Annotated in this window: 60 protein-coding genes and 1 tRNA gene (1 of these 61 running past the window's edge); 15 read left to right on the top strand and 46 right to left on the bottom strand. The window is 35.3% G+C overall.

Annotation, left to right across the window (positions count from 1 at the left end; genetic code table 11):
* From SCA31_RS19380 to panD, 8 genes are all read right to left on the bottom strand, one after another.
* Positions 1 to 495: the 5' portion of a helix-hairpin-helix domain-containing protein gene (locus SCA31_RS19380; RefSeq protein WP_410698660.1), read on the bottom strand. It extends 1,017 nt beyond the left edge of the window; only the first 495 of its 1,512 coding nucleotides appear in the window; the start codon lies at positions 493 to 495; its stop codon lies beyond the left edge, outside the window.
* A 5-nt stretch (positions 496 to 500) separates the two neighbouring features.
* Positions 501 to 1,769 carry a PP2C family serine/threonine-protein phosphatase gene (locus SCA31_RS19375; RefSeq protein ID WP_410698659.1) on the bottom strand — a complete coding sequence of 423 codons (1,269 nt, stop codon included), beginning with the start codon at positions 1,767 to 1,769 and terminating at the stop codon, positions 501 to 503.
* Between the two features lie 11 nt (positions 1,770 to 1,780).
* Positions 1,781 to 2,824 carry a TerY-C metal binding domain-containing protein gene (locus SCA31_RS19370; RefSeq protein ID WP_410698658.1) on the bottom strand — a complete coding sequence of 348 codons (1,044 nt, stop codon included), beginning with the start codon at positions 2,822 to 2,824 and terminating at the stop codon, positions 1,781 to 1,783.
* Positions 2,825 to 2,841: 17 nt separating this feature from the next.
* Complete coding sequence (locus SCA31_RS19365) at positions 2,842 to 3,480, bottom strand: vWA domain-containing protein (RefSeq protein WP_410698657.1); 639 nt, start codon at positions 3,478 to 3,480, stop codon at positions 2,842 to 2,844.
* A gap of 82 nt (positions 3,481 to 3,562) precedes the next feature.
* Positions 3,563 to 4,237 carry a TerD family protein gene (locus tag SCA31_RS19360; protein WP_410698656.1) on the bottom strand — a complete coding sequence of 225 codons (675 nt, stop codon included), beginning with the start codon at positions 4,235 to 4,237 and terminating at the stop codon, positions 3,563 to 3,565.
* Positions 4,238 to 4,263: 26 nt separating this feature from the next.
* Positions 4,264 to 4,839, bottom strand: coding sequence for a TerD family protein (locus SCA31_RS19355; RefSeq protein WP_076352669.1), 576 nt, complete (start codon positions 4,837 to 4,839; stop codon positions 4,264 to 4,266).
* Between the two features lie 184 nt (positions 4,840 to 5,023).
* On the bottom strand, positions 5,024 to 6,046 hold the full coding sequence (locus SCA31_RS19350; protein WP_410698655.1) for a lysylphosphatidylglycerol synthase transmembrane domain-containing protein: 1,023 nt from the start codon (positions 6,044 to 6,046) through the stop codon (positions 5,024 to 5,026).
* Between the two features lie 3 nt (positions 6,047 to 6,049).
* On the bottom strand, positions 6,050 to 6,400 hold the full coding sequence (gene panD / locus SCA31_RS19345) for an aspartate 1-decarboxylase (RefSeq protein WP_029294648.1): 351 nt from the start codon (positions 6,398 to 6,400) through the stop codon (positions 6,050 to 6,052).
* Positions 6,401 to 6,799: 399 nt separating this feature from the next.
* On the opposite strand from panD, the gene SCA31_RS19340 reads away from it, so the two are divergent.
* Positions 6,800 to 7,090, top strand: coding sequence for an HU family DNA-binding protein (locus tag SCA31_RS19340; protein WP_076352671.1), 291 nt, complete (start codon positions 6,800 to 6,802; stop codon positions 7,088 to 7,090).
* Positions 7,091 to 7,275: 185 nt separating this feature from the next.
* On the opposite strand, the gene pdxH is transcribed toward SCA31_RS19340, so the two are convergent.
* A complete protein-coding gene (gene pdxH / locus SCA31_RS19335; protein ID WP_410698654.1) occupies positions 7,276 to 7,917 on the bottom strand; it encodes a pyridoxamine 5'-phosphate oxidase in 642 nt (213 codons plus the stop codon).
* 24 nt (positions 7,918 to 7,941) lie between these two features.
* Between pdxH and SCA31_RS19330 the strand changes: the two genes are divergently transcribed.
* Positions 7,942 to 8,490, top strand: coding sequence for a YqgE/AlgH family protein (locus tag SCA31_RS19330; protein ID WP_410698653.1), 549 nt, complete (start codon positions 7,942 to 7,944; stop codon positions 8,488 to 8,490).
* Positions 8,491 to 8,593: 103 nt separating this feature from the next.
* Entirely contained in the window at positions 8,594 to 9,175 is a 582-nt protein-coding gene (locus SCA31_RS19325) for an N-acetylmuramoyl-L-alanine amidase family protein (RefSeq protein WP_410698652.1), read from the top strand.
* Positions 9,176 to 9,258: 83 nt separating this feature from the next.
* On the opposite strand, the gene SCA31_RS19320 is transcribed toward SCA31_RS19325, so the two are convergent.
* The 9 genes from SCA31_RS19320 to SCA31_RS19280 form a co-directional block, all read right to left on the bottom strand.
* On the bottom strand, positions 9,259 to 10,074 hold the full coding sequence (locus SCA31_RS19320; protein ID WP_410698651.1) for an aminotransferase class IV: 816 nt from the start codon (positions 10,072 to 10,074) through the stop codon (positions 9,259 to 9,261).
* Between the two features lie 78 nt (positions 10,075 to 10,152).
* Complete coding sequence (locus SCA31_RS19315; RefSeq protein WP_076352676.1) at positions 10,153 to 10,539, bottom strand: START-like domain-containing protein; 387 nt, start codon at positions 10,537 to 10,539, stop codon at positions 10,153 to 10,155.
* 190 nt (positions 10,540 to 10,729) lie between these two features.
* Complete coding sequence (locus SCA31_RS19310) at positions 10,730 to 11,905, bottom strand: aspartate aminotransferase family protein (RefSeq protein WP_410698716.1); 1,176 nt, start codon at positions 11,903 to 11,905, stop codon at positions 10,730 to 10,732.
* A gap of 106 nt (positions 11,906 to 12,011) precedes the next feature.
* Positions 12,012 to 13,754, bottom strand: a complete 1,743-nt coding sequence (locus tag SCA31_RS19305) for an OstA-like protein (RefSeq protein WP_410698650.1) — start codon at positions 13,752 to 13,754, stop codon at positions 12,012 to 12,014.
* Positions 13,755 to 13,757: 3 nt separating this feature from the next.
* Positions 13,758 to 14,231, bottom strand: coding sequence for a Fur family transcriptional regulator (locus SCA31_RS19300; protein WP_002976876.1), 474 nt, complete (start codon positions 14,229 to 14,231; stop codon positions 13,758 to 13,760).
* A gap of 67 nt (positions 14,232 to 14,298) precedes the next feature.
* Positions 14,299 to 16,290, bottom strand: a complete 1,992-nt coding sequence (locus SCA31_RS19295; protein ID WP_410698649.1) for a KUP/HAK/KT family potassium transporter — start codon at positions 16,288 to 16,290, stop codon at positions 14,299 to 14,301.
* A gap of 116 nt (positions 16,291 to 16,406) precedes the next feature.
* Positions 16,407 to 17,387: a pyruvate dehydrogenase complex E1 component subunit beta gene (locus SCA31_RS19290; RefSeq protein ID WP_076352679.1), complete on the bottom strand. Its 981-nt coding sequence runs from the start codon at positions 17,385 to 17,387 to the stop codon at positions 16,407 to 16,409.
* A 323-nt stretch (positions 17,388 to 17,710) separates the two neighbouring features.
* Positions 17,711 to 18,130, bottom strand: a complete 420-nt coding sequence (locus tag SCA31_RS19285; protein ID WP_410698648.1) for a DUF2147 domain-containing protein — start codon at positions 18,128 to 18,130, stop codon at positions 17,711 to 17,713.
* A 198-nt stretch (positions 18,131 to 18,328) separates the two neighbouring features.
* A complete protein-coding gene (locus tag SCA31_RS19280; protein WP_410698647.1) occupies positions 18,329 to 20,257 on the bottom strand; it encodes an LTA synthase family protein in 1,929 nt (642 codons plus the stop codon).
* An 89-nt stretch (positions 20,258 to 20,346) separates the two neighbouring features.
* Here SCA31_RS19280 and SCA31_RS19275 point away from each other — a divergent pair, with 89 nt between their 5' ends.
* The 5 genes from SCA31_RS19275 (at position 20,347) to SCA31_RS19255 (ending at position 23,519) form a co-directional block, all read left to right on the top strand.
* The gene (locus SCA31_RS19275; RefSeq protein WP_410698646.1) at positions 20,347 to 21,060 is read left to right on the top strand and encodes a CDP-alcohol phosphatidyltransferase family protein; all 714 of its coding nucleotides are present in this window, start codon (positions 20,347 to 20,349) and stop codon (positions 21,058 to 21,060) included.
* An 84-nt stretch (positions 21,061 to 21,144) separates the two neighbouring features.
* Positions 21,145 to 21,909, top strand: a complete 765-nt coding sequence (locus SCA31_RS19270) for an exonuclease domain-containing protein (protein ID WP_410698645.1) — start codon at positions 21,145 to 21,147, stop codon at positions 21,907 to 21,909.
* 2 nt (positions 21,910 to 21,911) lie between these two features.
* Positions 21,912 to 22,310, top strand: a complete 399-nt coding sequence (locus tag SCA31_RS19265) for a putative signal transducing protein (RefSeq protein WP_410698644.1) — start codon at positions 21,912 to 21,914, stop codon at positions 22,308 to 22,310.
* A 106-nt stretch (positions 22,311 to 22,416) separates the two neighbouring features.
* Positions 22,417 to 23,022, top strand: a complete 606-nt coding sequence (locus SCA31_RS19260) for a fumarylacetoacetate hydrolase family protein (protein WP_410698643.1) — start codon at positions 22,417 to 22,419, stop codon at positions 23,020 to 23,022.
* Between the two features lie 59 nt (positions 23,023 to 23,081).
* Positions 23,082 to 23,519 carry a universal stress protein gene (locus SCA31_RS19255; protein WP_410698642.1) on the top strand — a complete coding sequence of 146 codons (438 nt, stop codon included), beginning with the start codon at positions 23,082 to 23,084 and terminating at the stop codon, positions 23,517 to 23,519.
* Between the two features lie 83 nt (positions 23,520 to 23,602).
* Here the strand turns inward: SCA31_RS19255 and SCA31_RS19250 are convergent, their stop codons facing one another.
* Complete coding sequence (locus SCA31_RS19250) at positions 23,603 to 23,836, bottom strand: DUF6341 family protein (protein WP_076352687.1); 234 nt, start codon at positions 23,834 to 23,836, stop codon at positions 23,603 to 23,605.
* A gap of 42 nt (positions 23,837 to 23,878) precedes the next feature.
* On the opposite strand from SCA31_RS19250, the gene SCA31_RS19245 reads away from it, so the two are divergent.
* Both SCA31_RS19245 and SCA31_RS19240 read left to right on the top strand, forming a co-directional pair.
* On the top strand, positions 23,879 to 24,784 hold the full coding sequence (locus tag SCA31_RS19245) for a DUF6427 family protein (RefSeq protein ID WP_410698641.1): 906 nt from the start codon (positions 23,879 to 23,881) through the stop codon (positions 24,782 to 24,784).
* 6 nt (positions 24,785 to 24,790) lie between these two features.
* Complete coding sequence (locus tag SCA31_RS19240; RefSeq protein WP_410698640.1) at positions 24,791 to 25,375, top strand: DUF3109 family protein; 585 nt, start codon at positions 24,791 to 24,793, stop codon at positions 25,373 to 25,375.
* A gap of 73 nt (positions 25,376 to 25,448) precedes the next feature.
* Here SCA31_RS19240 and SCA31_RS19235 read toward each other — a convergent pair whose 3' ends face one another.
* The 12 genes from SCA31_RS19235 to SCA31_RS19180 form a co-directional block, all read right to left on the bottom strand.
* Positions 25,449 to 26,135, bottom strand: a complete 687-nt coding sequence (locus tag SCA31_RS19235) for a hypothetical protein (protein WP_410698639.1) — start codon at positions 26,133 to 26,135, stop codon at positions 25,449 to 25,451.
* 203 nt (positions 26,136 to 26,338) lie between these two features.
* The gene (locus SCA31_RS19230; RefSeq protein WP_410698638.1) at positions 26,339 to 27,673 is read right to left on the bottom strand and encodes a trigger factor; all 1,335 of its coding nucleotides are present in this window, start codon (positions 27,671 to 27,673) and stop codon (positions 26,339 to 26,341) included.
* Between the two features lie 175 nt (positions 27,674 to 27,848).
* On the bottom strand, positions 27,849 to 28,403 hold the full coding sequence (locus SCA31_RS19225) for a hypothetical protein (RefSeq protein ID WP_410698637.1): 555 nt from the start codon (positions 28,401 to 28,403) through the stop codon (positions 27,849 to 27,851).
* Between the two features lie 26 nt (positions 28,404 to 28,429).
* Positions 28,430 to 30,814, bottom strand: coding sequence for a TonB-dependent receptor (locus SCA31_RS19220; protein ID WP_410698636.1), 2,385 nt, complete (start codon positions 30,812 to 30,814; stop codon positions 28,430 to 28,432).
* Between the two features lie 263 nt (positions 30,815 to 31,077).
* Entirely contained in the window at positions 31,078 to 31,434 is a 357-nt protein-coding gene (locus SCA31_RS19215; RefSeq protein WP_410698635.1) for a hypothetical protein, read from the bottom strand.
* 144 nt (positions 31,435 to 31,578) lie between these two features.
* Entirely contained in the window at positions 31,579 to 33,510 is a 1,932-nt protein-coding gene (locus tag SCA31_RS19210) for an ABC-F family ATP-binding cassette domain-containing protein (RefSeq protein WP_410698634.1), read from the bottom strand.
* Positions 33,511 to 33,696: 186 nt separating this feature from the next.
* Positions 33,697 to 35,043: a phospholipase effector Tle1 domain-containing protein gene (locus SCA31_RS19205; protein WP_410698633.1), complete on the bottom strand. Its 1,347-nt coding sequence runs from the start codon at positions 35,041 to 35,043 to the stop codon at positions 33,697 to 33,699.
* A gap of 155 nt (positions 35,044 to 35,198) precedes the next feature.
* Positions 35,199 to 35,876 carry a response regulator gene (locus tag SCA31_RS19200; RefSeq protein WP_410698632.1) on the bottom strand — a complete coding sequence of 226 codons (678 nt, stop codon included), beginning with the start codon at positions 35,874 to 35,876 and terminating at the stop codon, positions 35,199 to 35,201.
* Positions 35,845 to 36,564: a sensor histidine kinase gene (locus tag SCA31_RS19195; RefSeq protein WP_410698631.1), complete on the bottom strand. Its 720-nt coding sequence runs from the start codon at positions 36,562 to 36,564 to the stop codon at positions 35,845 to 35,847. Before SCA31_RS19195 ends, SCA31_RS19200 begins: the two co-directional genes overlap by 32 nt.
* A 62-nt stretch (positions 36,565 to 36,626) precedes the next feature.
* Positions 36,627 to 37,250: a hypothetical protein gene (locus SCA31_RS19190; RefSeq protein WP_410698630.1), complete on the bottom strand. Its 624-nt coding sequence runs from the start codon at positions 37,248 to 37,250 to the stop codon at positions 36,627 to 36,629.
* A gap of 15 nt (positions 37,251 to 37,265) precedes the next feature.
* Positions 37,266 to 38,039 carry a hypothetical protein gene (locus tag SCA31_RS19185; protein ID WP_410698629.1) on the bottom strand — a complete coding sequence of 258 codons (774 nt, stop codon included), beginning with the start codon at positions 38,037 to 38,039 and terminating at the stop codon, positions 37,266 to 37,268.
* A 63-nt stretch (positions 38,040 to 38,102) separates the two neighbouring features.
* Positions 38,103 to 38,723, bottom strand: a complete 621-nt coding sequence (locus tag SCA31_RS19180; RefSeq protein WP_410698628.1) for a DUF5715 family protein — start codon at positions 38,721 to 38,723, stop codon at positions 38,103 to 38,105.
* 220 nt (positions 38,724 to 38,943) lie between these two features.
* Between SCA31_RS19180 and aqpZ the strand changes: the two genes are divergently transcribed.
* Positions 38,944 to 39,663 (top strand): aquaporin Z, encoded by a 720-nt coding sequence (gene aqpZ, locus SCA31_RS19175; protein ID WP_410698715.1) that lies wholly within the window; start codon positions 38,944 to 38,946, stop codon positions 39,661 to 39,663.
* Positions 39,664 to 39,728: 65 nt separating this feature from the next.
* On the opposite strand, the gene SCA31_RS19170 is transcribed toward aqpZ, so the two are convergent.
* The 11 genes from SCA31_RS19170 to aceB all read right to left on the bottom strand — a co-directional run bounded on the left by SCA31_RS19170 (position 39,729) and on the right by aceB (position 49,495).
* Entirely contained in the window at positions 39,729 to 40,274 is a 546-nt protein-coding gene (locus SCA31_RS19170) for a hypothetical protein (protein ID WP_410698627.1), read from the bottom strand.
* A gap of 64 nt (positions 40,275 to 40,338) precedes the next feature.
* Positions 40,339 to 41,325, bottom strand: coding sequence for an acyl transferase (locus SCA31_RS19165; protein WP_410698626.1), 987 nt, complete (start codon positions 41,323 to 41,325; stop codon positions 40,339 to 40,341).
* A 192-nt stretch (positions 41,326 to 41,517) separates the two neighbouring features.
* Positions 41,518 to 42,288 carry a UDP-2,3-diacylglucosamine diphosphatase gene (locus SCA31_RS19160; RefSeq protein WP_273005892.1) on the bottom strand — a complete coding sequence of 257 codons (771 nt, stop codon included), beginning with the start codon at positions 42,286 to 42,288 and terminating at the stop codon, positions 41,518 to 41,520.
* A 24-nt stretch (positions 42,289 to 42,312) separates the two neighbouring features.
* Positions 42,313 to 42,759 (bottom strand): 6-pyruvoyl trahydropterin synthase family protein, encoded by a 447-nt coding sequence (locus SCA31_RS19155; protein WP_410698625.1) that lies wholly within the window; start codon positions 42,757 to 42,759, stop codon positions 42,313 to 42,315.
* 73 nt (positions 42,760 to 42,832) lie between these two features.
* Positions 42,833 to 44,275, bottom strand: a complete 1,443-nt coding sequence (locus tag SCA31_RS19150) for a serine hydrolase (RefSeq protein WP_410698624.1) — start codon at positions 44,273 to 44,275, stop codon at positions 42,833 to 42,835.
* 55 nt (positions 44,276 to 44,330) lie between these two features.
* Positions 44,331 to 44,711: a hypothetical protein gene (locus SCA31_RS19145; protein WP_410698623.1), complete on the bottom strand. Its 381-nt coding sequence runs from the start codon at positions 44,709 to 44,711 to the stop codon at positions 44,331 to 44,333.
* Positions 44,712 to 44,750: 39 nt separating this feature from the next.
* Positions 44,751 to 45,275: a hypothetical protein gene (locus tag SCA31_RS19140; RefSeq protein WP_410698622.1), complete on the bottom strand. Its 525-nt coding sequence runs from the start codon at positions 45,273 to 45,275 to the stop codon at positions 44,751 to 44,753.
* 33 nt (positions 45,276 to 45,308) lie between these two features.
* Positions 45,309 to 45,704, bottom strand: coding sequence for an acyl-CoA thioesterase (locus SCA31_RS19135; protein WP_410698621.1), 396 nt, complete (start codon positions 45,702 to 45,704; stop codon positions 45,309 to 45,311).
* Between the two features lie 114 nt (positions 45,705 to 45,818).
* Complete coding sequence (locus SCA31_RS19130; protein ID WP_410698620.1) at positions 45,819 to 46,391, bottom strand: OmpH family outer membrane protein; 573 nt, start codon at positions 46,389 to 46,391, stop codon at positions 45,819 to 45,821.
* A 189-nt stretch (positions 46,392 to 46,580) separates the two neighbouring features.
* Entirely contained in the window at positions 46,581 to 47,861 is a 1,281-nt protein-coding gene (gene aceA / locus SCA31_RS19125) for an isocitrate lyase (RefSeq protein WP_410698619.1), read from the bottom strand.
* Positions 47,862 to 47,920: 59 nt separating this feature from the next.
* Positions 47,921 to 49,495: a malate synthase A gene (aceB, locus tag SCA31_RS19120; protein ID WP_410698618.1), complete on the bottom strand. Its 1,575-nt coding sequence runs from the start codon at positions 49,493 to 49,495 to the stop codon at positions 47,921 to 47,923.
* Between the two features lie 126 nt (positions 49,496 to 49,621).
* Between aceB and SCA31_RS19115 the strand changes: the two genes are divergently transcribed.
* The 3 genes from SCA31_RS19115 to SCA31_RS19105 all read left to right on the top strand — a co-directional run bounded on the left by SCA31_RS19115 (position 49,622) and on the right by SCA31_RS19105 (position 52,636).
* On the top strand, positions 49,622 to 51,094 hold the full coding sequence (locus SCA31_RS19115; RefSeq protein WP_410698617.1) for a helix-turn-helix domain-containing protein: 1,473 nt from the start codon (positions 49,622 to 49,624) through the stop codon (positions 51,092 to 51,094).
* A 90-nt stretch (positions 51,095 to 51,184) separates the two neighbouring features.
* Entirely contained in the window at positions 51,185 to 51,838 is a 654-nt protein-coding gene (locus tag SCA31_RS19110) for a ComF family protein (protein WP_410698616.1), read from the top strand.
* A gap of 111 nt (positions 51,839 to 51,949) precedes the next feature.
* Positions 51,950 to 52,636: an alpha/beta fold hydrolase gene (locus SCA31_RS19105; protein ID WP_410698615.1), complete on the top strand. Its 687-nt coding sequence runs from the start codon at positions 51,950 to 51,952 to the stop codon at positions 52,634 to 52,636.
* A gap of 4 nt (positions 52,637 to 52,640) precedes the next feature.
* On the opposite strand, the gene upp is transcribed toward SCA31_RS19105, so the two are convergent.
* Together upp and der are read right to left on the bottom strand one after the other, a co-directional pair.
* On the bottom strand, positions 52,641 to 53,291 hold the full coding sequence (gene upp, locus SCA31_RS19100; RefSeq protein WP_076352713.1) for a uracil phosphoribosyltransferase: 651 nt from the start codon (positions 53,289 to 53,291) through the stop codon (positions 52,641 to 52,643).
* A gap of 154 nt (positions 53,292 to 53,445) precedes the next feature.
* Complete coding sequence (gene der / locus SCA31_RS19095) at positions 53,446 to 54,756, bottom strand: ribosome biogenesis GTPase Der (RefSeq protein WP_410698614.1); 1,311 nt, start codon at positions 54,754 to 54,756, stop codon at positions 53,446 to 53,448.
* A gap of 256 nt (positions 54,757 to 55,012) precedes the next feature.
* On the opposite strand from der, the gene SCA31_RS19090 reads away from it, so the two are divergent.
* Positions 55,013 to 55,083, top strand: a tRNA-Gln gene (locus tag SCA31_RS19090).
* A 148-nt stretch (positions 55,084 to 55,231) separates the two neighbouring features.
* Here SCA31_RS19090 and SCA31_RS19085 read toward each other — a convergent pair.
* Positions 55,232 to 55,759 (bottom strand): antirestriction protein ArdA, encoded by a 528-nt coding sequence (locus SCA31_RS19085; protein ID WP_410698613.1) that lies wholly within the window; start codon positions 55,757 to 55,759, stop codon positions 55,232 to 55,234.
* Positions 55,760 to 56,349: 590 nt separating this feature from the next.
* On the bottom strand, positions 56,350 to 57,564 hold the full coding sequence (locus SCA31_RS19080) for a DUF2326 domain-containing protein (RefSeq protein ID WP_410698612.1): 1,215 nt from the start codon (positions 57,562 to 57,564) through the stop codon (positions 56,350 to 56,352).
* Positions 57,565 to 57,671: the final 107 nt, after the last annotated feature.

Genomic DNA, 57,671 nt, shown 5'->3' with positions numbered 1-57,671 from the left:
TTTTACTCCTCTACTGATATTAATGGCAATCTGAAAATAACTCAACCAGTCACCTAATTCTGACTGATCAAGTCTTAATGGATACTGTTGATTACGAAACATGGGTGCTGTATACCACTTTCCTACTTTATCCTCTCCCTGAATATTATCTGAACCTATATAGCCTTTGGCAAAGAAAAATTTCTGATTGTAAATGGGAACTACAATTCCTGTCAGTTTGTTTTTCTCAACAATATCATAAGGCCACCTGAATATTTCATTCAGGAAATACTCTGAAGCATTTCCATTCTGAATACTTTGAAGATAGGTAGAAACAATTCTCATGATCCTTTCTTTCTGTCCCTCCTCCAATGGATTTCTGTAAAAAGCGACTACATAATCTCTGTCTGGAGAAAAGTAAACGTCCTTTACACCACCCTGGATTGGTTTTTCATCAACATATTCATAGGTTTTAGCTGCATCCAGAATAGAAACAACCTTGATCGTATTTTTCATGTTTATTAATAGATTATTGCCAGTGTGCGGTCATCGTGGTTGCCTCTGCTCCAGAAATCGGTCCAGCTCAATAGTTGCTGATCAATCTCTGCATCATTGATAAAATCAACCTTTGTATGATCATCATTATCTCCATTCAGGTCATCAAAGAATGTTATCCAGCTTTCCGTATTTTCTAACTTATTTTCGGTAAGAAATTTTGGATCATAAATACCATCTGTCATAAGAACAAGATGTGAAAAATCGTTTACACATGTTAATTTGAAACGTGAAGCAATATGATCGTTAAAAATTTCTTTCATGGTAATAAAACGGGTACCACCACTGAATTCTCCCACATCCATAGGATTCAAAAGTTGTACTTTGGAAAAGTCTGTATTGATCAGATTTATCGGACAATCTCCAACTCCAAAAGTAAGAATGACATATCCGAAGCTGAATTTTTTAACCAATGCAAAAATTAGGGTAGCATGCAGGTCATTAATGGAAAATTTATTTTCTATTGCCGTTTTTTCCAGCGTATGATGAACAGATAAGACCCCTTCATACAGAAGTCTTATGACGTTTTGCCAGCACTCATTTTGTTCTGTTTCTAAATATTCAGATGCATAAATGAGATTGATATTATTTTCAATGTTATCTAAAATTTCCGGAGAACTAAAAAAATCGTTTATCGAAGTGGTTGCAATCCTTGAGCCTTCTCTTGCTGCTTTTGCAGAACCGGCCCCATCTGAAACGGAGACTATCATCCATTCGGCAGGAAGTTCATTCACTGCAAAATCATCTTCCCTGAATTTCCCTTCATGAGCATGTGAACGACCTCTTTTAGAGGCAACAACTATTTTTTTGTCTAAAAATTTTCCTTTTAAAGAAACCTCATCTTCTTTATAAAAGTCTGCGGTTTTATCACTCGGAATATTCTTCCATAGATCTTTAGGATCAACATTCACAAGTAATTGCACTCTTTTAATCTCAATAGTATCCTGATCCTCTGTGTGAAAAAATTCAATGTCTAAATGATATAAATTATTGGTGGTGGGAATTCCAGAGATTCTGTTATTTTCAAACGTCAGCCCGGTTTCTCCAAGGTTACCAATATTTTTAATTTTTATATTCGGGAAATCTACCATCTCAAAGGTGAATTCATAAGGTTTTCCTGCATTGGCGCTCTTCACTATCCAATGAGCCTCTTTAAATTCTTCTTTTTCTTTATAGATGCTGGCTTTTTCCATTCCCTTTTTTGGGGTTCCAAAATAAAATGATGGTATTTTCATGGTCGGTATGATTATCCCAAAGTTCTATTGATATCAAATCCTTCACCGGAAAATCCGTAATAATCTGAAGTACCACACCAAGGGCATTTACTATACCCCTCGCCCCGCAGACAGTGAATACCACCACAGGAACAGCTGGCCAGCGCTATTGGATTTGCACAATGAGGGCATGAGGTCCCTCCCTGAAGTTCTTCTATTGAAATCTTAAGGTTACTCCTTTGATTAGAAGAAAGTCTGTAGTATGCTTTTTCATCAATTTTATAAGCTCCATCCAGTCTATAATATCTGGTAGACATCCCCGGTATGCTGGATTCTGCGAATGTTTTTTTAAACTTCATCAGATACAACTTTTCTGTTTCTGAACATTTACCATTCAAAACAACAAAATTATTGTCGGGAAACCTTTGTTCCATCTGTGGATCTACCTTTTCAAGGATTACAGAATCTATCTTGGAAAGATTAATTCCCTCTTTATTGGCTTCAGTCACACTTTGACTGGTTGTTTTAATGGAATCTGTTACCCATTTAAAAAATTCCTTATAAGAATTTTCGTCAGTATTGTTGAATAATAAAACATTATCAGCCAGAGAGCCTAAAAGTTTATAATTTGTATTTTCTCCTATAGATACAGCAATGGTATTGGCTTTTCCGTTATACTTATTGTTCCATCTTTCAATAGCCTTGGTAGCATCGTCGGTGGGAACACCATCCGTAAACAGGAAAACAATGGGTTTCCAGTCGCCTTTTCTATCATAGGTCGTTTTTATGATATCCCTATCTATGCAGTCCATGATTTTAATCAAACCTTTAGATAGTGAGGTACCGCTTCCAATTGGAATTTTCGGTGGATAAAAACTGATAATATCCTGAAGCGGCGTAATAATTTCAGCTTCTCCTGCAAAACCTACCACGGAAATATAAACTGTTTCCAATGAATAGGGGTCTTTTTTCAGTTCCCTGATAATATTGGAAATCCCCTCCTGTACCTGTTCAATAGGGTCTCCTACCATAGATTCGGAGACATCGATTAAGAAATAAATTGGAAGTCTTCTCATACCTGTAAAGACAATTTTTAGATAATAATAGTAAGCTCCGTTGGTGGCGGAGGAAGTGTTATATGTTCTCCTGTATCCTGCGAATGCCCTCCTTGTGTAATGGACGAACTTACCCATCTGAAAAATGAAGACAATGTAATGGCATCGGTAGTATCCAGTTTTACCACATGATCCGTTAATTCTTTAAGATACTGTTCATCCGCTTTAGGACCGGCTGCACAGCCTACAATTGCCCCAAATTCAAGATTTCGTATTGCGGGAATCATCTGTCTGTACTTTTGAATATCCGATGGCTTCCCATCCGTAAATATAAAAAGAAGGGGCTGCCAGTCTCCTTTTTCATCTCCTGAACCTTTTACAAGATCTTTCTGTACTAATTCTGACACCATCTCCAACGCTGCACCAGTATGGGTAGGCCCACTATCCGGACAGGTAATCTCCATGGGATAAAAATTGGCAAGAGCAATGAGCGGAATAATATTTTTAACTTCCCTATCGAAAGTAATAACACTCAAATGGAGGCTGTCCATAGCCTGTGGATCTGCTCGGAGCATACTGATCAACCCGTTGAATCCATTATTAAGAGCCTGAATAGGTTCTCCATTCATGGAACCGGAAGTATCCAGTAAAAAATAGGCTAATAATCTTCTGTTCATAAGACAATTATTAATTCTGAAGCCGGCGGAGGAAGTCTTCGACTTCCTCCGCCGGCTTGTATGTTGAATAAAAAGTTAAAGTCTAGTTTGAATATGAGTACTGCTGTCTCAGGATATCGATAAAGTTATCCGTTTGATGAGGTTCTCCCACAGCACGGAATTTCCAGTCACCATTATGGCGGTAAGCCTCAGCAAAAACCATGGCACACATTCCGTTCATACTGGAGTCTCCGGAAAGACTGTATTTTGTAATCTCCTTTCCTGTAGCATCTACCGCACGGATAAATGCATTTTCAATCATTCCAAAATGCTGGTTATTGGTTCTTCCCTGATAAATGGTTACGATAAATACAATCTTCTGATAGCTTTGATCCAGCTGATCCAGCTTTACAATGATTTGCTCATCATCACCATCTCCTGCACCGGTTCTGTTATCACCAGTTAACCATACATTCCCACTTGGATGCTGCATAGAATTAAAGAAAACCACATCCCCTTGATAAAGTCCCATTTGTCTTCCATCATTGGTCTGAACCGTTCTTCCAAGGTTGGCAACCTTTCCGTTACCATCTAGAAGAAACGCCACTGCGTCAAGATCATATTCTGCCTCTTTGCTGAATAGTTTTCCCAGAAAACCACCTTGTTTTCTTACATCCCATCCTAAACCTATCGTCACTTTTGAAAGGTCATAAACACTTTCTCCACGGTCGTTTTTCCTTAAATCAATTGTTTGACCTTTCTGTAAATTAATTGCCATAGCTATAGTTGTGTGTATTTTGATGATTATTTGATGATTTGTCCCTTATAATATTTTTCAAGGAAGAACCCAAGGTCTGCTCTATATCCTATTCCTGAAGCTTCAAATTTCCAGCTTCCGTTTCTTTTATAGAGTCTCCCGAATTCAACACCTGTTTCAATAGAGAAGTCTTCATCCAGTTCATATTTTGCAATCTCCTGATTCGAGCCATTATCTACCACTCTTATATATGAGTTTCTTACCTGTCCGAAATTTTGTCTTCTTCTTTCAAAATCCTCTATGGTTACCACAAAAAGAATCTCTTCTACCCTTGAGTCTACTTTATCAAGGTCAATTACAATTGCTTCATCATCATCCCCATCACTGTTTTTACCATTTGGATCATCTCCCGTATGAGTAAGAGCCCCATCCGGAGAAGTCAGGTTATTATAAAAAACAAAATACTCCTCGCTTACTAATTTTCTGTCAGAATCAATCATAATTGCCGAAGCATCAAGATCAAAGTCGTAGCCTGTCCCTTCATTAGGATCCCAACCAAGTCCTATTGTCATTTTTGTCAATCCGATCTCGATTTTCTGTCCTTTCTGTAGATTAATTGCCATAGTGTTTTATGTTATGAATTATTTTTTGCATTAAGATAGAAGTGATTTATGAATTGACCAAATTTATTGATGAAAAATAACAGGTATACTGCAATTATAATCAATATTCCTGCTCAATAACTACATAAAAAAGGTTCAATTAAAAAATTGAACCTTTATAAAAATATTGTTATTGAATACATTCTTAAAAACCCTTGTCGGCAACAGCTGCATTTCTTGCTTTAGCCAGCATAGGGATAGAGATAAGTCCCATCACCAGCATAATCACAATCTGAAGCGGTAAAGAGATAAAGGAATACGTAAGCCCCATTTCACCTCCAAGATCGGCACTTTTCCCCATCGAGATAAAAAGAGCCATAAAACCATACTTCATCGCCAGATTATAAGCACCAATTCCTCCACTCGCAGGAATAATCATCCCCATTGTTCCTACAACAATAATGAAGAATCCGTCTGCCATTGTAAATCCTGATGTTTCAGGAAGAGCAAAACATACCAGATAGGCTGCAAAATAATAAGAAATCCAGATTCCTAATGTATATAAAATGAACTTTCCTTTTTGCTTTAGTTTGAAAATGGTCGTCAGCCCCTGGAATATCCCATCTATAAAATTTACAATCTTCCCTAAAAAAGGAACACCTGCCAATTTCTTTTTAAAGACAAAAAATAAAACTGTACCACCAATCAATATCAAAAGAACAAGCAAAATCTTATTTGGATTAATATTTACTCCTGAATTTTGATAGAATGACAAAATTGCGTCATATTTAAATAATAAGGTAAGCCCTAGGAACCCAAGCATGCATATAAGATCTACTACCCTTTCCAGGATAATGGTTCCGAATGACTTATCTACAGGTACCTTTTCTACCCCATACAAAGCGGTAGCCCTTGCCAATTCACCACTTCTGGGAATGGTAAGGTTCATTAAATATCCAAATGATATGGACCAAAGCGAATTGGAATTTGAGATCTGGTGCCCCATCGGCTCCAGCATCAGATTCCAACGAATAGCCCTGAACCAATAAGCCAGAAGACCAAATACTGATGCAAACAGTACCCAAAGGTAGTTCGCTTTTGCCAATGACTGCTGAATCACTTTAAAATCAAGCCCTTTTAAGGCAAGCCATAAAAAAAAGCCTGCAAAAGCAAGCGATATTACTATTGTGAGTACTGATTTTAGTGGACTTTTTGTTGTTTTCTCCATGAACTAGGTTAGAAGGTTTGTTTTTTCGTCAGGGAAAACGATCTTCGGCTGGAAGTCTTTCGCTTCTTCAGGAGTCATCTGTGCATAGGCAATAATGATAATAATATCATCTCTTTGTACCTTTCTTGCAGCAGGCCCATTCAGACATACTTCTCCTGATTTTCTTTTCCCTTTGATAACATATGTATCAAAACGTTCCCCGTTGTTCACATTTACGATATAAACCCTTTCTCCCACTACCAAACCGGCAGCTTCTATAAGATCTTCATCGATCGTTATACTTCCTATATAATTAAGGTCTGAGGCTGTAACTCTTACCCTATGAATCTTGGATTTGAAAACTTCTATTAACATGTTGCAAATTTATTAATAAAAATTAATAAAACAGACCTTCACTATCATTAAAAAACTCCCATAAACTCAGGTATTTAATTTTATAAAACACAAGAAATGTGACTTTTACTTATAGAATTAATAATTATATTCTTAAAAACATTAATACTTTATACCCAATTTAGGATTTAATAAATACAGGAAATAATATTAACTTTTTGCTAAAGTCAATAAACATAAGCATTTGGCACGATTTTAGTAACCCGTAACGTAGATTTTTCGTGAAAAACCGAATTATCATATTTTAACTGTTTTCACTGAAAAGTAAAAAAATTGTATAAGTTTTAATAAAAAAATTGCACAATTAGAAAATAGTATTATATTTGCTATAATTACGAACTAACTTTAATATTAAAAATTATGAACAAGTCTGAATTAATCGACGCAATCGCAAAAGATGCAGGTATCACTAAAGTTGCAGCAAAGGCTGCTTTAGAATCTTTCATTTCTAACGTAACTTCTACATTAAAGAAAAAAGACGGAAAAGTTTCTTTAGTAGGTTTCGGTACTTTCTCAGTAGCTGAGAGAGCAGCTAGACAAGGTATTAACCCTGCAACTAAAAAGCCAATCAAAATCGCTGCTAAAAAAGTTGCTAAATTTAAGGCTGGAGCTGATTTATCAAACGCAGTTTCTGGTGTTAAGAAAAAATAATCATTCAGATTAGAAAAATTCAAAGGCTGTTTCTTAGAAACAGCCTTTTGTTTTTAATAGAAAACAATAAGCAGGCTTTATTTAGCCTGCTTTTATGATATCTTTACTAAGGTTGATTAAAGCCGTAGATCTCCAAATGAAAAAAAAATTCTTTAAACTCTCATTTCTAGCTTCCTCCTCCTCCATTAGGGAGCCAATCTTGAAATCTTCCAATCCAAATCATCTAACTCATAGATAATCCTATCATGAAGACGATTAGGCCGTCCCTGCCAGAACTCAATCTCATAGGGCCTTGCCAAATACCCCCCCCAGTTGGATGGTCTTGGAACTTCTGTATTTTCGTACTTCTTTTCCAGATCATTTAGCTTTTCTTCCAAAAATTCTCTGTTTGGAATAACTTGACTCTGCGGGGAAACCATCGCACCCAACTGACTTCCTTTTGGCCTTGAATGAAAATAACCATCACTCAGATTTTCGGCAACTTTTTCCAGATTAGCTTTGATAATAATCTGTCTTTCCAAATTGGGCCAAAAGAAATGAAGACATGCTTTATGATTATTTTCTATCGCTTTTCCTTTTCTGCTATTATAATTGGTATAGAAAATAAATCCCTCATGAGTATAGGCTTTCAACAGAACCATTCTTGTTCTTGGACATCCGTCTTCTTCTACTGTAGAAACCGCCATAGCATTGGCTTCAGAGATCATAGAGCTTTCACTGGCCTCCAAAAACCAGTCTCTAAACTGCTCAATTGGATTTTGTTTTATCTCACTTTCAATAAGTTGGGATTTCTCGTACACTTTTCTTTTGTCGTGCAGGTTTTCCATAAATATTTTTTATTAAATTTGAGTATGAATCACTCATACAAAGGTAAAATATTAATCTCGACACCTGACATTTCCGGCGATCTTTTTTCAAGATCGGTGGTATTGGTTATTGAACACAATGAAAGCGGTGCATTTGGTTTGATATTGAATAAGAAGAACAGCCAAATGAGTAGTAAATTCAGGGAATTCTTCGATTTCAAAATTGAAGTATATGATGGCGGTCCTGTAGAAAACGAAAAAGTATTCTTCATTGTAAAGGGTGAAAAGATCACTGAAATCTACACTGAAATCAATAATGAATATTATCTTACAGAAGACATTGAACACATTATAAATGCCGTATTAGGTAATGTGCTGGATATTCAGAATATAAAAATATTCTCCGGATATTCGGGATGGTCTCCCAATCAGCTGGATAATGAGGTCCAAAGAAAGATGTGGACTGTAGTAGATGTTTATAACCTCGATTATACTCTTCCCAATGATCAGACATTATGGAAATCCATTATGCAAAACCTTGGTGGTGAATTCCTCCTTTGGGCCAATTCACCTGAGGACATTTCTCTGAATTAATAGTAACTTTTTCAGTTCCAGAATATAATTAACAAATTTTAAGATTCTATTAACCAATTTTAAAGAAACTTTTTCCGTTCTTTAAAAAACAAAAATCACAGAAATGAAGGGGAGTACATTACTTGCTTTATCAATCTTTTCGACTACATTTTTATCATTTGCACCTCTTAACAAGAAATATATTGTCGTAGATGCCGGCCACGGAGGAAACGACTTAGGAGCTGTATATGATAATTTTTCCGAAAAAGACATTTCCTTAAGTATTGCGACGGAAATTCAAAAACTGAATAAAGAACAAGAAAAGTATGAGGTGATTTTAACAAGAAGTTCAGACACCTATCCCAGCCTTTCTGAAAGAACCACCCAAATCAATAAACTGAATCCTGCACTGGTCATTTCACTTCACGTCAACAGGTCTCCTCAGAAAGAAACCTCCAATCAGGGAACTGAGGTTTTTGTTCAACATGCTGAAGCTTCAAAAATGTTGGGTGAAAAAATATCTCAAAAATTCAATGCCCGTAAAATTGAGGAACGCAATCTTCATATTTTAAGAGAAACCAAGGCTCCGGCTGTACTGGTAGAGCTGGGATTTATTAATAATTCTGCTGATAGAAATTACATCACCAGTGAAAAAGGGCAAAAGGAAATCGCACAGAAATTCATTGAGATTTTCAATGAATACTAAAATACATAACAATTTCTGATGTAATCAGAATAAAACCCGGTAAAGGACTTTTATAATTTCGTTGTTTACCGGGTTTGTCAATTTTATTGATCAAAACTCTTTTTCCAGCCTTCTACCAATTCTGAGAATCGGGAAGTTTCAAAGGTTTTATTTCTTATTTTACCTACAGAAAATATGCCTTTCTCATCAGAAATCATCAAAATTTCTTCTGCTTTCTGAGATTCAAATGCAATAATCTCGTGTTCCTGGATATCTGCAAGGTTATTTTTATGTAAAAAGGTAACAAAATTCTCCATCAGTGGAGAAATATAAGCCCCTTCAGTCTGCTTTGGAACCTTAATAATATTTCCGTCCAGAAAAAGAAGGTTTCCGGTAGTAGTACGTGCAATTCTTTTATTAGGGTTCAAAAGAATCACATCATCAAGATCATTTTCCTGTGCATAAATGCCTCCATAAATATTTTCCGGGCAATGTACCCTAATATTGCTCAAAAGGTTGTTATTCACATTGATTTCCTTAATAAGGTCAAGTTCCAATGCTCTTGGATGAACAGCCAACACATCTTCCATTTCCACGATTTCATAAAAATAGGAAATTGAAGATTTTGCCAGGGTCAAATCATCATTATTTCTAAAGACCTGAAAATTGATAATTCCATTCTTTATTCCCTGACCATCGATAATATCCTTTTGAAAAAGTGATTGAAAAAATTCCAGTGTATAGGTGAGAGGAATGTTCATTCTCATCTTTCTCATCGAAGCCATCAGGAAGAAATAGCATTCTTCATCCATGATTAATCCTCCGTTTTTTATAAAGAAGGAAACCTTTACTGCATCGCCCCAAAGAAAGGCTCTATTCTTTACATTTAATGCGTCTGATGTAAAATATTGATTTTCCAATTTTTGATGTGATTTATTTACAAAAAAATAATGAACGATAAATCGTTCATCAGTTTTATCATTTAATACGATCCCGCCTTATGCAGCACCTAATTTTATTCTAAGGTTCTCAATAAGATTTTCCCAATACATTGCATTTTCTTCTTCATCACCTTCCTCACAGAAGTCAGTAATATTTAATGCTAAATCTTCTGTAATATCATCTATTGTGATTGTCATTTCAAAGAAGTTCTTAGTTCCCTCATCTTCTTCCCATCTGTAACGCACGAAACCTTCAGGCTTATATCTGATTAATGTGGCCTTTTCTGCAGGTCCTCCACCCCAGCTAAAAAAGAAGTCATCGCCTTTTTCTATTACCTCATCCGCAAACCATTCAGATAACCCCTCGCCCGTTGCCAGATATTCATATAAAATCTCTGATAAACAGTGCATTGGGAATTCGTAATGGACTTTATGTTTCGCCATATAATCTTTGTTTTTATCGTCCCGCAATATATAAATTAATTTTTTTATTACGCAAAAAAACAATTACTTTTTTATAGAATCAGCATGATATTTATCACCGGAATCAAATCTGTATTATGTTAAGTTTTAAGAGATAATGGTATAATGTAAGGCATAAAAAAAATCTCTCCGAAACAGAGAGATTTTATCTTTAGTTTTCATTTAGTATATCAAGAATAATCTGACATCCTTCCCTGATTTCTTCCATCGATAATGTAAGAGGTGGGGATATTCTCAGGTACTCATTTCTGTATAGTTGCCAGAATACAATAAGTCCTTTTTCCATACATTTTTTAGCTACGCCCAAGGTATATTCTGGAGATCCAAGATTTACAGCAAGCATTAAACCTTTACCGTTAATATTTTTAATCTTTGGGTGCACCAAAAGTTCTCTGAATAGCTTTTCTTTTGCATCCACTTCATTCATTAAGCCACTATCCAGTACTTCTTTTAAAGTAGCATAACTGGCTGCTGCAATGAGGGGATTCCCACCAAAAGTAGTAATGTGTCCAAGTTTAGGGGAATGTGATAACGTTTCCATAATTTTTCTGGAGCTCATGAAAGCCCCTACAGGAACACCACCGCCCATTCCTTTTCCCATCACCAAAATATCAGGAACTATTCCAAAGTGTTCAAATGAGAACAATTTCCCCGTTCTTCCGAACCCTGGCTGAATTTCATCCAGAATTAGAAGAGCCCCCACTTCTTCGCATCTTCTTTTTAGTTTGATCAGATAATCTTTATCTGGCACTAAAAACCCTGCTGCTCCCTGAATGGTTTCAAGGATAACACAGGCCGTTTTCTCTGTGATCTTGTCAAAATCCTTTTCGTTATTAAATTCAATGAAAGAAACCATTGGCAACAACGGACGAAATTCTCTTTTATGGGTTTCATTTCCTGAAACGCTCAAAGCTCCATGTGTATTTCCGTGGTAAGAGTTTTTAAAGGAAACTATTTCTTCTCTTCCTGTATATCGCTTTGCCAGTTTTAAGCTTCCGTCAATAGCTTCTGCTCCACTGTTCACAAGATAGGTTACTTCCAAAGGTTCCGGTGTGGCTTCTGCAAGCAATTTACATATTGCTATAGGCTTATCCTGTGCATATTCTCCGTATACCATTACGTGAAGATACTTGTCTGCCTGCTCTTTAATGGCATTAACAATTTTAGGATGTGAATGTCCCAGAGTATTGGCAGAAACTCCTGCTACAAAGTCAAGATATTTCTTTCCGTCTGTACCATAAATATAGCTTCCCTCTGCTTTTTCAACTTCAAAACCTGCTGCAAATTGGGTAGTTTGCGCCTGATATGTAAAAAAATCTTTATGCATTTCCATCGTCTCAAAAAATTTCAGCAAAGCTATAAAAGATTCAGCAAATGCCGAAATTATTGGCAGGGAATAAAAAAACCGCCTTAATAAATAAAGCGGTTGTATATTATTTTCTTACTCTCTTTGGTTTCTTAGCTTCTTCTTTAGCTTTTTCCTTTTCTATGACATCCTGTGCCTGGTCGTAGAGTTCATTGTCTGAGGAATACTTGATTTCCTCATAGTTTGGACTATCTACTAATATATCCTGCCATTTCCTGATCCTGTCTTTTGTATTCCAGTTAAAATCCGGGAATTTCCTTCTTGCAGGCTCTATTTTACTCATAGGATAGGTATCTGAAGTTGCTCCAATGCTACAAGAAATGATCTGCAGTCCTCTTTCTTCAAATAAGGCACCAATAATTCCGCAGGCAGAAAGTGTTATACCTATTCTTTCCGGTTTTTGGGTTTCCTTATCTACATCATCTACATAGGCAATTGCCTGTGCATTTCCTACTACCCTTGCTTCTTTTATATCATTATTCTCATAATACACCGTCATAAACTTTCCTTTCACCTGATTAAATTCATCTTTCAGGGTTAGGGAATCTACCTTACTGATAGCAAAGGCATTTCCAATGACTTTTAGTGAGTCTATATTTTCGGTTTTTGTATTAAAGTAAGCCTCTACCTTATCTCCGGTTACCTGCTTTTCACCACTCCACAAAATTGGATTTGTATACATATGCATGATCCCATCTGTCTCATTGAAAGCGATAGAGTCAGCTCTTCCCTGTGCATTGGACTTGAAAATTCTTGCTTTTTTATAGGCTCTTAAATAGCTTTTCTTTATTTTGATATCTGATGAATCCGGTTTTTGATAGGAGATGATTTTTTCTGAGGCAAAGTAAATGGAATCTTTTTCCATGATCTTCACAGCATACGGATTCTTCGTCATCATTGAAGAATCTTTCTTTTCGAAGATTTCTCCATATCCTCCTTTTATGTATCTTCTTTCCTTAGGATCATCCAAAGTCACATTTCCTGTCGCTTTTCCAAACCCGGAAAGTTGATTGTAGTACATATCATCACCGGTAAGGATTTTGTCATTATAAAAGATCTTGGAATTTTTGTTAAGGAAAGCTTCCTTAGTTTCCATTCTATAAGTTCCTCTTTCGGTGTATACTCTATTTTTGGGATTAGCACGATTGGTAATGGTGGTAGGTCCAAAAAATTCGGCAACTTTAGTATTCTGATTCTGTTTAATATTCGCTCCCTCAATGATGTATTGAGCATTATCTATTTTCACATTTCCTACAAAATCAATCATTTTAGTGGTCAGAAAATAGGTAGCAGATTTTGTATACATTACATTACCCTGACTGTCCGAGATGGTACCACCAGTATTAAAATAGGCTTGATTATTAAGCTTATCATAATACAGAATATCTGTTTTAATGGTTTGCTTGGGATCTGTAAGGACAACATTTTTCCGGGCAACACCTTTTTGGGTATTACCGTCATATTCCATCTCACCGGCAGTAATTACAGAGCCATCAGCATTCTGAAGCCTTGTATTGCCTATGGCTTTTACAAAGTTTTCTTCATTGTATATGATAACTTCATCTGCTGTAAGGACGGAGCCTTGATGTTCAATCTGAACATTCCCTGTAAGATATTGATTCCCCTCATATTTTTCAGGGTTTTTGCTCATCTCATCTGCATGGATGATCTTTACTTTATTTTCAGGTTTCAGCTGCTTGGGTTGAGCCGGTGATGGAGTCTGCAAATAAGGATCTCTCTTCACCGGAGTTTTCTCCTGCGCAAAGCTGAGCGTAGAAATAAAGAGTAACAGAAAAAAGATTATTCTCATTAATTAGTCATTCTTAGTGCCATAAAAATACAGCGAATGAGAATCAATTTTTACGCCAAATGCTTCTTCAATAGCTTCTTTGATTCCTTGGATTCTTGGGTCACAGAATTCAATAATTTCTTCAATTTCCTTATCAGAATCTTTTTTGTAGATTACCAAGTGGTCATGCTGCTTATCAAAATAAGACTTTTCATAGGATGAAGAAGTCAAGGTCTTTTCTCCAAACTGATGCTTACGTATAAGGCCTGCATCAAGGAAAATTTCAATAGTATTATAAATAGTAGCCTTAGAAACATGATATTTTTTCTGCATCATCAGAAGATACAGATCATCTACATTGAAGTGATGATCCATATTATAAATTTCTTCTAATATCGTATATCTTTCAGGTGTGTTTCTAAACCCTTTTTCTAATAAGTAGTTTCTTAAAACATCCTTGATTAAAGCTATATTTTTTTCTTTTTGTATTGTATCCATTAAAAAAATTATCTACAAATTTATCGATTTTTATTTAAATAGATAGTATGGTTAAATGTTCCTGAGCCTAAGAGTTATGACGGAAGTAACCGGACTGTTCAATCTTATTATCATATACCGTAAGTTCTGTAATAGGTGCAGATTCTACTTCTACGTTGTGAGAAGACACTCCCCAAGCTTTAAAGTCGTCACTTCCAATATACTTCACAAAGTTGTAAATATTCAGGGTAATCTTCTGTTTAACAGTTAAAAGGATATCGTTGATATAGGTGTTATCTATGATTACATACTTCAAATCCGGTGGTATATTATGAGCTCTTAAGGATGGGTGACTGCTTCTTGACGGGATGGTTCCGTCAGCCATAAGATCTTTCAAAACCATATTGAAATAATCATTAATTCTTCGGTCTACCTTAAATCCTAAAAGGAAGTTAATTTTATAAACTGTTCCAGGCAAAATTTCATCTACCGTATATTTGAATGTGTATGGATCTTCCTGATTAACAATGCTCAGGATAAAGTAATGATCTGCTCTTTTCGGTTGTTTTTTAATGATGGAATAAATAATTTTAGATTCTACCTCATCATTTCTTTTTGCTCTGCTCAGGTAAGCCAGGTTGGTCGCATATTTTGGAATTGTTTCATCCAGCTTCATATCTTTAAGAATAGAAATATACTTATCAATCTTTACATACTGGATAAAGTTAGCTTTAATAAGTCTTCCATTATACCAGGCGTACATACATACTGCAATAAATCCACCTAATACCATTGTCAGCCATCCTCCGTCTACAAACTTAATTACATTTGCATAGAAGAATCCTGATTCTAGGAACAGGTAAACGACTGCAAAACCTGCAATGAAGATCTTATTTACTCTTGTACGGCTCAGCCAGTATAAAAGAAGAATGGTTGTCATCAACATGGTGATGGTAATCGTAAGTCCATATGCCGCTTCCATATGTTCTGATTTCTGGAAAAATACAACCACTACAAAACAGAAAGCCATTAATCCCCAGTTAATTCTAGGAATATACATTTGTCCTTTGATCCCTGATGGATATTCAATGTGTTGATTGGGCCAGAAAGAAATAGACATTGCTTCTGAAAACATGGTAAATGAACCTGTAATTACCGCCTGGCTGGCAATGATTGCAGCTGCTGTAGCCAGTATTACACTTGGTAAAACAGCCCATTCCGGCATAATTCCAAAGAAAGGGTTTACTCCGTTATGTACCTGATGATAATTATCCAATAGCCACGACCCCTGCCCTAAATAGTTTAGGATAAGCATTAGTTTAACAAAAATCCAACTGATTCTGATATTCTTTGCTCCACAGTGTCCCAGATCGGAATAAAGGGCCTCTGCTCCCGTTGTACACAGGAAAACAGCTCCCATGATCACAATGGCACTGGATGAATGCGTAATCAGGTTATACGCATACATTGGGTTGAATGCTCTGATAATTTCAATATGATCAAAAATATGCATTGATCCAGAAATTCCTAAAACAAGGAACCAGGTGACCATTACCGGTCCAAAAAACTTACCAATAGAGGCTGTTCCGAATTGCTGAACCACAAAAACGATAAACAGAATAACTAATGTAATAAGTACTACCGGGGTTTCGGGGTTGTATATTTTAAGCCCCTCAATAGCAGACATCACCGTTAAGGATGGCGTAATCACACTATCTGCCACTAGTGTGGAGGCCCCTATAATGGCGACTATATACAGCCATTTCTTTTTGAGTTTCTTTACCAGGGAATACAAGGCAAGAATCCCTCCTTCACCCTTGTTATCTGCTCTTAATGCAATGATAACATATTTCAGGGTTGTCTGAAGCGTCAATGTCCAGATGATACAGGATAATGCTCCCTCAATGTATTCATCAAATGGCATGGTAGCGCCGTCTTTCCTTGCGTTCACAATCGCTTTCATTACGTAAAGCGGTGATGTACCAATATCTCCGAAAACGATCCCGAGAGATACTATAACGCCTACAAATGAAAGCTTCTTTAGGTCAAAGTGATGACCGCCTTCTGTAACTTCTGCCATATCAGCCAATTTATTTTTTTAAAAGCGCAAATTTATATCAATTTTATGACCCCAAGAACTTTTCTTCATGAATATAATAAATGAAAAAACTTCCTTTCGGAAGTTTTTCTCTATTACTATTTAACGTACATCGCTTTTTTAATTTCCTCTTTTACTTTTTCAAGCTTAGGGAACCACTCTGCAAATAATGCAGAAGAATAAGGTGCAGGCGCATCAGGAGTAGTAATTCTCTTAATTGGAGCATCTAAATAATCGAATGCTTTTTGCTGTACCATGTATGTAATTTCAGAAGATATTGAACCGAATGGCCAAGCTTCTTCTAAGATAACTAATCTATTTGTTTTCTTTACAGATTCTAAAATCGTATCAAAATCCAGTGGACGAATTGTTCTAAGATCGATAACTTCTACAGAGATTCCTTCTTTAGCCATATCTTCAGCAGCCTGAATAGCCAGCTTCATGATTTTACCGAAAGAAACCAAAGTAACGTCTGTACCTTCTTTCTTAATTTCTGCTTTTCCTATTGGTAAATAGTATTCTTCTTCAGGAATTTCCATTTTATCTCCATACATCTGCTCAGATTCCATGAAAATAACCGGGTCATTATCCTGAATAGCTGTTTTCAACAATCCTTTTGCATCGTAAGGGTTCGAAGGAACGATTACTTTAAGACCAGGAACATTTGCAAACCAGTTTTCGAAAGCCTGAGAGTGAGTAGCTCCCAATTGTCCTGCAGAAGCAGTAGGTCCTCTGAAAACGATAGGACAGTTCCACTGACCTCCACTCATCTGACGGATTTTCGCTGCGTTATTAATAATCTGATCAATACCTACCAATGAGAAATTGAACGTCATATACTCTACAATTGGTCTGTTACCATTCATCGCAGCTCCTACAGCAATTCCTGTAAAACCAAGTTCAGCAATGGGTGTATCGATTACTCTTTTAGAACCAAATTCATCCAACATTCCTTTTGAAGCTTTATACGCACCATTGTATTCTGCAACTTCCTCCCCCATTAAAAAGATGGATTCGTCTTTACGCATTTCCTCGCTCATTGCTTGTGCAATTACCTCACGAAAAGTATATTCTGCCATATTTATTTGAAAAATTTAGACTACAAAAATAGTGTTTTTTTATTACTAACATAACAAAAAAGGCATCTCATTTAAATGGAAAGCCTCAATATTAATTTTATTTAAAAAGGTTTTTCCTCGTGACAGCCTAGTTTTTTGTAGTTTTTTCTAAGGTCACACAAAATTTTTATTAGATTCCGTTGTTCGCAATCTTCCATTTCTGTTTATTATGTTTAAAGTGAAGATTTCATTTATAAGCACTAAGATTTCTGGTAGAGTTTATTACCACAAAAAACGACATTTCATTTCTGAAATGCCGTCTTAAAATTCTATTTAAACTTATATTAATTAGCTCTCTCCCAAACCTGGGTTCTACCTAATAATGATAATCCCAGATAGCCTCTTACATTTAGCTTATCTCCGCTTTTTGTAACAGTACATTTATAAGTTTTACCCGTTTTTGGATCTGTAATAGTTCCTCCGGTAAACTCATCACCCTCTTTTTTCAATCCTCTGATGATCTCCAAACCTACAATTGGCTTACCCTTTCTGTCATCTTTACAAGCTGAACAGTTAGGATCAGCAGGTTTTATCAACAATTGGGAAACTTTTCCATAGTATTTTCCATCTGATTTTTTAAAAATCTCTACAATAGACTTCGCCTGCTTTGTTTCATCATCTATCGTCTTCCATTTGCCTTCTATCTGTGCAAACGTAAGTACACTAAATAAAGAAAGTGCAAATGTTAACATTAATTTTTTCATATTTCTTATAGTTTTAATTTTAATATAATATTCTTATCTACGTATTGATAAAAATATAAATTAATTTTCAACAAACAAAAACTTTTATTATACAAAGCATAAAGAGATACAATAGAGAAAAGATAAAATAGTGAAACTGTAAAATTTCCACATCAAAATTCTTTGCCTTTACGGCCTTTCTCTTTGTTCTGTTTACTCCTAGTACAGCTTTCTATTGATTACTCTGTTCATATAATCCTGATACCATGCCTTAGCAATCTTCTTCCCTTTTTCCACCTCAGGAGTTTTAAGCTGATCTATCAGATTTTTTTCAAAACCTAGATCCGTTTTATCATAAACCCCTATGATTTCTTTTCCATCAAAGCGATAAATGTAGTCTCCAATGATAAACTGCTCTGTATTTCCATCTGAATTCATCATAATAGGCGTATACTTTTTATCACTTACCAAACTTCTTCCCCAGCTTCTGATAGGTTTGTTGTAGCCAATAAGATCAGCTAATGTTGGATAGATATCTATTTGTTGGGCTATTTCCTGATTTTCTCCTTTAAGCTTATATTCAGGATTTGGAGAATAGAAAACCAATGGAACAGCGAAACGATTCATTGCCTTTTCATATTCAGGATAATAAATCTGGTTGGTATGATCTCCGGTAAATACAAAGATGGTATTATTAAACCAAGGTTGTTTTTTAGCAGTTTCAAAATACTTTTTAATGGAGTAATCGGTATACTGTATTGGCTCATGCATTTCCAATGGTCCTTTTTTGAATTTTCCTTTATATTTTTCAGGAATTTTAAAAGGGTGGTGAGAAGAGGCAGTGAATACCGTTGTCATGAAAGGTTGCTTTTTTCCAACGTTTTTAGCAAAATACTGCAGGAAGGGTTCATCCCAGATGGCCCACATTCCGTCAAAGTCTTCATCATGATTGTATTCTGTTTTTCCAAAATAATGTTTAAATCCAAGGATATTTCCAAAACCAAGAAACCCCATAGATCCATTGGGTGCTCCATGATAAAAAGAAGTATCATAGCCAAGATCATTACATACAGAAACTATTGATTGTATTTTCTGATTAGAATATGGTGATCCTGTAAACGCATCGGTAAGACTCGGAATTCCTGCCAATACACTGCTCATCCCATGAATAGACTGTCTTCCGTTTGCAAATGTATTAGGAAAAATAAGACTTTGGGTAGCCAGACTATCCATAAAAGGGGTATAGGAAACATAGTCTTTAATATTCTTATCCTTATTAAAAGCGCCGGAATACTCTCTACCAAATGATTCTACAATAAAAATAACAATATTGGGGCGGTTTTCTATCTTTCTGTCATATACTTTATAAGGCTGCACATTGTCTTCAATATACTTTTCATCCACAAAGTGAACTTCCTTAAAATTATTGGTATTTAGGGTTCTAAAAAATGAGAAAGTACTGTTGAGAACCAGATTTCCCTGTAATGGATTTGCTACAAATCGCGTGGCATCTACCATATTAATTGGCCTTGTACTATGCTTAAAGTCTCCTCTGATTCCTCCTACAACCAATACAGCAGTAATACATAAAGTAACAATGGAAGAAAGAAAGTATGGCAATAGTCTTGCAGGCTTTGCCTCTTCAACCTTTACTCTTTTATAAAGGAAAACCCATAATCCCATTAAAATAATAAACCAAATCAGCACAAAAGGATGTTGCCCGATCGAGATCATGAGCGTTTGGGAAACATTGGACTCGTGTTCTGCCACCTGAAATACAGCAGATGTCAATCTGGCCTGAGAGAATTTATAATAAATAAAATCTCCAAAGTTCATAGCATACGCCAGTCCGTTTGTAATAAAATAAAGCCAGAAAAGAACTTTCTGAAATACTTTTTTCGTATTGATAACCAGCGGAAGAAGACTGAGCAGTATAAATAATGCATTAACGTACAAAATTGCTGTGGTATCGAATGCTGTACCATGGTAGGCAAGCTTTAGATAGTCTGAAACAGAATCTACCTTGATCAGGTCTTTATTAAAAAACCAAAATAAAAGTCTTGCAATCTGATAAAAAGCATAGGCTAAAAAAATTCTGTAAAGCAATGCCAGAACTTCCTGTTTTCTAAATCCTTTTAAAAATTTCATGGGGCAAATTTACACCAAAATCACTTTATTGCATTTTTTAGTGCAGATTATTTTGAGTTTGAATTTTTAAAAACTGTAATTTTGTGGTTATGGATTTTATAAAGAATAATCTGGCCAATGCCTTGACCCTGGCTAATTTATTTGCAGGCTGTGTGGGTGCAATACATCTTATTTTAGGAGACTATCAAACAACGGCAATATGCCTTATCCTCTCCTCCATCTTCGATTTCTTTGACGGGTTTGTAGCCAGAGCCGTAAAATCAAACTCCAATCTGGGGCTTCAGCTTGATTCCCTTGCGGATATGGTAAGCTTTGGATTGATCCCGGGACTCACCATGTATAAAGCACTTGAACCATTTGGGACTGAGCTTCTTGGGTTCCATTTTCCATTTGAGATCAAATATATAGGATTATTGGTAACTACTTTCTCTTGCTTAAGACTTGCCATTTTTAACCTTGACGAGGAACAGAGATATTATTTCAAAGGATTAAATACTCCTACCAATACCGTTTTACTGTTTGGTTTATATTACGCCTTTAAAGAAACAGGAACCTTCAGCTTTTTATTTGAAAACGAATTGCTGCTGATTTTACTAACACTTCTTACTTCATGGCTTCTGATTAGCCCAATAAAGATGATGGCAATGAAATTCAAATCCAAGCAACTGAAAGACAATTATCCAAAAGTAATATTACTGGTAGGCGGAATTGCAATTCTTGCTTTTTTCCAAGTGGTAGGAATTCCAATGCTTGTCATCTATTATATATTGGTATCACTTGTTTTTCAAGGACAACTAAAATAAAAGTTAAAAAACTTATATGAGGATACAAAACGAATGTATACCTCCCTTTACAATTAACACATTTTCAAATCATTAATGAGCAACATGAACTTAAAACTCCATAAACCACTTTGTATTTTTGACCTGGAAACTACAGGAACCAACATCGGAAAAGACAGAATCGTTGAGATCTGTATCCTAAAGGTAAATCCTGATGCATCCAGAGAAAGCAAAACATGGCGTGTTAACCCGGAAATGCTGATTCCAAGAGAAAGCAGTGAAATTCACGGAATTTATGACGAGGACATAAAAGACGCCCCTACATTTAGAGATATTGCTTCTAAAGTCATGGAAATGATTACAGGTACCGACCTTGGAGGCTTCAATTCCAACAGATTTGATGTTCCGCTTTTGGCTGAAGAGTTATTAAGAGTAGGAATGGATTTTGATCTTAGTAAATTCAAACTGGTGGATGCACAAACGATCTTCCATAAAAAGGAACCTAGAAATCTTGGAGCCGCTTACCAGTTTTATTGTGGGAAAACTCTTGAAAATGCACATTCTGCAGAAGCAGACGTAATGGCAACCTTTGAGGTTTTGGACGCTCAGGTAGGAAAATACGATGATATTCCGAAGGAAATTGCTCCGTTAAGCGAGTTTACATTCCATAACAAGAATGCAGACCTAGCCGGATTTATTGGTTACAATGAAAAAATGGAGGAAGTTTTCAATTTCGGAAAGTATAAAGGACAAGGGGTAAAAGCTGTCTTCCAAAAGGATCTTGGGTATTTCGGATGGCTTCAGAATGCTGACTTCCCTTTATACACTAAGAAAGTTTTTACAAAAATACAACTGTCAAGTAAATTTTAATTATGTCTGATCTGATTCGTTTTAAGTTTTATGAAACTGCCCTTGAAGCCAATAGGGATAAACAAATATTGGCTGAAAACGGCATTAACAGTTTTATAGCCAATGAGCAGCTTATTCAATCAGACTGGTTGCTATCACAAGCTGTGGGCGGAATTCAGCTTCAGGTTTTTGAGGATGATCTGGAAAAAGCCACTCAGGTTCTTCAGGATTATAAGGATAATGAACAGTATTCGTTAGAAGTAGAGCATACCATTGAAGATCCTGAATTTGATTTTTTATGCCCAAAATGTGATTCCAATCATATTTACAGGGATGATAAGGCAACCAGCTTTTTTGGAATATCATTTTTAACGAGTCATAAGTTTATATGTTATTACTGTGGAAATGAGTTTACCCATTAAAACATAAAAAATTATATATTTCAGATTTACAAGCAGTTTTATTATTAAATAACAGATTCCTTTGCTCCCTGTAATGGGATTCGAAGAAAATAAATAAAAAAGAATTATGAAAATCATCTGTATTGGAAGAAATTACAGCGAACACGCTAAAGAATTAGGAAACGAAATTCCGGAGAACCCTGTTATTTTTATGAAGCCGGATACTGCGGTTTTAAAGGGAAGTGATTTTTATATTCCTGAATTTACAAATGACATCCACTATGAACTGGAAGTGGTTTTAAAAATTTCAAAAGGAGGGAAATATATTCAAAAGGAAACGGCTCATAAGCATTACGAAGAAATCAGCCTGGGAATCGATTTTACGGCCCGAGATCTTCAGAGTGAGCTGAAGTCTAAAGGACTTCCTTGGGAGCTTGCCAAAGGCTTTGATGGCTCTGCAGTGGTAGGAAATTTCTTTAAGAAAGAGAACTACAACCTGGAAAGCCTGCCCTTCTCTCTTTTAAAGAATAAAGAGAAAGTTCAGGATGGTAATACAAAGGATATGTTATTTCATTTTGATGATATCATTGCTTTTGCTTCTCAGTACTTTACCTTAAGAGTGGGTGACCTTATTTATACGGGAACACCAAAAGGAGTTGGAAAGGTAGAAGAAAATGATATTCTTGAGGCTTATCTTGAAGACGAAAAAATCCTTGATATCCGAATATTATAAGTTAATTAACATAAAGTTTGGCAAATTTTTCATATCTTTAGGTAACAAAATGAAAGGTTATGATAAACATTGTATTACCCGTAGATTTTGGGGACAAAACTGACCAATTGGTAGATGGCGCCATAAAATTTGCAAAACAACTTAATGGTAAAATTTATCTCATCCATGTAGCACCATCAGATATTGGCTTTGCCATCGGTGATATGGGGTTTCAGTATTTCCCGGAAGTGGAAGCGAATGAAATCAGGGAAGAGCTGGTACAGCTTAACAAAATTGAACAAAGAATCATCGCGCATGATATTGATTGCGAGCATCTTTTAAAACAAGGACTGGCTAAAGACATTATTCTGGAATATGCCAAAGCAAAAAATGCTGATTACATCGTAATGGGATCTCACGGAAGAAGTGGAATTTATGATGTATTTGTAGGAAGCTTAACGAAAGGGCTTACTAAAAGCTCAAACATCCCTGTTCTGGTACTTCCCATCCACGACTAAGTAAAAGAAATTTTTAATCGTTAGTAATAAAAAAACCGATCAAATAAATTATTTGATCGGTTTTTTACTATATAACCAATTAATTAACCTTCTTTTTTGTAGATTTTTGGATCGTAGTAAGGATTCTTACCTTCCGTTGGAGAATAATAGTCTTTGTCTTTATCGCCTCCTAGTGTAACTACCAGCACATAGCACCAATAAGTAAACAGTACACAGCAAACTATAAATAGAATCCAGTTTAAAACATTTCCAAAAGCATCAAAGAAACCGAAAGTCCATTTGAAAACTTTGCTTAAGAATAGAAAGAAAGACGTCATTATTTTCCTTTTTTAAATTAACTTTGTACAAATTTATAAAAAATGTTTAAATTACTTTCAAAAGAAAGCAATATTTTTTCAATTCCTGTTTATATTGGTTTTCTTCTTTTAGTAGTAATAATATTTAACATACTGAATTTCAACACTTATGAAGCAATTGTTGCCGGAATTACTTTTCTGGGAATTGCTTTAGGATATTTTTGTTTTCACAGTATTGCTCTCAATTATCAGACCCATCTGCCTTTATTTCTATATACTATTTTTATTTTCGGGTTATATCCGGGAAATTTGGATATAGGAATAGCTGTTTCATTGCTTACCAATTCCTTTCTCATCCTTCTTCTTACCAGTGCAGATGAAGATGTAAGGAAAAAATCGTATGTGTTGGTAGGAGCCATTATTGCCCTGACCTTTATTTTTCTTCCCACCACCTGGCCCTTGGCTCTTTTTGTAATTATCCATGTCATTGCAACCTCTGCCAAAATAGGATTAAACCTTTTCAGGTTTCTTTTAGGAATTGTTCTGATTATATTCAGTTATTTTTCTGTCATGTATTTTGTTCAGTTTACTTCGTGGGACATAGATTATTTTCCGTTTGGAAAAATGAAGCCCGTAACCGATTATACTGAACTTGTACCTCTGATTCCTGTGGTTATAATGCTCATCTATGCAGTATATGACCACTTTAAAAACTATAACAAGAAAAGCCCGATAAGCAGATATAAATATACTTTTCTGCTGGTTTTCTCCGCAGCCCAGCTTATTACCATCATTCTGTATATGAATAAAAGCTACGAATATTTACTTCTTTTAGCATTTCCATCCAGTATTATCTTAAGCAGAATGATGAGATTTTTACCTAAATACTGGATGCAGGAGGCTTGCCTATGGCTTATTATTATAAGTTTATTTGCCTTTAAAGCAGGTACAGTTTTTGATTTATTTTAAAAAATTATGATTCAGATAGACGATAAATTGATTTCTGAGGAAATCTTTTCCGAAGAATTTGTTTGCAACCTTACAAAATGTAAGGGGGCATGTTGTGTGGAAGGAGATGTAGGAGCTCCTTTGGATAAAAATGAGCTTGAAATACTGGACGGTATTTTTGATAAAATAAAGCCCTATCTTACCCAGGAAGGGGTAAAAGCCCTTGAAGAGCAAGGAACATGGACTACCGATCCACACGACGGAATGTATGTTACTCCTATGGTGGAGAATCGCGAATGTGCCTATGTAACCTTTGATGAAAAAGGAATTACTAAATGTGGTATTGAAAAAGCCTATGAAGATGGTGCTGTAGACTGGCAGAAACCAATCTCATGTCACCTCTACCCTATCAGGGTTACAGAATATTCTGCATTTACGGCTTTAAATTATCATGAATGGAATGTATGCAGCGACGCCTGTACTCTTGGAAAAGAACTTCAGGTACCTGTTTACAAGTTTCTAAAAACACCATTGATAAGAAAGTATGGTGAAGAATTCTACACTGTTCTAAGCGGAGCAGCTGATGAGTGGAAGAAAGAATATGGTTCATAATAATTTATAAACCTTTGACAAATACAAAAGCCGGAAAATGTCCGGCTTTTGTATTTATAATGTATTAGATTCTCTATTTAAAATCTGCATCTGTAACCCCAGAATTGATCACAATTTTAGTAGTCTTGATGTTTACTTTTTGTCCGCCTCCCTCAGCGTCTACTTCAGCTGGAAACTTCAATCCGTCTACCGTCATATAACTTTTTACAGTTATATTCCCCTCTCCTGCCATTGTTTTATACAAAAGACCTGTATCCGCATCAAAATAAAATTTTCCTTTATCTGAAGAAAGTAAATTATAATCTTTACCATCCAGTTTTTCCACCGTTACATTTTGAAAATTAGCCCCTTCAAAAGCCAATGCGTCTACTGGTTTTCCTTTTTTCAATTCAGCAATCTTATCTGCAGGAATATCTGTTTTCTTTCCCAACTGGTCAAAGTATCCTTTTTCGCCATCAAAAAGCTGAACCATCTGCTGTCCCATAAGTGACTGTACAGACTTAAATTTATTGCCTAATTTTCTTGTTGTCATTGTAATTTCCATTCCCTGCGCACTCATCGTGTTATCAGTAATCATGGATTTTACAGCTTCTAATTTATCTTTTCCACCCAATGCTTTGAAATAGTTATCCAATACATCTTTAGCCGTTAGCTTTGATTGTACAGCCTCTGTTTTAGCAGAAGCGGCATCTTTCTTCTGAGCTGCTGCCGGCACAGAAAAAAGTACGGCACAGAAAAATGGAATGATGATCTTTTTCATATATGTAATAAGTTTAAAGGGTAAATATAGGAATATTGGATGACATACTTAAAATAATGAGTAATGAATATAAGCAATACGTAGTGGGCTGATGGGATAAAGCATATGAAGAAATGTAAAATTGAAAGATAGGTTTTTTCTAAGTTAAAATAAAAAAACCGCCAAAAAATTGACGGTTTTCAAATATTTATATCGGTATATAATTATTTCTTAAGCTCTTCTAAAAATTCGTCGTGAGAAATTTTAGTTTCTTTTTTGCTAGATTTTTCAAGGATAACATCCTTCAATTTAGCCATAGCTACTTCAGAAGAAATTTGTCTTACCTGCTCTTGGTCTTTCAACATTTCAACAGCATACTTTTGGATCTCCTCCTCACCTAGGTGGTGAATTCCGTAGATTGCCAATTGATTTTTCACTAACTGCTCAGCCTGCGCCAATACATCCGCGTAGTCAAGGTTAATTTCGTTATCAGTCATCAATTTTCCTTCGATGATCTGGTATCTCAATTGGTTTTTCTCAGCTTCAAGGATTTCTTTAGCTTGCTCTTCAGACTGGATGTTCTGGTTAGAGAACATTAACCATTTTACAAGGAAAGTTTCAGGAAGTGCCACTTCTTCTTTTTCAGTTACTTGCTCCAATACTTTATTCACGAAGTGAACATCAGCATTTTGTTGGAAGTACTCGTCTAATTCAATTTTTACTTTTTCCTTAAGCTCATCTTCAGAGTTAATGTTTCCTTCTCCGTATACTTTGTCGAATAAGTCTTGATTAAGCTCAGCTAAGTTTAATGAATAGAAGTCTTTTACTTTTACTTCTACCTCATTGTGGTGTAGGTGCTCTACTTCTTCTTTGCTGAATCCTAATTCCTTAGCTAATTCTTCATCACCTGCAAGAGTTTCCTTAGTAACTTTTACAGACCCGTCCATTTTCAAAGCCTTTACTAGTTTGAAAGCCTCCTTGTTGTCAGCGGTAACAGTAACGTTCTTTGGGTGGTGGTGGTGCTCTCCTTCAGCATCTTCTTCAACTACTTGAGAAACTTCTAAAGCAATGTAAGAATCTTTAGTGATTTTATCTTGAGGAACTTGCTCAGCGAAACGCTTCTGCATGTTTTCAATGCTCTTTGTGATTTCTTTTTCAGAAGCTTCTACTTTGTAGTGAGGTGCTTCATATTTAGCTAAATCTATAGTAAATGCAGGCTCATATCCTACTTCGAAAGCAACTTCTAACTGATCAGCGTTGTAATCGAACTCGTTTACTGGCTGAGGAACTGGCTGACCAACTAATCTTAACTTGTTTTCGTTAACATAATTGTTCAAAGCATCAGAAACTTGTTTGTTAATTTCTTCAAATGCAATACCTGCTTCATATTGTTTTTTAACCATACTCAAAGGCACTTTCCCTTTTCTGAATCCAGGAACTTGCGCATTTTTAGCATAATTAATCAACTGCTTCTCTACTTTTTCTTTGTAGTCAGATTTTTCCAATGTCACTGTAAGCAATGCACTTACATCATCATGGTTTTGTGCGGTAACCTTCATTATTGATTAAAATTTTAGGTTGCAAAAATAGGAATTTTTTATGACAAATACCCATTTAAAATCAACTAATACAGCCAAATATTGTTAAATAAAAAAACCACTGAAAAAATCAGTGGTTAACCAAATTTAATATGAAAAGATATAAGTCCTTTTCTTCGAAAGGTTTTCTTTTTAATTAATGAAAATCAATAAATAGATCTACATCGCTTTCACCTCCTACAGTGCTTCCCAATTGGTTATCTGCAGATGGAGAATTATCATTTACAGAAGTAGGGCCATGTACCAGTGTAATGTTCACTTTACCGGCTGCTGCAGTGGCTACAGTCCATTCTGTTTTAATTCCTAATTTTTTACCATCAGTTCTTACGATATCATCAGCTGCTCTTTTTACTTTTATATCTGCTCCTGAGAACTTATAAACTACAAAGTGCATATCTTTTTCTTCTATAATTTCCTCAGCACTGTGATAATGATCATCGTGCTTAATTTGAAAATCAACATCTACAGCATAAGTTGCTCCCTGATTAAGGTGAAGATGATCACCCGTTTGCCCGTCTATAACATTCACGGTTTGTTTTTCGCCATTGGCTTTATTGATAAGAGTTACCACAACTTTTCCAATTTCTTCATGCTCATGAATATCTTCAGGGATGTCATCGTTCCCGTTACGACATGAGAATAATAGTACAGCAGCGAATAATAAAAGTGATATGTTGAATAATTTTTTCATTTTAATTTAATTTTTAATATTAATTGTTAGAAATTGTATTTAAGAGTAACCACAAAATTTCTTCCCGGTTCCGGCATATAGTATCTCAATCTGTTGAGATACTCCTTATACTCTTTGTTAAAAATATTGTTGATTCTGAAATTCAGATTCATATTTTTGAATAGGTCCGCACCTATCGATGCGTGAAATATTGAAAACGAGGCAGGAGGAGTACTGTAATCTATTATTTTGGTTACCAATTCTCCATCCTCAATAAACTGCACAGGCTGATCTCTGATTGGGAAACGATTCTGCTTGAACACATTTTCATTTTCCAGTCTGATGTAGAAGTGAGAGGGTTTATTCAGACTGAGCTCCAATGAATTTCTAAGGTTCATAGGCATCATTAGGATAAGAGGTTCATTTTTTGTTAAATCATCTCCTCTTAATGCACTGAAACTTGTTGTCCATTTTAGATTATCTGAAATTGTAAGCTGTGCATCTGCATCTATCCCGTACATTCTGGCTTTCACTTGCTGATAAGCCCAAACAGCAAAGGTTCCTCTGCTTGTATTCTGGATTTCTATCGGCATTTGATTGATGAAGCTGTCAGAAAATATAATATACGGATTGGCTTCCACCTGCAGACCTTTCAAAACATCGAAACGCCATGTCAGAGAAAGATTGGCATTATAAATTTCTTCCTTTTTGATTCTTAAATCTCCTTTTTCAATAATGGCTGCAGAATGGTGAAGTCCGTCAGCAAATAACTCTGCCGGATTCGGAGTTCTGCTCATTCTTGAAAAGTTAAACTTAACATCGAAATCTTTGGAAGGTTTATAATTCAGGCCAATATTTGCTGAAAAATTATGATAATCAAAAATAGGACGAGAAAGCACTCTGCTTCCACTCTGTTTTATGTAAAACTGAGGAAAAGCATTCGCATATTTTTCATTCCACTCCTTGGCATCATAATATTTGTAAGAATCATATCTGCTAAAATCATATCTCACTCCGGCTTCTGCGTTCAGTTTTGGAGAGAAAGTATATTTAAAGATAGAAAAGGCTCCTGCATCATAGCGGTAATAATCTGGAATCAGACGTCTAACCTCGGTTGCCGGATTAGGATAGTTATCCTGAAAACCTGCTGAAATCCCGCTTTCAAGGCTCCAGTTTGAACGTTCAATAAGATGAGTAAGGCTTGCCGAATGGGTAATCAGCCTCAAATCCATAGAAGGAGTGTCTTTCAAATCTCCTTTTCTGATATCATATTCCTTACGTTTGTTCAACTGAAAACTGTATTGGAAAGTAATTTTCCCAAAGTCAGCAAAACGTTTATAGGCAGAAAACTTCGCAATATGATGCTCTACATTCTGCTTGGGATACCCTATATCATAGCTGAAATCATCCAGAAAATAGGGTTGTCCGAAGTTCATGGCTCTGTAGATATCATAGCTGTTTCCCAGGTGTGCCCCTTTATAAATCCCAAAGTCCTGATTGATTCCGCTATAGGAAATATCAAATCCCTGCATAAACCCGTGCTTTCCGAAAGAAAAGTTGAATGAATTCACCTCCGCTCCTGTATTCTGAAGAGTATGATGTGGAATATAAATATCACCCAGCTTTTTATAGCTTCCGCCTGCTTTTACAAACCATTCATTCTCCCAGGATTTAAGCACATTCGCTGAAATCTCACCTCCTCTTCCGTTAGAAATCCCTGAAAGCTTTACATTTCCCATCAAAGTATCTTTCTTTGGTGGAATTGCGGGTTCCAGAAGTACAACTCCCGCTACTCCATCATTCCCATATTTCAACGCGGATGCCCCTTTGATAACATCTATATGTTCAAAGTCATTGACATCTACGTTGGGAGCATGCTCTGCACCCCATTCCTGTTCTGCCAGCTTCACTCCATTATTCATAATAGAAATACGGCTCCCATAAAGACCATGAATAACAGGTTTTGTAATATTATTCCCTGTCTTCAACACGGCAACTCCCGAAATTTTGGAAAGGATATTTCCTAGATTCTCTGTAGAATTCCTCTCTAGTTCTGCTTTATCCAGTGTTTTCATTACTACAGAGCCTTTATTTTTATGGCCTCCGTGTAAAGTAATGGTTTCTATATCACCTGTATGGTGTTCTAAAATAATGGTAATATGAAGATCCTTATCAACTCCTATATTTTCAGTATAATCATTGCAATCAGGATGTTTGGCAATGAGTGTATACTTTCCTGCAGGAATCTTATCAAAGGAAAATTTCCCTTTTTTATCTGTTTTCACTGTAAGGTTTCCGATTTTCACCATCGCATTTTCCAGCATGGTCTTATCATGAAAATCCTGAACGGTTCCTTGTACGGTGTAAGTTTGTTGTGCACTCGTGAATACTGATCCACAAAAGATCAGTAGCAGGCAATATATCAATTTCATTGTAAATAGATGGATTGCGTACCTCTTTTAATAAAGGTACATTTTTCGTTAAAATTTGTTGGATGGGTTTATTTCATTGTACAATGTAGATTGTAAAATGCATTAATGGCAAAAGCTAGTAATAGGGCGTTTTTTTACAATTATAATTTCCCATTACAAACGATTAACGATCTTTCAACGACCTAAAATATTAAACTTTAAGCCCAGAACATATACCTTGAACTCTAAAGTCCAGAGCTATAAACCCAATAAGAATTGATTGATTAGGCAACTGCGGGCGGTCCCCGAAGCTGAAAAGTGAATTTGGTCTGAGACCAAATTTTTTCCTGAATGGCAATAATTTGCTTTACTTCGTGCGTGTAATGCTCAAAGGTAAAGCTTAATTCTTCAGGAGCCAATGTATGTCCGGTAACCAAAAAGTGGCAGGCCAGACAGTCGCCAGCTTTCTCTTTAGCAACAGCCTTCGTCATGGAATTCTCAACCTTTTTAAGATTAAAAGCCTTAAAATAGTCTACAGAATCATGATGGTGAAAGCTTTGAGAAAGCAGTGCGAGGAAGTACACTCCAAACAATAGTCTGGAGATAAAACTCTTTAAGTTTCTGCTTTCTTTAAAAATCATTTTTCAAAATTAGGAAAATAATTTAATTTTCAGACTAAACTTCTATTAAATTACTTTTATGATTTACAGATAATATGTCGAAACAATTTATCTATTGTTACAAAAAAATGCTTCATAATTTTTATGAAGCATTTATATTTTAGCTTAATCAAGTTGAGTTCCCAGATATTCCCATTCCTGCAAAGCAGCATCCAAGTCTTCTTTAGCAGTATTATACTTTTCTAAAGTTTCATCAGAAGGGTTTTCCTTGGTAAAGGAAGCTTCCATTTCTTCAATTTTCGTTTCAAGTTCAGAAATTTTCTCTTCTACTTTCTTGATTTTATTTTGAATATTCTTCTGTTCCTTACTTACAATACCAGATGTCTGGCTGTTACTAACAACAGGCTTCTCTTCAACTTTTTTAGTTTCTACCTTTACTTCTTCCTGATGAAGTTTAGCTTTTTCTGCAGAAATCTCTCTGATTGTTTCCTTTTGTCTATATTCAAGATACTCATTAATATCACCAAGGAATTCTTTCATATTTCCATCACGGAATTCGTAGATCTTATCACAAAGTCCCTGAAGGAATTCTCTGTCGTGAGAAATTACGATCAATGTACCTTCAAAATTCTGTAGAGCCAACTTAATAATCTCCTTAGACTGAATATCCAAGTGGTTGGTAGGCTCATCCATAATCAACGTATTGAAAGGACGTAGCAACAGTTTACAAAGGGCCAAACGGTTCCTTTCACCTCCGGAAAGCACTTTTGTCTTCTTAGAAACGGCATCTCCCTGGAATAGGAAAGATCCTAATAAGTCTCTTACTCTAGGTCTTGTTTCTTCTGTAGCAGCATCTTCAGCCTCTTCTAAAACAGTTTTGTTAGGGGTTAAAACCTCTTCCTGATTTTGGGCAAAATACCCGATGTTTACATTATGTCCAAGATTCCAAGAACCTGAATAATCCTGAATATCGCCTGCTAAGATCTTAGCAAGCGTAGTTTTTCCTTGTCCGTTTTGTCCTAAAAGAGCAATTCTGTCTCCTCTTTGAACGATGAAATCTACATCATCAAAAATTTGTTTTTTACCGTAAGCTTTTCCTAAATGTTCCGCTTCGAAAATAATTTTTCCGGGAACCATAGATTGTACGAAACGGATATTGAATTTTGAAACGTCTTCGTTATCAACTTCGATACGTTCAATTTTGTCTAGCTTTTTAATCAATGATTGAGCGAAAGATGCCTTTGTAGCACTTGCACGGAATTTATTGATGTTATCTTCCATCTGCTTGATCTCCGCATCCTGATTCTTTTTAGCCTGAATCAGTTTTTCACGGCGATCTTCTCGCATCACAAGATATTTTGTATAGTTGGCTTTGTAATCGTCAACTTTTTTATTATTGATATCAAACGTTCTATTACAAACAGCTGTCATAAACTGTTTATCGTGACTTACCAGAACAATTGCTCCGGGATAGTCTTTCAAGAAGTTCTCTAGCCAGATGATGGATTCCATGTCCAAGTGGTTGGTAGGCTCATCGAGAAGCATAATATCATTCTTTTGAAGAAGTAATTTTGCCAATTCGATTCTCATTCTCCATCCTCCTGAAAATTCATCGGTAATTTTTTGGAAATCATCAGCCTTAAATCCAAGACCAAACAATACTTTTTCCATATCACCTTCAAGATTGTAGGCATCATGGTTCATTAAAAGATCATTCAGCTCGGTCATTTTGTTAATCAAGTCTGTATAAGAATCGCTTTCATAGTCGGTTCTTACAGTCATTTGATGATTGACTTCCTCTAGCTCATTTTTCCAAGCATTAATTTGCTCAAAGGCCTGCATTGTTTCAGCCCAAACAGTTCTTCCTTTTACAAAATCAAGATCTTGTTTCAGAAAACCAATTGTAACGCTTCCTTCAGTTACAACTTCTCCTTCGAAGAAATTAATTTCTTTGGACAGCATTTTCAATAAAGTGGATTTTCCCGCACCATTTTTTCCTACGAGACCAACCTTATCATCCTTTTTAATGGTGAAATTTACATTTTGAAATAAATAATTTCCTGAATGGTGTAATCCTAAACCTTGAACCGAAAGCATTTTTTAAATTAATGGTTAATAATGAATAATGAATTTTCGAGCGCAAAAATACGGAAAAAGAAATGAATAGCCCAGAAATAAAAAATCGGGAGCCATAATCGCATCTTTATACCTTGCCTGAAAACAAAAAGGGACATCTTACCTGATGTCCCCAATAACCTAAATTTAAAACTGAGAAGTACTATGTTAATGGTTTATTTCATTTAATATTCTTATTGCCGGAGCTTTTACAATGGAGCGGGTCCAGATATCATTATTGGGAACACTGGTTCCGTATAAAAAATCTGCTACAAAGTTGTCTTCAGGCAAATGAAGTTCAACAGAAAGTCTTCTCTGACTGCCCGGATCTACTGTGGTACTACTTGAAACGTTCAATCCGTTGTTAAGCAGCTCAACATTAATTTCATATTCTGATCTTCCCAACCGGTTGTCGCCATACAGACCAAAATTTGCTGAAATATGAGTATAGTCAGCCAATCCATCATAGTTGTATATTGGTTTCTTCTCCCGTGAAAGATCTTTCATGTAAGTCTCCAATTCTGTATAAAAACTTTCAAGCATGGGGTGTCTGCTATAATCTACTTCAAAATAGATATCCAGATTAAAAACGGATGATATTCTATTGGTTTCTTCAAGCATAAGTTTTCCATATACTTTTGAAAGTTCGTTGTATACCTTGTCTCTGCAAACATAAGCCTGGGATAAAATAGTTCTTTCTTCCATTTTATAATCTGCAAGTAAAGCATACCATATTTTGTTACCTTCTGCATCTGTTTTTGCATTTCTGATCTCTTCAACATAGACTTTCAGATGATCAATATTTAAAAAATCTGTAGAAATATATACTGACTGAGGTCCCTCCAAATAGCCGCCTCCAATGTCTGCATGTGCTCCGGGAACAAAAATCTCTTTCCAGACTGATGAATATCCCTCTATTTTCTGATCCTGCATAGCTCTTGAGTCCCCAAAAAAGCCCGTCAATGGGAAGAAAAATCTACATTCATTCAAAGCACACACGTGAAGTGCATTTTCCACCCGATGAGAAAGACTCAGATTGTAGGTATTAAATGGCTTAGATTCCACTGCATCAAAAATCCCCATGAATTTTATCTTAATATTCTCATTAAAATAATGAGATAGGAATTGATTGCAAAAAGTTCTTACCAGCATTCCACCTCTACCGAATCCGTATAAATAAAAGTGATATTCGCAGCCAACTTCTTTGATTATATTCTGCACAAAGTCATGAGCTTTCTGAAGTTTATCATCAGAAGAATATCCATTTCCATAGGGAGGATTAGCACATGTTGCCATTGCAAAATTGCTATCTTCTTTTCCTGTTACAGTTCCTATTCCCTCAATATATATTTTCTCATATCCGTTAAATGATCTGTATAATTTATAGATATTGGTAAATGCACCATGATAGCTTTCATTATTGTTCAACGGTTTATTGGATGAAAGAGCATTTACTCCGTTGTTTCCTGTACCGTCAAAAAAAATTCCGACGGAAATCACTCTACTGCCATTCATTATTTTAATAATTTTTAATACAGACACTGTCTGTACATTTATGTTTTTTTTACTTAAAATCCCTAAAAGAGACATTTCAAAATAACGGAAGAAAGATCGGTTAAGCTAGAGTGAAAATTACCAAATAAAAAATTCCGTATTTCTACGGAATGAGATTATATTTTTTCAAGAGAGTAAATATTGTTGACAATGGCGTAAATTACGATTCCCACTGTATTTTTGGCTCCAATCTTTTCGAGGATTCGCTGCCTGTGGCTTTCCACGGTTCTTGGGCTTATAAAGAGTTTTTCACCTATTTCATTGTTGGTGAATTCCTGACAAATCAGTTTTACAACATCCTTTTCTCTTTCAGACAGTTCATCTTCTGTTTCAAAAAGCGAATTTTTCTTGGCAGTACTGTTCATATAGGTAAACAGCATCTGATGATCTTCAGCCGTAAAGAAAACTCCATTTTTATCAACCATGGTTATGGCCTCTATAAACGTTTTCTTATTTGAATTTTTGGGAAGGAAAGCAGAAACTCCCAACTTCACCATATACCCCAGAATGGAGGTTTTATAATGAGAAGAAAGAATAATAATCTTAAGATCCGGATATTTTTCCTTGAGAATTTCCACCAGCTCAAATCCGTTCATGGGCTTCATCTGAACATCCACAAGGGCGATATCAGGAAATTCTGATGTTGAAAGTTTTTCCAGATCTTCTATAAAATCGGGACCATTATCGGCGGTAAGACAAACGGATATGTTTTTTTCATTAGACAGCAGCATTTTCACCCCTTCAAGGATCAGCTGCTCATCATCAATCAGTGCTATTTTGATTTGGGAACTCATGATATTTTGGAATTTTTACAATTAAACGACTTCCTTTATTTAAAAAAGTTTTTTTCCATTTGTGAACGGCATTCATAGATTGAATTCTGGATTCAATATTCTTGATTCCCATTCCTTTTTTCACCTCTTCATATTCAAACCCCTGTCCATTATCTGAAATAACAACAGTCATATTTTGTGGATAATCTTTGATGTAGATCCACAGGTCTGTAGCATCAGAATGTTTGATGACATTGGTGGTAAATTCCTGAATAATCCTGTACAACTGTACTTCTACAAAAAGATCTTTCTTTTCATATCCCGGCATTACCTGCAGGGAAATATTAATCTTATGAGAAAGGTTGGCAATGAGTTCTTCTGCATATAAAACCAGCCCCACCGATTCAAGATTAACAGGATATAGTGAGTGGGAAATACTTCTGGCAGCATCAATCAGGGAAGACATTTGGCCGTAGATATTTTTTTTAATCACCTCATCACCTTGGGTATCCAGGTTATTAAGCCATAAGGAAAGAATATTGAGCCTGTTTCCAATATCATCATGAATCATAACTGCAATTCTTTTTCTTTCCTCTTCCTGGGCTTTGATGTTCTCCAGTACTAATTTTTTCTGATGACGAACTTCAGCTTCATGCTGGGTGTTTTTTTCTTTAATAATCCTGCTTATAAAAGCTCTATAGGCTAACATAATAAAAGATACTATAATTGCTATGGTAACAATTATAAGGATCAACAGGTTAATATTTAAGGTTACTTCTTTAATTTGATGAAAGTATATAAAAGTGAACAGTACAAAATACTGGAAAGAATATTATTGGCACTAAAAAGCATGTAATAATCACTTTCTGAAAGATTGGCGATCTGATGCTGAACAATGAAAATAAATACGGACACTGAATAATAGAAAAAAATACTGGCATCCACAAAAAGGAAACGATTCTGGGCAGTTCCGCTTTTAATCTCACCAATCAGGGTAAATCCTGAAAGACAAATAATGACGATATTTGAAACCACCTTTGCAATATCTGCATTGGCAGGATAATCAAAACCATATTTTGAGATCATAAATCCGCCAGCCAGTGTTCCTACCAGAGCGAGAAGATATTTTGGCCAGTTCAGTTTTCTTATGAATAAACTCGACCATAAGAAAAACTCTCCTGCAATATAAAATGGATAAAGAAATGACGTATCATTGAGCCTGAAAACATAAGGCAATACAAGATTCAGTAACTCAATAAAAAAAAGAAAAGCAATACAATGAAAATATTGCTTTTCCTTATGATTTAATATGCGGTATTTAGCTGCTCCCAACAGTATTACAGCCAGAAGCAATCCGTAGTTGAGGAATAAAATCGTCTTATAAAGCTCTGCCATTCCTAACGATATATTTTAAAATTCGCTCCCTACATCCGGTATACGGCAGATAGGAGGACATGGTTTTGCCCAATCATAGGTATTGGTAATCAACTGTACACGCTCTGCATCGCTTTGAAGATTTTCATGGAAAGATATAAAGATAAGTGTTACCAGCATTTTACCATAGATATCATTGTATTTAAGTCCAAAAGAACAAGTAATTTTTGACAAACCGGCATCTGACAGACATAAATCGGCTGTGGGAACATAGAACTTTTTAAAGATTCCCGTTCCCTCAGATTCTTTATATTCCTTGTAAAACCAATCCATTCCAGATTCTCTCCATCTTTCAATGGCCTCTACTGCTACATCCTGTTCCAAAATAGGTTTATTGGATACTGGGAAAGCCATATCTGTATTTTTTTCTATTTTTTCAAATCCCTTGGATAGAATTGTATTTTTAACAACTGTATATTCCAAAACTTCCTGAAGTTTCAGATCACTTGTAAGCTCAGTAAGGTAACTGCATGGGTATTCCTTTTGGTCAATCCTTTTCCCTTCATGATTCATGGGATAAAGGATCAATATCAATAATCCTTTATGAATACCTATTGCCGCACAAAATTCCGGATATTCCTTATATTCCCTCATCCAATCAAGCTGACCTTCGGAAATATTAAAAACATAGTTGGTTGGGATTAGATCTTTTAATCTGGTAAAATTGGTACGACACGTGTTCCAATCATCTGTAGCAGCTCTGCACTCGTCTACAGAAAGCATGAAGTCTACAATATTTAATGTTGTCATAAGCATGGTTTTTAGTTGTATAAAATTATATAAACTAAACATGCTATGCAAGTAAGAATTTAACTAATAATTTTTCACCGTAATATGATAACAGCTTTGTTGTTTTTCTTTAATGTAATAAATTCTACCAGCATCCGCATAGTGCTTTAAAACTTTTTCTAATGCCACTTCCATTTTCGGATTGTACTTGAGAATATTATTGAATCTTACATAAGAAATATCAAAGGAGTTGCCATAATTATGAGAACTTATTCCTAGTGAGGCGTTAGAATTTACTTTTCTTAGTCTGCATTGGTCTTCCAATGTTCTTGTAATGGATGAAACAGTAAATGTCCCACCCTTAGTAGCCTTACTGAATTTAGCTCCCATATTTTCCAGCGTAGTTTTCGCCTTAGAAACCATGTATGCTTTACTATAATCAAGCTTTTGAACATTATATCCTTTCCCTGATTTCTTTATTTTATGAAATTTTCCTTTGCTAATGTACTTCTGTACTGTTTTAGAATCTTTGAGTAATTGGACACCAAAACTCTTCGAAGCATCAAGATGGGGTTTGTAGAGTGCCGTAGGCTCCACCTTTAAAACAGTCGTAAGATCATAGCAGGGAAGAGTTTTTTTTGCTGCCTGCGAATAATGTAAACTATAAATAAAAGGTACGAAGACCACACAAAGAAATTTTCTCATTAACCACCACTTTAAATTACTAACAAAAGATAAAACGTTTATGTTATACCTTTCAACTATGACTCTAATAGTATTTAAATAAATTCCAAACAAACTTTAAACCAAATTATTGAATTTATAATTTTTGTTCCCACATTTTTGAAATATTTTTTTCGTTTTAACTTTTTATTTTAAGATATAAATTCTACATTTGAGTAACATTTTTAAAATAAACAACATGATAAAAAAACTTTTTGCTGAATTTTTCGGCACATTTTGGCTTGTTTTCGGAGGTTGCGGAAGTGCTGTTTTCGCGGCTGGCGTTCCCGATATTGGTATTGGACTCTTAGGAGTTGCACTAGCCTTTGGTCTTACAGTTCTTACAATGGCATACGCTGTAGGCCATATCTCCGGAGGTCATTTTAATCCGGCTGTTTCCTTTGGACTTTTAGCGGGCGGAAGATTTTCCGCAAAAGATCTTGTTCCTTATATTGTAGCACAATGTTTGGGAGCTATTGTTGCAGCAGGATGTCTGTACACAATCCTAAACGGAGCCGGAGTAGTAGATTTCTCTAAACCTGGTGCGTTTGCCACAAACTTCTACGGAGAGGCCGTTTATAACGGAAAAGCATTCAGCATGGGAGCTGCATTTCTGGCAGAGTTCTTATTAACAGCGTTTTTCCTTATCGTAATTATGGGAGCAACGGATAAATGGGCTAATGGTAAGTTTGCCGGAATCGCAATCGGTCTTGCTCTTACTTTAATTCACCTTATCTCCATTCCAATTACCAATACTTGTGTAAACCCGGCAAGATCTCTTTCTCAGGCTGTTTTCACTGGTGGACTTGCCATGTCACAGCTTTGGTTGTTCTGGGTAGCTCCAATTTTAGGAGGAATTGTAGGTGGATTGATCTACAAGTTCTTGCTGCAGAGAGATTCTACGGAAGTAGTGGCAGATTAGAATATGCTTAAAAATTAAAATAAATTTATTTAAAAATAAAAAACCTGTCAGTCGGCAGGTTTTTTTTATTTCAATTTTTTAATTTCAAAAGGGTTCTTAAAAATAAGTTCTTCATGTTTACCTTTGATTTCCATTTTACGCTGAAGTAAATTCAAAGCCATTTTTCTAATGAAAAGATCTTTATCATTTAGTTTCCAGTAAGAATCTTCATGAAGTCTTTTGGGCTCACGGATAAGGTAAAATTCTGTTTCCCAAGTGTCCGCATTATGGTAAAATTCAACAATTCCACAATGTTCAGGGATAAGATTGGCATCTACCATTCCCATTGGCAATAGAAAACTGAACGCATTACAGATGTAGTCTCCACAGGAAATCTTGTCATGCTTCAGAAATTTCTCACCGGTATCTTTATTTAAATATGACTTCTTGAAATCATTCTTAAAGTCACTTTTTGAAAACTTGATCTCTATTTCATGACTCATCCCTTCAGCATCAACGATGAGTATATCTGCCTCCCAATCTGCCTGAAAATAATTTGTCAGAACGAGTTCTTTCTCAAAATCGCAGTGAGAATGGATGTAAGCGTGAACAAGTTCTTCTATTTTGAGCATGATATGGGGTGAAATGGGTTTAAAGGTATCTGGGTAAACTTTTCCTCTGAATAACAGATCTTAATCAGCTTACCAGCAAGCTACAGCCACGGATATCAGAATGGTCTATTCTTCCTAATACCTGAAATTTATCTCCTGTTATTTTTCCTAAATCCTGAGTGGCAATAAAGGAGCAGGAATGGGTATTGGCAAGATCAATAATATTAATGGCCCCTGTTCTTCCTTCTTGTTCATAGGAAAAAGGGTCTTCTGCATTCCTAACCATAATTTTCATCCAGTTAGGACAACTGTATTCATTATTACCCAAAGAGTAGGCCTGGGACAATAATTCTGTCATAGAATATTCTGAATAGATTTGATCTGTATTAAAACCATTTTGCAAAATCTTCAGAAGTTCATCCTTTGTCATTTCTTCTTTTCGCCCCTTCATTCCGCCTGTTTCAATAACGGTCAGATTAAGGGATTCAGAAATTGATAGATTAAGAGATTCTACTGTATCCAGAAAGTCTAACAACGCAAAAGAAACTCCAAAAAGAATCACTTTTTTATCCTTTAACTGACTTAAGAGATCAAAAAGTTCGGAATGATTATAAAGAAAATATCCGTTTTCAGGCTTGTCTGATTTTTTCATCAGATAATCCACCATATAGATGAGTGATGAATTCTGTTTTTCCAGATAACTTGGAAGCAAGCCAAGAAATATAAACTCCTCAGGTTTTCCAATGAACTGTTCAAAGCTTTTATAAATACTTTCCTCATAGAGTTCAGGATTGGCAATACAATGTTTTGACAGATTCATCTGTGTAGTCCCTGAACTTTGAAAAAACAGGTCAGCAGTTACATTTTGATCCAGAATCTGATGATTTTTAAACATTTCAATGGGTAAAAAAGGGATCTTATCAAGGCTTTTAACCTCATCCGGATTGATGTTTAAATAGTCAACAAATTTCCTGTATACTTCAACATTTTCATATTGATAACGAAATGTTTTCAATGATGCATTCAGAAAATCCTGCTCTGTTTGTATGTTGAATATACTTTTCAGCTCCATAATTTTTAATCTTCTACAGTTTTGAAATAAAGTAATTATTGGGGAAACAATATTTTTATTTAATAATTTTTTAATACTAAAATGATACTTTGGTAAACTTCTTGTAAGTATTTACTTGGAATATGGATTAAAAACAGAATGGGTCTCCCACTCATTCGCAAATTACCTCTTTTAGGGGTAATTTTTTTTGATTTATTTTTCGTAAACCTTTAATTCAAAATCCTTTTCAAAAACGCCATAGGTAAAATAGGAAATCCAGTCTCCAAGGTTGATGTATTTTGAATTCTGTTCCAAATCCAATACCATTGGAAGATGTCTGTGCCCATACACAAAGTAGTCAATCTTCTGAGTTTTCAGTTTTTCTTTGGAATAGATAATCAGGAACTCTTTGTCTTCACCTAAGAAAGCTTTATCCTCTTCTCCGGAGATCATTTTATTCTTTTGAGAAAGATACAATGCAATTTTCATTGCAATATCCGGATGAAGCCATTTGAAAAACCATTGTGCCACCGGATTGGTGAATAGTTTCTTCATTCTTTTATACCCTTTATCTCCAGGTCCAAGTCCATCGCCATGAGCCAGCAGAAACTGCTTGCCTCCCATTTCAAAGTATTGTTTCTGATAGAAAACCGTACATCCGATTTCTTCTTCCAGATAATCTTTCATCCAGAGGTCATGATTGCCCACAAAGAAATAAATATGAATTCCTCTGTCTTTCAGTTCTGCAATTTTCCCTAAAACACGCACATATCCTTTCGGGACTACGTGTTTCCATTCATGCCAGAAGTCAAAAAGGTCACCCATTAAAAATAAAACCTGCGCATCTTCCTTGATTTCATCCATCCAGCGTATAAATTTCTCCTCACGCACTTTGCTTTCCTTAAGGGTAGGAGCACCAAAATGCTGATCTGAAGCAAAATACACTTTTTTCCCAGGTTCTAGATTAATTGTTGTTTTTAGCACCGTCTGCGTTTTATGGGGTAATAATTATTGATTGTCTTCTGCAAACCATTCTCCATAAGAGTTTTCTGTCTCATGAAGTTTCAGATATGCCAATGAGATTCCTTCCGGAAGTCTTGATTTTACTTTGGCTGCAATAGCATACAGCATATTTTCACAGGTTGGCTGAAAGCTGCAATAGATTACTTTATGTCCTTTTTGCTCAAGATCATCTCCCAATTCCTTGTGGGGAGTTAAAGCGTTCAAAAGAACTGCATGATCCCAAACGTCTACAATTTCAGATTTTACGATACTTTTGATATCTCCGAAATCAACTACCATCCCGTTTTTAGGGTTTTCAATATCATTAATCGGTCTTCCTTTCACTGTTACAAACAGCTTATAAGAATGTCCATGCATATTTTTACACTTCCCATCGTAGTTGTACAGTACATGGGCTGTTTCAAATGTAAAAATTTTTGTTATACGTATCATATTGCAAAGATATGATAAAACCGCTAAACACAGAAAAGACTGTTTCTATTACAATGATATTAAAGTCTGCTTTTTAATCAATCTTCAGGGTTAAATTATTGTCTTGTGTTCCGTCTACGTTGGCAGCATTATAAGGAACTGTTAACCATCCGCTTTTGTTCATTACAAACTTAAAGTTATATGTTTTTCCTTTTTCAAAGTTTGATTTTGGTACTGCCAATTCAAAAGTATTGTTGTTTTTGGAAATTAATTGGTAGGATGCATGATCTACTTTCCAATCGTTAAATGGACCTGCTACCGAGATATTACTAACAAATTCAGTACTTAGTTTTTTGGGATATTGATAGGAAAAGATGACATTGTCTTTTTCTATTCTGTATCCGTAAACATCTTTCTTCAGATTAGGGTGAACATGAGATTCTGCAATGGTAATCTCTTCTGCCAATGCATATGGATCCATAAGTTTTTCATCCATAATTCCTGCAATGTGATTAATCATTTGATACATCACCGGAAATCCCTTATTCCCATTATACATGACCACAATAGCCATATCGTTATCCGGGAAAATACTATATGCGCTTACATTCCCACCGGAAAAGCCATACGATCTTATATGATTGGAATCTGTAATTTCCCAGCCATGCGCGAATTCAAATCCGTTATTTTTATAATTAAATGGCTGCCACATCATTTTTTTTGTTTCCGGTTTTAGAAAATCATTTTTACTAAAATGTATACTCCATTGCAAAAAAGCTGGAAGTGTAATGGCCAATCCATTTGAAGAATGAGCTCTCACCCCTTCAATGGCAGTTAGTTTTTCGTATTGTTTCGTTGTAGAATTATAATTGTACTTCCCTACCCTGTTTTGTATTTTTTCTACAGAATTGGAAGAAAATACGACCTGATTTCTGGAATCCGGAAATTGATTGTCTATAATAAAGTCTTCATAGGTTTTCCCGGTTATCTTTTCAATGATCAAGGTAATCAACAGATAATTGGTCTGATTGTATCTATAATGATCTCCAGTTTCAAATTCCATTTTTTCCTTTCCTAACCGGTCAATGACTTCGGCATTGCTTGCATTTACCGAAATATCTTTAAAATCAATCCAGTTTGGAAGACCTGAAGAATGCGAAAGAAGATTCTTCATCTGTACATTCTGCCATTCTTTTGGCAAGTTATCTACATACTTTGAAACCTTATCTTCCAATAATAACTTTCTTTCTTCAATAAGCTTAAAAAGGCCAATATTTGACATTAACTTTGTATTGGAATAAATCCTAAACTTTGAATTGGAATCTACTTTTTTATTACTTTCCAGGGTTTCTGCTCCGTAATATTTTTGGAAAACTATTTCGTTATTCTTCACAATTCCCACAGCCATTCCTGGGATTTCATTGATTTGAATAACATTTTTCACATAACTGTCGACAGCTTTTGATGGGATTGTTTTTTGGGCATAGCAAAAAAGAGAAAGGTTAGACAAGACTACTGTTAAGATAATTTGCTTCATTTTTGTATCGTTGATTTCTTTATATAAGACAATTCTGGAGGTTATAATATTACCTTTAGGGTTGTAATTTTTCTATTCCAAATCCCCATTCTTTCAAATAGTCCAATCCATCTTGTTTTTTTATAGTATTTTCTCCCGTCCAACCGTTTTTTAGCCCTTGTAAAATAAGTTGGCTTATATATTTTGGCTCGTTTATATTTATTATTTCTATCGAGTTTGTTATTTTATTGACCAGACTGATTCCTGATTTTAAGGGCTGTCCCATTATATAATCATCAAGAGTTAGAAAATCAATAATGAGTGGAGTTTGTTTGTTTCCGCTTACAAAGATTTTCACTGTCAGAGTATTGGTTTCTGTTCCATGATGATATTGATCCGTGACCACATACAGGTACTCCAGATGATCAATAACTATTTTTCTTAACTTATTTTTCATTCTGCATTTTCTGTCCCTATATTGTTTGCAGAGTACATTTTATCTGTAGTAATCTTTTCCTCCAATTCCGATGCTCCAGAAATTTTTTGCTTTTATCAGATCTTCTTCAAGCCAGTTTTTATTATCCTCATATTCGTTATTGCCTTTCATGTCTGCAATATCTTCTTCCACATCTTGTTCTGTTATCTGACGCCAGACTCCCACCGAATTATTAAAAAAAGCATAGCAATATTCGGCTTCACTATCATCTATATCTCCATTATTTTTTTCTGAGAGAATTTTAATAAGTTGATTAGCTCCAATCTGGAACGGATTAACCCCATAGATTGACAGTTCTGTATTTTCAGGAAAAGGCCCGTAAATAAATTCTATAAACTCTGCATTTTCATTTTCATCAAGATCAATTCTAAGTTCATAGTCATCATAAAATAGTTGTTCATCATTGGAACTATCTGATGGTTGGCCCAGTAATTTTTCAATGTTGGCCTTGGATTCTCCCAATGGAAGTTTGCCGATGTTTTCAATGTGAATGCCATCTAGTGGTATAATCTCAATTTTTTTCATTGTGTGGATAATGGTTATTTAGATTTTGAAATTTTATAATATTAGGCCTAGTTTTTCAAGCCAATTTCTTTCCAATCGTTTTATTTTTTTTGTTTCTATATCAAATAAAACCCAAAGTGTACTTGAATCTACCACAAGTTCATCATTGCAATAAAACTCTACTTTTCTTGGCTGCTTGGCACCATCAGGAGTTTGTGGATAAGTTTTCACTGTAATGACATCATTCAGGTATACTTGCTTCTTATATTGGATATGGTGATCCAAAAGCATCCATGCGTCATTTACATATTCTGTCTTTTGTTTTAAAAGATCCCAGTGCTCAGCTGCTATTTCCTCTACCCAATGTACATACTGCACATTATTTACATGGCTATTCTGATCTATATGTTCTTCCGTTACTCGTATCTGTTTTTCATATATTAAACTCATCTCGCTGAAATATTTACTCAAATTTATAATTTAAAAAACAAAATATACTTTATATAAAAAAAAACGGAATCAGATATTAATCCGATTCCGTTTTATAATATTTCAATATTGAGATTATTTTTTAGACTTTGGAGCTGCTTTAGTTGTTGCAGAAGCTCCCAGTTTGGTTTTTACCTGAGCAGTGATATCTTCGCTTCCGTCTGTGTAGATAAGATTATTACTATCCTGTGATGAAGTATCAAATATATAATTCAGGTTTCTTTCTTTAGCTACTGCAGAAATAGCATCCTTTACTTTTTGTTGTATTGGAGCAAACAATTCATTTTGTTTCGCGGAAAGCTCTTTAGCAGCCAATGCTCTGGATTCTTCTATTTTTTTAGCTAATCCCTGTAGTTCTGTGTGAGCGGCCATCAACTCTTTTGTTACAGCTTCCTTATTGGCTTCTGTAATAGTACCTTCTTTGTCCTGTGCAGCTTTAAGCTTAGTCTGGTACTCAGTGATCATTTTTTCAATTTCAGTCTGCTTAGCTTTAGTCAACCCTTCAATAGTTGCCCCTACCGTTTTTACGTCGGACAAATTAGCAAAAATATCATCAGTGTTCACGTTTCCAATCTTCTGCTGAGCATTGGCAGCATTCGCTGTTAATGTTAACCCTGCTGCAATAAAAAATAATTTAATTAGCTTCATTTTATATATATTTCAAAAAATTCATTTTTTCGAGTCCAAATATAACATAATTTTCCATTTGTTTTTGGTCTATTTTTTCACGCAAAATAAAGTCATAATTAACACAAAAAACATTCTGATATTCATCATTAAAATCCCTCCTCAAAATTGAGAAGGGATTTGAAAAAATATGATGTGAAATACTAATTATTAATGAAACTGTGCTGTTTCTGTAGAATCCTTCATGGCTACTGTAGCAGAAGAACCGTTGGTAACAACATTCTGTACCTCATCAAAATATCCGGTTCCTACAAAAGACTGATGCTTCACTGCACGGAATCCTTTTTGCTGTAAGGCAAATTCCCGCTCCTGCAATTCTGAATACCCTGCCATTCCTCTTTCTTTATAAGCTAAGGCCAGCTCAAACATTGCTGTGTTCAGGGCATGGAATCCTGCCAAGGTGATAAACTGGAATTTGTACCCCATTTTTGCCAACTCTTCGCGGAAAGTAGACATCTCTTCCACACTTAATCTTGCCGCCCAGTTGAAAGATGGAGAACAGTTATAAGCAAGCATTTTTTCGGGAAATTTTGCATGAATTCCTTCTGCGAATTTTCTTGCCTGTTCCAAATCCGGATTGGAAGTTTCCATCCAGATCAGATCTGCATAAGGTGCGTAGGACAATCCCCTGTCTATACCCTGCTCTACTCCGTTTCTTACTACATAAAAACCTTCAGAGGTTCTTTCTCCAGTTACAAATTTCTTGTCTCTATCATCGATATCTGAAGTTAATAAATCTGCTGCGTCAGCATCGGTTCTTGCAATAATAAGACTTGGAACTCCTAATACATCTGCTGCCAGACGTGCTGCTATTAATTTATTTATGGCTTCCTGAGTAGGAACCAGTACTTTTCCACCCAAATGTCCACATTTTTTTGCGGAAGAAAGCTGATCTTCAAAGTGTACACCGGCAGCTCCTGCTTCAATCATCTGCTTCATCAGTTCAAAAGCATTCAGGTTACCTCCAAAACCGGCTTCAGCATCTGCAACAATTGGCACAAGATATTCTCTATCTCCGGCACCACTGACTGACTGAACCTGATCTGCTCTTAATAAGGCATTATTTATTTTTTTCACTACAGACGGCACTGAATTCGCAGGATATAACGACTGGTCAGGATACATTTCCCCTGATAGATTAGCATCCGCTGCTACCTGCCATCCTGAAAGATAGATTGCCTCCAATCCTGCATCTACTTCCTGTACAGCCTGGTTACCTGTTAATGCACCCAGTCCTGCCACATAATCCTGAGTATTTAATTTATCCCAGAGTTTTTTAGACATTTCTGTAGCAATGGTATAATCAATTTTATAGGAACCGCGAAGTTTTAAAACTTCTTCAGCTGTATAGGGTCTTTTAACCCCATTCCAGCGTGAATTTGTCAGCCAATCTTGCTCTAAAGCCTGGGTTTGTTCTTGTTTTGTTTTCATAATATTTGGATTTTGTTAGATTAGGGTTTGGGTTATGATTTTGAGTTTTCACGCTCAAACTAAATAAAGGGATATGCTTTCAGGGTTAAAAATTCTTCAAAGTTTTCTGAGAAGATCAATTCATTGAAAAGTTCTTTGGCAAGATTGAATTTCCCGTTTTTAAAACGCGTTTCTCCCACATACTTTTCAATATTGTCCATTTCTTCGGTTTCCCATTGCAGGATCATATTTCGGGTTAACGTTCTGTCATCACTTAATAACGCTTCATTTTTCAGCCATTGCCAGATCTGTGTTCTTGAAATCTCTGCGGTCGCTGCATCTTCCATCAAGTTATAAATAGCTGCGGCTCCTGTTCCCATCAGCCAGCTTTCAAGGTAAAGAATTCCGACATTGATGTTTTTGCGGACTCCTTTCTCTGTAATTTCCCCTTTAGGAATTTCCAGAAGGTCGCTTTCCTGTATATGGTATTCAAATTTTTTATCAATCTGGTTTTTTGACGGCATATGCTTATTAAAAATCTCCATTGCTACAGAAACTAATGCAGGATGCGCTACCCAGGTTCCATCATGTCCGTTTTTGACTTCCCTTTCTTTATCACTTCTTACTTTTTCAAAGGCAATATTATTGGCTTCATCATCGTCTTTTACGGGTATTTGTGCCGCCATTCCTCCCATTGCATGAACGTTTCTTTTATGACATCCTTCAATTACTCTTTTGGAATAGGCACTCATAAAGGGAGAAGTCATTGTTACCTGATCTCTGTCCGGAACAATAAACGCAGGCAGGTTTCTGAATTTTTTGATATATGAGAAAATGTAATCCCATCTTCCGCAATTCAATCCTGCGCTATGCTCTTTTAATTCATATAGGATTTCATCAATCTGAAATGAGGCGGTAATGGTTTCTATTAAAACCGTTGCTTTGATGGTTCCTTGTGGAATTCCCAGATAATTTTGTGCAAAAACGAAGACCTTATTCCACCATCGAGCTTCCTTGTAATGTTCTAATTTTGGAAGATAAAAGTAAGGACCGCTTCCTCTTTTCAAAAGATTTTCTGCATTTCTGAAAAAGTAGATTCCAAAATCAACCAATGATCCTGAGGTTTCTTCTTCATTGATCTTAATATGCTTTTCCGGAAGATGCAACCCTCTTGGACGAACCAATAATACGGCTGTCTTTTCATTGAGTTGATAAGCCTTTCCTTTTTCGTTTACAAAATCAATCGTTCTCTTCACAGCATCGGAAAGATTAATCTGTCCATCCATGCAATTTTCCCATGTCGGCGAGCTGCTGTCTTCAAAATCTGCCATAAATGTTAACGCCCCTGAGTTTAAGGCATTGATAATCATTTTACGGTCAACCGGTCCGGTAATTTCTACTCTTCTGTCCAATAAATCTTCCGGCAATGGTGCACACACCCAATTTCCATGTCTGATTTCTTCTGTTTCCTTTAAAAACGTTGGAAGCACTCCCTGATCAAATTCCTGTTGAGTTTTTTTTCTTTCTTTTAAAAGTTCTACTCTTTTATGATTGAAGTTCTGGTGAAGAGCAATCAGAAAATCGACTAAATCTGGAGTGAAAATTTCTTCAAACTGTTTCTGTGCCGTTATTTTTAGTTGAGTCTTTGTTTCCATAACTAATTGATTTTGTGATTTGATATTACAAACATAAATAAAAATTTTCACAATCAGCGAACGTTCGCTAAATTTATTTAAAAATTATTATGCGAATAATCGCATCTAAATATTTATATTTGAGTAATGAATTCAGAAAGCGACTTTATCAAGACAGTTTTCGGGCTGAAGCTGAAACAGCAGAGACAAAAGAAAAATTGGTCTCTACAGGACCTTGCTGTAAAAACCGGATTATCAAAATCTTACCTTAACGAAATTGAAAATGGGAAGAAATATCCTAAGCATGACAAGATCATTCAGCTTTCTGATGCCCTAAACTGTACTTTTGATGATCTTGTTTCTACAAAACTGGATAAAAGCCTTGCTCCTTTTAATGAAATTCTTCAATCGGATTTTTTTAAGGAGGTTCCTTTGGAGTTGTTTGGGATTAATAAAAATAATCTTATCAGTATCATTAGTGATGCTCCTAAAAAGGTAACTGCATTCATTAATGCATTGATAGAAATATCTCAAAATTACAATCTTGGAAAAGAGCGGTTTTACTTTGCTGTATTAAGATCATTCCAGGAGTTATATGATAATTATTTTCCGGAAATTGAAAGTAAGGTAAATCAGTTTATTGAGGAGAATCATTTACAGATCGATAAAAATCTGAAATCTGACATTCTGGAAAATATTCTTACAGAAAAATTCAGCTACACCATCCAATCGGAAGATTTTGAGAAATATGGTACTTTAGACAATCTACGCTCTCTTTTTATTCCTGAAAAAAAATTACTTCTTCTGAATAAAAAACTCGAGAAAGATCAAAAAACTTTTATCCTGGCTAAAGAAATAGGATTCAATGTTTTAGAACTCAAAGTTCGCCCTACTACTTATTCATGGCTTGACTTTGGAAGTTTTGAAGAGATTTTAAACAATTTTTATGCTTCCTACTTTGCCGGAGCATTATTAATATCAAAGGAGCCTGCCATTGAAAAGGCTTCTGAGTTTTTCCAGCAAAACATTTGGGAACCGAAAGGCTTTGAGGAACTTATCAATAGCTTCACTCATTCGCCCGAAACATTTTATTATCGCCTGACTAATATCCTTTCTGCGGAGATGGGAATTAAGGATTTGTTCTACCTGTGTCTGGTTAAAAAGAAAGGTTCTGATAAGATCCAGATTTTAAAGGAACTTCATCTTAACCATCAGCAGGCACCTCATGCCAACGCCACCAATGAGCATTATTGCCAGAGATGGATTGCTGTGAAAAACCTTCATCATTTAACGGAAAATGAAACGCTCACTGATGCTCAGATTTCCCATTATAAAGATCAGGGAATAAGTTATCTGGTAATTTCCACTTCTCAGAAAAATCCTTTTTCTGATGGCAGTAACAGGAGCTATTGTTTGGGGATCCTTTTAAATACTCAAACGATTAAAAAGATAGGTTTTATCAAGTCTCCATCGTTAAAGACCATTAATGTGGGAGTCACCTGCGAATCCTGCAGTATTGCTGATTGTGAGATAAGGCAGGCACCACCTGTACGACTGGAAAAGGAACATTTTAATCTTAGCATGAAAAATTCCATCGAAAGGATCAGGAAAGAATTTTAGGATTGAGAATTAAAGTATTGAAAATTTTTCAGCGTGTATTGTCGTAATGATTAAGCTAAAACTTTTTCATACCTTAGTAAAAACACATGTATGATACTGGATTTAATTTTCCCTAATCGATGTATTCATTGCAATAGAATCATCGAGTCTTATTTTTTGGTTTGTAATCTTTGTCTCGATCAGGTTCATTTTACCCATTACGATTATTTTGAGAGGAACCCTATTAAAGAAAAATGCAGTCTCCTTTTCCCTGTTGAAAATACCTATGCCTTGATCCGGTTTGAGGAAGAGAGCCTAAGCCGGAAAATTATTCATGAACTGAAATACAAAGGCCGGGAAATAACAGGAAAAATATTAGCCGAATGGACAACAGAGCGTCTTGATTTCAAAAATCAGCGTCCTGATCTGATGGTAAGCGTACCACTTCATCCTAAAAAACTGAGAGAAAGAGGATATAACCAGCTGCATCTATTTACAGAAACTCTTTCAAAATTTTATGGGATCCCATTTGATCATCATTTAATCCAAAGAAATCATTATTCTAAAGCCCAGGCATTAAAGGACAAGCAACATCGTTTAGAAACAATTAATACCTTCTCTGTTACCCAGCCCGTCACCGGAAAGCACATCCTTTTAATTGACGATGTCTTTACCACCGGAAATACAATTTCCTCTATTGCATGGGAAATTCTAAACTCCGGAGATAATAAGGTGAGTATATTAGTAATGGCAGTGGATATCTGATTTTCTAAAGCGTTCAGATATACTCTGCACTCAAGGTATTTCACAGTATTGCTCATAATTCATTTTCACTTCCCGATTCTTTTGCTTAATTTTCCGGAAAACTAAACCATCATGCCCAATCTGATCTTATTACACGGAGCCTTAGGCCATAGTGATATCTTCAAGCCTTATCTGGAAAACCTGTCCCAACATTTTACTATTCACACCCCCTTATTCTCAGGACATGGAAACACTGAACTTCCGGCAGATGGAATCAGTATAGAAAAATACACTCAGGAATTGACGGAATATTGTAAGGAGAATACCCTGAAAGATGTGTTTATCTTAGGGCACAGCATGGGAGGATATGTTGCACTTTGCTATGCCATGAAAAATCCTGAAAATGTAAATTCCATTGTAACCCTGGGAACAAAATTTGATTGGACGGAGGAACAGGCTTTAAAGGAAAGCAAAATGTTGAATCCTAATGTTATTTTAGAAAAGGTTCCACAGTATGCTCAACTTTTAGAAACACAGCATGGTACAAAATGGAAACAGCTGCTTCCTGCCATCGCTGATTTAATGATTGATCTGGGAAAAAAACCACCGTTAAAGAACAACCCTGCTGTCATCAATACTCCTGTCCAAATCATGGTAGGAGATAAAGACAATATGGTAACGATTGAGGAAAGCACAGCGGTTTACAGGAGTCTTCCAAACGCAAAATTGGCCGTACTTCCAGATACCAAGCATCCCATGGAAAAAGTACGACCTAATTTATTATTGAATTTAGTAAAAGATTTCTGGAATCTTTCCTAACCAGCTATCGTTGAAGTTTTTCTCCGTAGCTTAAATCTCCGGCATCCCCCAATCCTGGTGTGATATAGCCTTTTGATGTTAATTGTTCATCAATGGCTCCTACCCATATGTGAGCATCAGGATATGCATTTTGAACGGTTTCAACTCCTTGTCTTGAAGCAATGGCTGCCACAATATGAAGCTGGGTTGGATTTCCGTTTGTCAACAAGTCTTTGATAGCTTCAATTAATGAAGCTCCGGTTGCCAACATTGGATCTGCAACAATCAAAGGTCTTCCCTCAATACTTGGACAAGTCAGATAATCCTGCTTGATGGAAAAATAATCGTTGGCATCGTGTTTTCTATAAGCAGCTACGAAACCACAGTCTGCTCTGTCCAGATAGTTCAAAATTCCCTCGAACAATGGCACTCCGGCTCTTAAAATAGTTGTAATAACCGGCTGAACAGCAATTTCTGTGCTTTTTATAGTATCTAAGGGAGTTTGTATTTCAACTTCTCTTATCTCCAATCCTTTGCTTATTTCAAAAGCTGCAATTTCTCCGATTCTTTCCATATTTCTTCGGAATCTCATTCGGTCATGCTGAACATTAACGTTTCGAAGTTCGTTAATCCATTCATTGACAAGGGAAAAGTTTTGTGATAAAATAGTAAGCATGAAGATCTTAGGGTTTTAATTATAGTGATTAAACATTAATTCCTGCAAAATTACAATTAAAAAACGAATTTGCAGATTGATACCAGGGTATTAGGGTATATGTATAAAAAATCTGGCAAGGAATTCCTCACCAGATTTTTATTAAAAAGTCATTTTATTTTTGTCTGAAATATACTTCGATAGGAACTCCGGTAAACCCGAATTCTTTTCTCAATTGGTTTTCAGTAAATCTTTTATAGGGCTCCTTCACATACTGTGGCAGGTTGCAGAAAAATACAAACTGTGGAGATGGTGTAGGAAGCTGAACGCAATATTTGATCTTAATATATTTTCCTTTAAGTGCAGGTGGCGGTGTATTTTCGAAGATAGGAAGCATTACTTCATTCAATTTTGAAGTTTTGATCTTCTTTTTACGGTCTTCGTAAACCTCCATTGCCAGTTCTACAGCTTTCAGGATTCTTTGTTTGGTTAAAGCGGAAACAAATAGAATTGGAATATCCTGGAACTGACCGATTTTATCTTTAATTGATTTTTCGAAATCACGGATTGTATTGGTTTGCTTGTCTTCAATCAAATCCCATTTGTTGACAAGAATTACAATTCCTTTTCTATTCTTTTGTGCTAATCCAAAAATGTTCATATCCTGAGATTCCCATCCTTGTGTAGCATCTACCATGATGATCACTACATCAGAATATTCAATAGAACGGATAGATCTCATTACGGAATAGAATTCTAAATCTTCATTTACTTTAGATTTTCTTCTCATTCCCGCAGTATCTACCAATACAAACTCATGTCCGAATTTGTTATATAAAGTCTGGATACTATCTCTTGTGGTTCCTGCAATATCTGTTACAATATTTCTTTCAACATCCAATAGGGCATTAGTCATCGTAGATTTCCCTACGTTTGGACGACCTGCAATGGTAATTTTAGGCAATCCTTCAAACGGATCTTTATATTCTGTTGTAGGGAAGTCCTTTACAATATCATCCAATAGGTCTCCGGTTCCTGAACCAGTTGCTGAAGAAAGAGTATAATATTTATCAATTCCTAACTGATAGAATTCTGTTGCCGGAAGTTCTTCCTTAGAAGAATCTACTTTATTAATTACAATATAAATAGGTTTGTTGGATCTTCTTAGTAATCTGTAAATTTCGTAGTCTGTATCTGTAAGCCCCTCTTCTACATTCATCATAAAAATGATTGAAGTTGCCTCATCTACTGCCAACTGTACCTGCTTACGGATTTCTTCTTCAAAGATATCATCTGTACCTACATCATACCCTCCTGTATCAATTACCGTGAAGTCTACTCCATTCCAGTCAGATTTCCCGTAATGACGGTCCCTGGTTACACCGGCTGTAGAATCTACAATAGCCTCTCTTCTCTCTAATAAACGGTTAAAAAGCGTGGATTTCCCTACGTTGGGACGCCCAACGATTGCGACAATATTTGACATAAAAAATGTTTAATAATCCTGTTACTATGTTCAGGATAAGTTATTAATGGGTTACTCCAACTTTTGGAGCCCAATTTTTTGCAAAGATAAGATTTTATTATTTAGTATTAAAAATGTACTATTTCTTGAATTTTTTACAAAAAATAATTCTTTGGATATCAGAAAGTAAGGCAGCTCCCACCTCTATTATGTTAATAAATCTTTAATTTTGATTTTCATATTTAAAATAAATTATATAATTTCGCAGCATCAAAACAGACCTATAGTGTAACGGTAGCACTCCGGTTTTTGGTACCGTCAGTCGGGGTTCGAATCCCTGTGGGTCTACAACCAAACAAAAGCAACTCGCTAATTTACAGCAAGTTGCTTTTTTATTTTGGTCACTTTTGGTCACTTGGTCACGATTTTGGTCACTGTTTTTGTAAAAAACACTTGGAGTAAACCTAATTGAACCTTTTTGAATCTGATTGTATTTTTAAGCACGGAAATAATGTCCACCAGACTCAAAATAATCAAACATTATACTCCTTGCAGTAGCTTCCCAATCAATAACAACCCAGTTTGGAATATTAAACGTATCATCTTCATATAAGTACTGTACAAAATCTTCATCACTCGAATACTCTCCCATGTAATAATCTACCACACCTTTATAAATACTTTGAAAATCCATTTTTCCAATACAATCAAGATAAGCCTCGAAAATTTCAAGATCATAGCCAGAATCGTTTATTTGCTCTGCTATTTCAAATATCTCATTAGATAAATAACTTTCTTCGATTAATCCTAACTTTTCAAATAAAGAACAGTTTTCATAATCTTGGAGCATGAACTCTGGGTCGTGCTCGTCTTGGTGAAGTTCTTTCATTGCTTCTAATAGTTCGTCATAATCTGAATAATCCGAAAGATTGGGCCATTTCTCAAATAATGAGCTTTCATTATACTTTTTGTAGGTTCCTATGTAGATACGAGCAGTATCAAGACAATTTTGTAAATTTGTCATGTCGATAATTTTTAGTGTAATTAAAATTTATTGATGTTGCCTATCGTGTTCGTAGCACTTTAGGCATTTTTTATATATTATTGTGAGAATCTATATAGAAAAAAGAACTTGAAACAGTTCTTAGATATATCAACAAAGTCAATATTCATGCCAATTGACAAAGATTTTAACTTTAAAATTAAAGTTTTAAAATATTTTTTCAAGCACAAACCATCACAAACAAAAACTGTCAAAAAATATCAATAAAAGATATAGTTTAAAGAGTATCAGAAGTAGAAATTGTAAGTGGAAAATAAAAACAGATCCACAAAAGCCAAATAAAACAAAATCTACTTATGAGAAAAGGTTTGACAGTTGGTAGGGGCTAGGGAAAAAGTTAACGGACTAAGTATCGGGGTAAGGAGAAAGTGGGTTGAATCTGTGCATTCAAAATAATTTTATTGGTATTAAATTGTTACAAATTCTACTATAAAGGATCATTTATTTTTTGAGAGAGATTGGGCGGGGGTAGTTTTGTGGATGAGGATTTACCGTTGTATTTTTACATTTCTAATATATTATATTTTGAAAATCTTGGCTTCGAGTAATAATTAGAACTCAAAGCCAAACAGTGTACCTGATTCATCTTTGTCATTTAACTCTAAGACGATATCACCACTACTAAAGTAAATAGGATTATCGTCCTGATCCATTGGCAAATCCGATTTAATAACTGATAAGATATATTGTATATCATGTGTTTTGGTTATTGTGCTGATTAAAGACAATAATCTAACTTTAATACCATTGTCTTGCTGAGAAAGCACATCGTCATGGTATACAAATCTAAAATATGATTCTATATTATAAGCTACTAATATTGCTAAGTCAAATATAATACAGAGGATTTTTCTATAGGTTCGACCTTCATCCTTTGCTGTATCTTTAGACAAACTATCTTTTGTTTTTATTACTGGAGGTTTGAAGTCTACATTATTGTTTGAATTAATAGACCACGAAATATAAGTATCCTCATCCATTACCTCTAAAAAATATTTAGAAAACAACCCTCTGATTAATCGATATTTATCGTTTTTTTCTGTATGATTACTTATATCCCTAATTTCCTTAATAGTATCTTCGATACTTTTATTTAAGTCTTGTTTTTTATTTTCTTTTTCAATAATTACATCAATTATCCTTAATCTTTCGGTAAGTTTTATTAGTTCTGATTCAAGTTTAGCAAGCTCTTTTTGATAAAATTTTAGCCTTCGGAACACATCAGTATCCTTTAAAAAAGATAAAAGTTCTTCTTTTTTATGATTTAATTTTTCTAATTGAATATTTATAGTATTTAGCTCTTCCGTTTTTTCTTTTAATGTTTTTTTCAATAACCTATTCCTATCTTTTGTCAGCTCTTCATTGAATTGAATTAATTCGGAGTAATCTTTTTTTAATTCATCTGGAAAATAAATTTTAGACTCTTTAAATACTTTTTCAACTTTTGAAAGATCAAAAGCAAAATTATTTTTAATAGAATTTTGAAGTTTATTAATGTCGAAATTTAGGTTATAAGAAATAGTATTAAGATCAGATATTTTATTTTCAATCCCATCAATTCCATTTTCAATTAATGATTTATCTTGTTCGTAAAAATTCAATTGATCGATCTTACTTTCCGCTTCTTTTGTTTTAGTCTCCTGTAGACCAATTTGAGCAATTATTTCATCTCTATCTGTTTCATTAACTGAAAAATCCCTTTTTAATAATTTTATTTGCTCATTAATTTTATCCTGCTCTTCATCGTTTTGATATTTTTTTCTCAAAACTTCTCCATTGAATCCTAAAAGATCAAACTGTATGTCTTCAAAAGAAAATGGACTTTCTCTTAGGGAGTGTTTGTTAGTTTAAAGTTATAATAAAAGTTGATTTC

The sequence above is a fragment of the Chryseobacterium sp. SIMBA_028 genome, assembly GCF_046535285.1.
Classification (GTDB): Bacteria; Bacteroidota; Bacteroidia; order Flavobacteriales; family Weeksellaceae; genus Chryseobacterium.
Note: the sequence above shows the minus strand (reverse complement) of the source record. Positions and strands in the feature narration are given on the sequence as shown.

Excerpts from the sequence above, each read along its gene's own strand:
- SCA31_RS19375 (WP_410698659.1), bottom strand. The coding sequence starts at position 1,769 with ATGAAAATACCATCATTTTATTTTGGAACCCCAAAAAAGGGAATGGAA.
- SCA31_RS19370 (WP_410698658.1), bottom strand. The coding sequence starts at position 2,824 with ATGAGAAGACTTCCAATTTATTTCTTAATCGATGTCTCCGAATCTATG.
- SCA31_RS19365 (WP_410698657.1), bottom strand. The coding sequence starts at position 3,480 with ATGAACAGAAGATTATTAGCCTATTTTTTACTGGATACTTCCGGTTCC.
- SCA31_RS19360 (WP_410698656.1), bottom strand. The coding sequence starts at position 4,237 with ATGGCAATTAATTTACAGAAAGGTCAAACAATTGATTTAAGGAAAAAC.
- SCA31_RS19355 (WP_076352669.1), bottom strand. The coding sequence starts at position 4,839 with ATGGCAATTAATCTACAGAAAGGACAGAAAATCGAGATCGGATTGACA.
- SCA31_RS19350 (WP_410698655.1), bottom strand. The coding sequence starts at position 6,046 with ATGGAGAAAACAACAAAAAGTCCACTAAAATCAGTACTCACAATAGTA.
- panD (WP_029294648.1), bottom strand. The coding sequence starts at position 6,400 with ATGTTAATAGAAGTTTTCAAATCCAAGATTCATAGGGTAAGAGTTACA.
- SCA31_RS19340 (WP_076352671.1), top strand. The coding sequence starts at position 6,800 with ATGAACAAGTCTGAATTAATCGACGCAATCGCAAAAGATGCAGGTATC.
- pdxH (WP_410698654.1), bottom strand. The coding sequence starts at position 7,917 with ATGGAAAACCTGCACGACAAAAGAAAAGTGTACGAGAAATCCCAACTT.
- SCA31_RS19330 (WP_410698653.1), top strand. The coding sequence starts at position 7,942 with ATGAATCACTCATACAAAGGTAAAATATTAATCTCGACACCTGACATT.
- SCA31_RS19325 (WP_410698652.1), top strand. The coding sequence starts at position 8,594 with ATGAAGGGGAGTACATTACTTGCTTTATCAATCTTTTCGACTACATTT.
- SCA31_RS19315 (WP_076352676.1), bottom strand. The coding sequence starts at position 10,539 with ATGGCGAAACATAAAGTCCATTACGAATTCCCAATGCACTGTTTATCA.
- SCA31_RS19310 (WP_410698716.1), bottom strand. The coding sequence starts at position 11,905 with ATGCATAAAGATTTTTTTACATATCAGGCGCAAACTACCCAATTTGCA.
- SCA31_RS19305 (WP_410698650.1), bottom strand. The coding sequence starts at position 13,754 with ATGAGAATAATCTTTTTTCTGTTACTCTTTATTTCTACGCTCAGCTTT.
- SCA31_RS19300 (WP_002976876.1), bottom strand. The coding sequence starts at position 14,231 with ATGGATACAATACAAAAAGAAAAAAATATAGCTTTAATCAAGGATGTT.
- SCA31_RS19295 (WP_410698649.1), bottom strand. The coding sequence starts at position 16,290 with ATGGCAGAAGTTACAGAAGGCGGTCATCACTTTGACCTAAAGAAGCTT.
- SCA31_RS19290 (WP_076352679.1), bottom strand. The coding sequence starts at position 17,387 with ATGGCAGAATATACTTTTCGTGAGGTAATTGCACAAGCAATGAGCGAG.
- SCA31_RS19285 (WP_410698648.1), bottom strand. The coding sequence starts at position 18,130 with ATGAAAAAATTAATGTTAACATTTGCACTTTCTTTATTTAGTGTACTT.
- SCA31_RS19280 (WP_410698647.1), bottom strand. The coding sequence starts at position 20,257 with ATGAAATTTTTAAAAGGATTTAGAAAACAGGAAGTTCTGGCATTGCTT.
- SCA31_RS19275 (WP_410698646.1), top strand. The coding sequence starts at position 20,347 with ATGGATTTTATAAAGAATAATCTGGCCAATGCCTTGACCCTGGCTAAT.
- SCA31_RS19270 (WP_410698645.1), top strand. The coding sequence starts at position 21,145 with ATGAACTTAAAACTCCATAAACCACTTTGTATTTTTGACCTGGAAACT.
- SCA31_RS19265 (WP_410698644.1), top strand. The coding sequence starts at position 21,912 with ATGTCTGATCTGATTCGTTTTAAGTTTTATGAAACTGCCCTTGAAGCC.
- SCA31_RS19260 (WP_410698643.1), top strand. The coding sequence starts at position 22,417 with ATGAAAATCATCTGTATTGGAAGAAATTACAGCGAACACGCTAAAGAA.
- SCA31_RS19255 (WP_410698642.1), top strand. The coding sequence starts at position 23,082 with ATGATAAACATTGTATTACCCGTAGATTTTGGGGACAAAACTGACCAA.
- SCA31_RS19250 (WP_076352687.1), bottom strand. The coding sequence starts at position 23,836 with ATGACGTCTTTCTTTCTATTCTTAAGCAAAGTTTTCAAATGGACTTTC.
- SCA31_RS19245 (WP_410698641.1), top strand. The coding sequence starts at position 23,879 with ATGTTTAAATTACTTTCAAAAGAAAGCAATATTTTTTCAATTCCTGTT.
- SCA31_RS19240 (WP_410698640.1), top strand. The coding sequence starts at position 24,791 with ATGATTCAGATAGACGATAAATTGATTTCTGAGGAAATCTTTTCCGAA.
- SCA31_RS19235 (WP_410698639.1), bottom strand. The coding sequence starts at position 26,135 with ATGAAAAAGATCATCATTCCATTTTTCTGTGCCGTACTTTTTTCTGTG.
- SCA31_RS19230 (WP_410698638.1), bottom strand. The coding sequence starts at position 27,673 with ATGAAGGTTACCGCACAAAACCATGATGATGTAAGTGCATTGCTTACA.
- SCA31_RS19225 (WP_410698637.1), bottom strand. The coding sequence starts at position 28,403 with ATGAAAAAATTATTCAACATATCACTTTTATTATTCGCTGCTGTACTA.
- SCA31_RS19220 (WP_410698636.1), bottom strand. The coding sequence starts at position 30,814 with ATGAAATTGATATATTGCCTGCTACTGATCTTTTGTGGATCAGTATTC.
- SCA31_RS19215 (WP_410698635.1), bottom strand. The coding sequence starts at position 31,434 with ATGATTTTTAAAGAAAGCAGAAACTTAAAGAGTTTTATCTCCAGACTA.
- SCA31_RS19210 (WP_410698634.1), bottom strand. The coding sequence starts at position 33,510 with ATGCTTTCGGTTCAAGGTTTAGGATTACACCATTCAGGAAATTATTTA.
- SCA31_RS19205 (WP_410698633.1), bottom strand. The coding sequence starts at position 35,043 with ATGAATGGCAGTAGAGTGATTTCCGTCGGAATTTTTTTTGACGGTACA.
- SCA31_RS19200 (WP_410698632.1), bottom strand. The coding sequence starts at position 35,876 with ATGAGTTCCCAAATCAAAATAGCACTGATTGATGATGAGCAGCTGATC.
- SCA31_RS19195 (WP_410698631.1), bottom strand. The coding sequence starts at position 36,564 with ATGTTAGCCTATAGAGCTTTTATAAGCAGGATTATTAAAGAAAAAAAC.
- SCA31_RS19190 (WP_410698630.1), bottom strand. The coding sequence starts at position 37,250 with ATGGCAGAGCTTTATAAGACGATTTTATTCCTCAACTACGGATTGCTT.
- SCA31_RS19185 (WP_410698629.1), bottom strand. The coding sequence starts at position 38,039 with ATGACAACATTAAATATTGTAGACTTCATGCTTTCTGTAGACGAGTGC.
- SCA31_RS19180 (WP_410698628.1), bottom strand. The coding sequence starts at position 38,723 with ATGAGAAAATTTCTTTGTGTGGTCTTCGTACCTTTTATTTATAGTTTA.
- SCA31_RS19170 (WP_410698627.1), bottom strand. The coding sequence starts at position 40,274 with ATGCTCAAAATAGAAGAACTTGTTCACGCTTACATCCATTCTCACTGC.
- SCA31_RS19165 (WP_410698626.1), bottom strand. The coding sequence starts at position 41,325 with ATGGAGCTGAAAAGTATATTCAACATACAAACAGAGCAGGATTTTCTG.
- SCA31_RS19155 (WP_410698625.1), bottom strand. The coding sequence starts at position 42,759 with ATGATACGTATAACAAAAATTTTTACATTTGAAACAGCCCATGTACTG.
- SCA31_RS19150 (WP_410698624.1), bottom strand. The coding sequence starts at position 44,275 with ATGAAGCAAATTATCTTAACAGTAGTCTTGTCTAACCTTTCTCTTTTT.
- SCA31_RS19145 (WP_410698623.1), bottom strand. The coding sequence starts at position 44,711 with ATGAAAAATAAGTTAAGAAAAATAGTTATTGATCATCTGGAGTACCTG.
- SCA31_RS19140 (WP_410698622.1), bottom strand. The coding sequence starts at position 45,275 with ATGAAAAAAATTGAGATTATACCACTAGATGGCATTCACATTGAAAAC.
- SCA31_RS19135 (WP_410698621.1), bottom strand. The coding sequence starts at position 45,704 with ATGAGTTTAATATATGAAAAACAGATACGAGTAACGGAAGAACATATA.
- SCA31_RS19130 (WP_410698620.1), bottom strand. The coding sequence starts at position 46,391 with ATGAAGCTAATTAAATTATTTTTTATTGCAGCAGGGTTAACATTAACA.
- aceA (WP_410698619.1), bottom strand. The coding sequence starts at position 47,861 with ATGAAAACAAAACAAGAACAAACCCAGGCTTTAGAGCAAGATTGGCTG.
- aceB (WP_410698618.1), bottom strand. The coding sequence starts at position 49,495 with ATGGAAACAAAGACTCAACTAAAAATAACGGCACAGAAACAGTTTGAA.
- SCA31_RS19115 (WP_410698617.1), top strand. The coding sequence starts at position 49,622 with ATGAATTCAGAAAGCGACTTTATCAAGACAGTTTTCGGGCTGAAGCTG.
- SCA31_RS19110 (WP_410698616.1), top strand. The coding sequence starts at position 51,185 with ATGATACTGGATTTAATTTTCCCTAATCGATGTATTCATTGCAATAGA.
- SCA31_RS19105 (WP_410698615.1), top strand. The coding sequence starts at position 51,950 with ATGCCCAATCTGATCTTATTACACGGAGCCTTAGGCCATAGTGATATC.
- upp (WP_076352713.1), bottom strand. The coding sequence starts at position 53,291 with ATGCTTACTATTTTATCACAAAACTTTTCCCTTGTCAATGAATGGATT.
- der (WP_410698614.1), bottom strand. The coding sequence starts at position 54,756 with ATGTCAAATATTGTCGCAATCGTTGGGCGTCCCAACGTAGGGAAATCC.
- SCA31_RS19085 (WP_410698613.1), bottom strand. The coding sequence starts at position 55,759 with ATGACAAATTTACAAAATTGTCTTGATACTGCTCGTATCTACATAGGA.